Annotated in this window: 47 protein-coding genes and 5 pseudogenes (1 of these 52 running past the window's edge); 19 read left to right on the forward strand and 33 right to left on the reverse strand. The window is 70.5% G+C overall.

All coding sequences use genetic code 11. The features are described 5' to 3' along the window. Together AB0959_RS26170 and AB0959_RS26175 are read right to left on the reverse strand one after the other, a co-directional pair. Nucleotides 1–474: the beginning of a zinc-dependent alcohol dehydrogenase gene (locus AB0959_RS26170; RefSeq protein ID WP_366828992.1), read on the reverse strand. 549 nt of this gene lie to the left of the window's left edge; 474 of the gene's 1,023 nt are visible here — the first part of the coding sequence; the start codon lies at nt 472–474; its stop codon lies off the left edge, out of view. A 57-nt stretch (nt 475–531) separates the two neighbouring features. Continuing rightward, entirely contained in the window at nt 532–1,482 is a 951-nt protein-coding gene (locus AB0959_RS26175) for a universal stress protein (RefSeq protein ID WP_366828993.1), read from the reverse strand. 279 nt (nt 1,483–1,761) lie between these two features. Between AB0959_RS26175 and AB0959_RS26180 the strand changes: the two genes are divergently transcribed. Next, complete coding sequence (locus AB0959_RS26180) at nt 1,762–2,226, forward strand: cyclic nucleotide-binding domain-containing protein (RefSeq protein WP_366828994.1); 465 nt, start codon at nt 1,762–1,764, stop codon at nt 2,224–2,226. 58 nt (nt 2,227–2,284) lie between these two features. Here AB0959_RS26180 and AB0959_RS26185 read toward each other — a convergent pair whose 3' ends face one another. Continuing rightward, on the reverse strand, nt 2,285–2,869 hold the full coding sequence (locus AB0959_RS26185) for an XRE family transcriptional regulator (RefSeq protein WP_366828995.1): 585 nt from the start codon (nt 2,867–2,869) through the stop codon (nt 2,285–2,287). 127 nt (nt 2,870–2,996) lie between these two features. On the opposite strand from AB0959_RS26185, the gene AB0959_RS26190 reads away from it, so the two are divergent. The 3 genes and pseudogenes from AB0959_RS26190 to AB0959_RS26200 all read left to right on the forward strand — a co-directional run. Beyond that, complete coding sequence (locus tag AB0959_RS26190; protein ID WP_366828996.1) at nt 2,997–3,833, forward strand: EamA family transporter; 837 nt, start codon at nt 2,997–2,999, stop codon at nt 3,831–3,833. Nucleotides 3,834–3,975: 142 nt separating this feature from the next. Next, the gene (locus AB0959_RS26195) at nt 3,976–4,683 is read left to right on the forward strand and encodes a phenylalanine--tRNA ligase beta subunit-related protein (RefSeq protein WP_366828997.1); all 708 of its coding nucleotides are present in this window, start codon (nt 3,976–3,978) and stop codon (nt 4,681–4,683) included. 247 nt (nt 4,684–4,930) lie between these two features. After that, nucleotides 4,931–5,416, forward strand: a pseudogene (locus tag AB0959_RS26200) (FMN-binding negative transcriptional regulator); the annotation flags it as partial. A gap of 100 nt (nt 5,417–5,516) precedes the next feature. Here the strand turns inward: AB0959_RS26200 and AB0959_RS26205 are convergent. Beyond that, the gene (locus tag AB0959_RS26205) at nt 5,517–6,053 is read right to left on the reverse strand and encodes a MarR family transcriptional regulator (RefSeq protein WP_366828998.1); all 537 of its coding nucleotides are present in this window, start codon (nt 6,051–6,053) and stop codon (nt 5,517–5,519) included. Nucleotides 6,054–6,145: 92 nt separating this feature from the next. On the opposite strand from AB0959_RS26205, the gene ribA reads away from it, so the two are divergent. Continuing rightward, a complete protein-coding gene (ribA, locus tag AB0959_RS26210) occupies nt 6,146–6,793 on the forward strand; it encodes a GTP cyclohydrolase II (RefSeq protein WP_366828999.1) in 648 nt (215 codons plus the stop codon). Nucleotides 6,794–6,861: 68 nt separating this feature from the next. On the opposite strand, the gene AB0959_RS26215 is transcribed toward ribA, so the two are convergent. After that, nucleotides 6,862–10,590: a family 78 glycoside hydrolase catalytic domain gene (locus tag AB0959_RS26215; RefSeq protein ID WP_366829000.1), complete on the reverse strand. Its 3,729-nt coding sequence runs from the start codon at nt 10,588–10,590 to the stop codon at nt 6,862–6,864. 301 nt (nt 10,591–10,891) lie between these two features. On the opposite strand from AB0959_RS26215, the gene AB0959_RS26220 reads away from it, so the two are divergent. Both AB0959_RS26220 and AB0959_RS26225 read left to right on the forward strand, forming a co-directional pair. After that, nucleotides 10,892–11,536, forward strand: coding sequence for a TetR/AcrR family transcriptional regulator (locus tag AB0959_RS26220; protein WP_366829001.1), 645 nt, complete (start codon nt 10,892–10,894; stop codon nt 11,534–11,536). Between the two features lie 95 nt (nt 11,537–11,631). After that, the gene (locus tag AB0959_RS26225) at nt 11,632–12,195 is read left to right on the forward strand and encodes an NAD(P)H-dependent oxidoreductase (protein ID WP_366829002.1); all 564 of its coding nucleotides are present in this window, start codon (nt 11,632–11,634) and stop codon (nt 12,193–12,195) included. 18 nt (nt 12,196–12,213) lie between these two features. Here the strand turns inward: AB0959_RS26225 and AB0959_RS26230 are convergent, their stop codons facing one another. Both AB0959_RS26230 and AB0959_RS26235 read right to left on the reverse strand, forming a co-directional pair. Continuing rightward, a complete protein-coding gene (locus AB0959_RS26230) occupies nt 12,214–13,098 on the reverse strand; it encodes a pirin family protein (protein ID WP_366829003.1) in 885 nt (294 codons plus the stop codon). A gap of 35 nt (nt 13,099–13,133) precedes the next feature. Continuing rightward, nucleotides 13,134–13,562 carry a zinc-binding dehydrogenase gene (locus AB0959_RS26235; protein ID WP_366829004.1) on the reverse strand — a complete coding sequence of 143 codons (429 nt, stop codon included), beginning with the start codon at nt 13,560–13,562 and terminating at the stop codon, nt 13,134–13,136. Nucleotides 13,563–13,649: 87 nt separating this feature from the next. On the opposite strand from AB0959_RS26235, the gene AB0959_RS26240 reads away from it, so the two are divergent. Then, on the forward strand, nt 13,650–14,204 hold the full coding sequence (locus AB0959_RS26240; protein ID WP_366829005.1) for a MarR family winged helix-turn-helix transcriptional regulator: 555 nt from the start codon (nt 13,650–13,652) through the stop codon (nt 14,202–14,204). Nucleotides 14,205–14,284: 80 nt separating this feature from the next. Here AB0959_RS26240 and AB0959_RS26245 read toward each other — a convergent pair whose 3' ends face one another. Further along, nucleotides 14,285–15,184, reverse strand: a complete 900-nt coding sequence (locus AB0959_RS26245) for an arginase family protein (RefSeq protein WP_366829006.1) — start codon at nt 15,182–15,184, stop codon at nt 14,285–14,287. 213 nt (nt 15,185–15,397) lie between these two features. Here AB0959_RS26245 and AB0959_RS26250 point away from each other — a divergent pair, with 213 nt between their 5' ends. After that, the gene (locus AB0959_RS26250) at nt 15,398–15,685 is read left to right on the forward strand and encodes a DUF2218 domain-containing protein (protein ID WP_366829007.1); all 288 of its coding nucleotides are present in this window, start codon (nt 15,398–15,400) and stop codon (nt 15,683–15,685) included. Further along, nucleotides 15,682–16,632: an NADP-dependent oxidoreductase gene (locus AB0959_RS26255; RefSeq protein WP_366829008.1), complete on the forward strand. Its 951-nt coding sequence runs from the start codon at nt 15,682–15,684 to the stop codon at nt 16,630–16,632. The genes AB0959_RS26250 and AB0959_RS26255 overlap by 4 nt, the downstream gene beginning before the upstream one ends. A gap of 399 nt (nt 16,633–17,031) precedes the next feature. Here AB0959_RS26255 and AB0959_RS26260 read toward each other — a convergent pair whose 3' ends face one another. From AB0959_RS26260 to AB0959_RS26285, 6 genes are all read right to left on the reverse strand, one after another. Beyond that, nucleotides 17,032–17,370, reverse strand: a complete 339-nt coding sequence (locus tag AB0959_RS26260) for a GNAT family N-acetyltransferase (RefSeq protein ID WP_366829009.1) — start codon at nt 17,368–17,370, stop codon at nt 17,032–17,034. After that, nucleotides 17,267–18,151, reverse strand: a complete 885-nt coding sequence (locus tag AB0959_RS26265) for a pirin family protein (RefSeq protein WP_366829010.1) — start codon at nt 18,149–18,151, stop codon at nt 17,267–17,269. Before AB0959_RS26265 ends, AB0959_RS26260 begins: the two co-directional genes overlap by 104 nt. A 608-nt stretch (nt 18,152–18,759) precedes the next feature. Then, nucleotides 18,760–19,227 (reverse strand): helix-turn-helix domain-containing protein, encoded by a 468-nt coding sequence (locus AB0959_RS26270; protein ID WP_366829011.1) that lies wholly within the window; start codon nt 19,225–19,227, stop codon nt 18,760–18,762. Nucleotides 19,228–19,315: 88 nt separating this feature from the next. After that, nucleotides 19,316–20,266 carry an NmrA/HSCARG family protein gene (locus AB0959_RS26275; protein ID WP_366829012.1) on the reverse strand — a complete coding sequence of 317 codons (951 nt, stop codon included), beginning with the start codon at nt 20,264–20,266 and terminating at the stop codon, nt 19,316–19,318. 121 nt (nt 20,267–20,387) lie between these two features. Next, nucleotides 20,388–21,359, reverse strand: a complete 972-nt coding sequence (locus AB0959_RS26280) for an aldo/keto reductase (protein ID WP_366829013.1) — start codon at nt 21,357–21,359, stop codon at nt 20,388–20,390. Nucleotides 21,360–21,625: 266 nt separating this feature from the next. Beyond that, a complete protein-coding gene (locus AB0959_RS26285; RefSeq protein WP_366829014.1) occupies nt 21,626–22,540 on the reverse strand; it encodes a LysR family transcriptional regulator in 915 nt (304 codons plus the stop codon). Between the two features lie 166 nt (nt 22,541–22,706). On the opposite strand from AB0959_RS26285, the gene AB0959_RS26290 reads away from it, so the two are divergent. Both AB0959_RS26290 and AB0959_RS26295 read left to right on the forward strand, forming a co-directional pair. Beyond that, complete coding sequence (locus AB0959_RS26290) at nt 22,707–24,998, forward strand: FdhF/YdeP family oxidoreductase (protein WP_366829043.1); 2,292 nt, start codon at nt 22,707–22,709, stop codon at nt 24,996–24,998. Nucleotides 24,999–25,389: 391 nt separating this feature from the next. Beyond that, nucleotides 25,390–26,199, forward strand: coding sequence for a CAP domain-containing protein (locus tag AB0959_RS26295; protein WP_366829015.1), 810 nt, complete (start codon nt 25,390–25,392; stop codon nt 26,197–26,199). A 36-nt stretch (nt 26,200–26,235) separates the two neighbouring features. Here AB0959_RS26295 and AB0959_RS26300 read toward each other — a convergent pair whose 3' ends face one another. The 9 genes from AB0959_RS26300 to AB0959_RS26340 form a co-directional block, all read right to left on the reverse strand. Further along, nucleotides 26,236–27,180, reverse strand: coding sequence for a formylglycine-generating enzyme family protein (locus AB0959_RS26300; protein WP_366829016.1), 945 nt, complete (start codon nt 27,178–27,180; stop codon nt 26,236–26,238). Between the two features lie 8 nt (nt 27,181–27,188). Further along, nucleotides 27,189–28,718: a sulfatase gene (locus tag AB0959_RS26305; protein WP_366829017.1), complete on the reverse strand. Its 1,530-nt coding sequence runs from the start codon at nt 28,716–28,718 to the stop codon at nt 27,189–27,191. Nucleotides 28,719–28,739: 21 nt separating this feature from the next. Next, a complete protein-coding gene (locus AB0959_RS26310; RefSeq protein ID WP_366829018.1) occupies nt 28,740–28,883 on the reverse strand; it encodes a hypothetical protein in 144 nt (47 codons plus the stop codon). Beyond that, complete coding sequence (locus tag AB0959_RS26315; protein WP_366829019.1) at nt 28,880–31,348, reverse strand: glycoside hydrolase family 3 C-terminal domain-containing protein; 2,469 nt, start codon at nt 31,346–31,348, stop codon at nt 28,880–28,882. The genes AB0959_RS26310 and AB0959_RS26315 overlap by 4 nt, the downstream gene beginning before the upstream one ends. 57 nt (nt 31,349–31,405) lie before the next feature. Then, nucleotides 31,406–33,709, reverse strand: a complete 2,304-nt coding sequence (locus AB0959_RS26320) for an ABC transporter ATP-binding protein (RefSeq protein WP_366829020.1) — start codon at nt 33,707–33,709, stop codon at nt 31,406–31,408. Then, nucleotides 33,706–34,620, reverse strand: a complete 915-nt coding sequence (locus AB0959_RS26325) for an ABC transporter permease (protein ID WP_366829021.1) — start codon at nt 34,618–34,620, stop codon at nt 33,706–33,708. Before AB0959_RS26325 ends, AB0959_RS26320 begins: the two co-directional genes overlap by 4 nt. Further along, a complete protein-coding gene (locus tag AB0959_RS26330) occupies nt 34,617–35,570 on the reverse strand; it encodes an ABC transporter permease (protein ID WP_366829022.1) in 954 nt (317 codons plus the stop codon). The genes AB0959_RS26325 and AB0959_RS26330 overlap by 4 nt, the downstream gene beginning before the upstream one ends. Nucleotides 35,571–35,575: 5 nt before the next feature. Next, entirely contained in the window at nt 35,576–37,141 is a 1,566-nt protein-coding gene (locus tag AB0959_RS26335; protein WP_366829023.1) for an ABC transporter substrate-binding protein, read from the reverse strand. 199 nt (nt 37,142–37,340) lie between these two features. Next, a complete protein-coding gene (locus AB0959_RS26340; RefSeq protein WP_366829024.1) occupies nt 37,341–37,988 on the reverse strand; it encodes a TetR/AcrR family transcriptional regulator in 648 nt (215 codons plus the stop codon). A 100-nt stretch (nt 37,989–38,088) separates the two neighbouring features. On the opposite strand from AB0959_RS26340, the gene AB0959_RS26345 reads away from it, so the two are divergent. From AB0959_RS26345 to AB0959_RS26355, 3 genes are all read left to right on the forward strand, one after another. Continuing rightward, entirely contained in the window at nt 38,089–38,715 is a 627-nt protein-coding gene (locus tag AB0959_RS26345; protein ID WP_366829025.1) for a PadR family transcriptional regulator, read from the forward strand. Beyond that, entirely contained in the window at nt 38,712–40,496 is a 1,785-nt protein-coding gene (locus AB0959_RS26350; protein WP_366829026.1) for a sulfatase, read from the forward strand. Before AB0959_RS26345 ends, AB0959_RS26350 begins: the two co-directional genes overlap by 4 nt. Nucleotides 40,497–40,828: 332 nt before the next feature. Further along, the gene (locus AB0959_RS26355; RefSeq protein ID WP_366829027.1) at nt 40,829–42,940 is read left to right on the forward strand and encodes a non-reducing end alpha-L-arabinofuranosidase family hydrolase; all 2,112 of its coding nucleotides are present in this window, start codon (nt 40,829–40,831) and stop codon (nt 42,938–42,940) included. Between the two features lie 382 nt (nt 42,941–43,322). Here the strand turns inward: AB0959_RS26355 and AB0959_RS26360 are convergent. The 5 genes and pseudogenes from AB0959_RS26360 to AB0959_RS26380 all read right to left on the reverse strand — a co-directional run. Then, a pseudogene (locus AB0959_RS26360) lies at nt 43,323–45,122 on the reverse strand (RICIN domain-containing protein); the annotation flags it as partial. Between the two features lie 110 nt (nt 45,123–45,232). Then, a pseudogene (locus tag AB0959_RS26365) lies at nt 45,233–45,729 on the reverse strand (AraC family transcriptional regulator); the annotation flags it as partial. Between the two features lie 21 nt (nt 45,730–45,750). Next, on the reverse strand, nt 45,751–46,446 hold the full coding sequence (locus AB0959_RS26370; protein ID WP_366829028.1) for a GntR family transcriptional regulator: 696 nt from the start codon (nt 46,444–46,446) through the stop codon (nt 45,751–45,753). A 22-nt stretch (nt 46,447–46,468) separates the two neighbouring features. After that, nucleotides 46,469–47,206 carry an amino acid racemase gene (locus AB0959_RS26375; RefSeq protein WP_366829029.1) on the reverse strand — a complete coding sequence of 246 codons (738 nt, stop codon included), beginning with the start codon at nt 47,204–47,206 and terminating at the stop codon, nt 46,469–46,471. Continuing rightward, entirely contained in the window at nt 47,203–48,582 is a 1,380-nt protein-coding gene (locus tag AB0959_RS26380) for a dicarboxylate/amino acid:cation symporter (protein ID WP_366829030.1), read from the reverse strand. Before AB0959_RS26380 ends, AB0959_RS26375 begins: the two co-directional genes overlap by 4 nt. Before the next feature lie 134 nt (nt 48,583–48,716). On the opposite strand from AB0959_RS26380, the gene aspA reads away from it, so the two are divergent. The 3 genes and pseudogenes from aspA (at nt 48,717) to AB0959_RS26395 (ending at nt 51,425) form a co-directional block, all read left to right on the forward strand. Further along, nucleotides 48,717–50,141 (forward strand): aspartate ammonia-lyase, encoded by a 1,425-nt coding sequence (gene aspA / locus AB0959_RS26385; RefSeq protein WP_366829031.1) that lies wholly within the window; start codon nt 48,717–48,719, stop codon nt 50,139–50,141. Nucleotides 50,142–50,189: 48 nt separating this feature from the next. Then, nucleotides 50,190–50,282: pseudogene (locus AB0959_RS26390) on the forward strand (BTAD domain-containing putative transcriptional regulator); the annotation flags it as partial. Between the two features lie 207 nt (nt 50,283–50,489). After that, nucleotides 50,490–51,425 carry a hypothetical protein gene (locus tag AB0959_RS26395; RefSeq protein WP_366829032.1) on the forward strand — a complete coding sequence of 312 codons (936 nt, stop codon included), beginning with the start codon at nt 50,490–50,492 and terminating at the stop codon, nt 51,423–51,425. 116 nt (nt 51,426–51,541) lie between these two features. Here the strand turns inward: AB0959_RS26395 and AB0959_RS26400 are convergent, their stop codons facing one another. The 5 genes and pseudogenes from AB0959_RS26400 to AB0959_RS26420 all read right to left on the reverse strand — a co-directional run bounded on the left by AB0959_RS26400 (nt 51,542) and on the right by AB0959_RS26420 (nt 55,282). Then, nucleotides 51,542–52,399 carry a sugar phosphate isomerase/epimerase gene (locus tag AB0959_RS26400; protein WP_366829044.1) on the reverse strand — a complete coding sequence of 286 codons (858 nt, stop codon included), beginning with the start codon at nt 52,397–52,399 and terminating at the stop codon, nt 51,542–51,544. Between the two features lie 63 nt (nt 52,400–52,462). Next, on the reverse strand, nt 52,463–52,657 hold the full coding sequence (locus AB0959_RS26405; protein WP_366829033.1) for an SDR family oxidoreductase: 195 nt from the start codon (nt 52,655–52,657) through the stop codon (nt 52,463–52,465). Between the two features lie 97 nt (nt 52,658–52,754). Beyond that, a pseudogene (locus tag AB0959_RS26410) lies at nt 52,755–53,012 on the reverse strand (SDR family NAD(P)-dependent oxidoreductase); the annotation flags it as partial. After that, nucleotides 53,009–54,022, reverse strand: coding sequence for a sugar phosphate isomerase/epimerase (locus AB0959_RS26415; protein ID WP_366829034.1), 1,014 nt, complete (start codon nt 54,020–54,022; stop codon nt 53,009–53,011). The gene AB0959_RS26415 and the pseudogene AB0959_RS26410, both read right to left, overlap by 4 nt. Nucleotides 54,023–54,100: 78 nt before the next feature. After that, on the reverse strand, nt 54,101–55,282 hold the full coding sequence (locus AB0959_RS26420) for a Gfo/Idh/MocA family oxidoreductase (RefSeq protein ID WP_366829035.1): 1,182 nt from the start codon (nt 55,280–55,282) through the stop codon (nt 54,101–54,103). A gap of 211 nt (nt 55,283–55,493) precedes the next feature. On the opposite strand from AB0959_RS26420, the gene AB0959_RS26425 reads away from it, so the two are divergent. After that, entirely contained in the window at nt 55,494–56,501 is a 1,008-nt protein-coding gene (locus AB0959_RS26425; protein ID WP_366829045.1) for a LacI family DNA-binding transcriptional regulator, read from the forward strand. The last annotated feature ends 29 nt before the right edge of the window (nt 56,502–56,530 follow it).

The following is a 56,530-nucleotide window of genomic DNA, read 5'->3' on the forward strand; positions in this document are numbered from 1 at the left end:
CTTCAGCGCCTTGTACGTCGTGACACCCGCGCAGGTCAGCGGGGCGGCCTCCATCGGGTTGATCCCGTCGGGCACCGGCTGCGCGAAGTCGGCCCGGGCGAGCATCTTCTCCGCGTGGCCGCCGTCGCAGCCGTACCCGGTGTTGACCTGCCGCTCGCACAGCGTCTCCCAGCCCGACAGACAGTGCTCGCACCGCCCGCAGGCACTCCCCAGCCATGGCACGGCGACGCGCTGGCCCACGGTGAGATGGGTGACGCCGTCCCCGAGGGCCTCGACCAGTCCCACGCCCTCGTGACCGGGCACGAACGGCGGGTTCGGCCTGACCGGCCAGTCGCCGCGCGCGGCGTGGATGTCGGTGTGGCAGAGCCCTGACGCCTCCACGCGGATGCGGACCTGGCCCGGTCCGGGCTCGGGATCGGGGCGCTCCTCGATGACCAGGGGCTCCCCGAGGGCCCGTACGACCGCTGCTCTCATGATCTCTGCTCTCCTTGGGGGTGCTTGGGGTGCTTGGGGTGCTTGGGTGGGGGGGCGTCACTGGTGGGGTACGACGGCGACGGGGGCTGTGGCGTGGTGCAGGACGGCGTGCGTGACGGGCCCGATGTGGGCGCCGAGCGGACTGCGGCGGATCCGGCGGCCCACGACGAGCAGGGATGCCTCACGGGAGGCGTCCACCAGGTGGTTGGCCGGGCTGCCGGGGCGGGGCTCCTCCACGACCTCCACGGACGGGAACTTCTGCCGCCATGGACGCAGTACCTCGGCCAGCGCGGCGGCGTCCTGACGGCGGAGTTCGGCGTTGAGCTCCAGGTCCACGGGCATGCCGTACGCGAAGTACGGCGGCAGGCTCCAGCCGTGGACGACCCGCAGGGCGGTGGAACGGCGGGCCGCGGCGTCGAAGGCGAACTCCATCACCGCGTCGTGCGGGTGGCCGGTGTCGAGGCCGAGAACGACGGGCCGGTACGGGGGCGCGGCGGACGGAATCCCGGCCGGGTCCATCGCGTGCTCGTCCGCGGCCTGCTCGCCGGCGCGGACGAGGACCACGGGTGTCTCGGCGTGCGCCACGACCATCTGGCCGACGGACCCCACCAGGAAGCCGCCGATCCCGCTCAGCCCGCGGGAGCCGAGCACCAGCAGTTCGGCGTCGGCGTCCTCGGCGACGCGCGCCAGCACCTCGCTGGGCCGGCCGTTGGTCTGTTCGACGGTCACGTCCACCCCGGGGTGACGCAACCGGAGGCCTTCCGCCGTCTCACGGGGTACGCTCCCCCAGCCTTCGGCCGGCGGGACCCCCGTCTCGCTTCGCTCGCTCCAGTGCTGCTGTGTCCCGGCACCGAGCAGCGCCGCCTGCGCCATGGGTTCCGGGACGGGCTCCCGCACGGTGACGAGCTTCAGGGGCAGGCCGCGCAGCTTCGCCTCGCGGGCCGCCCACTCGGCGGCGGCCCGGCTCTCGGGCGAGCCGTCGAGACCTGCGACAACGGTGAGGACCATGGTTCTGCCTCCTGAGCGAGGGTCGATTTCGTCGTGCCCGACACCCCACACTCTTGTGGCCGCGCGCGATGTTCTCCCGATGCCGAAGGTCCGCGGCCGCAGGGCCGAACGGCCCCATTCGCAGGTCCCGTTGGGCGGGTCCTGTTGGGCGGGTCGTGGGCGGACCCCCACCCGGTGCCGGGTGGCCCCGCCCAGGGGGCCGAGTGGCCCATGGTCCGTGGCCCGGCCCCGCGCGGACTCTGGAAGCGGCAGGTCCGTACGCCCTCCTGGAGGCACGCCATGAACACTTCCCTCATGCCGAGTACGCTGCGGGCGCTTCCCGCCGAGCACCGGGAGCGGCTGATGCGGAGCGCCCGGGAGGTGTCGTTCCCACCGGGCACCCGGCTCTTCGAGGAGGGCGGAACCGCTGACCGGTTCTGGATCGTCCGTACCGGCACCGTCGCCCTGGACATGCGTGTCCCCGGCCGCCGTGCCGCGGTCATCGAAACTCTCGGACACAACCAACTCGTCGGCTGGTCATGGCTGTTCGCCCCGCACTCCTGGCACCTGGGAGCCGAGACGACGACTCCGGTCCGGGCCTACGCCTTCGAAGCGGCGCCCGTACGGACGCTGTGCCGGGAAGACCCCGAGTTCGGTCTGACGATCTCCCAATGGGTGGGCGGCATACTGGCCCACCGGCTGCGCGCCGCCCGTACCCGGCTGCTCGACCTGTACGCCCCGTACGGCAGCGGAACCACCCTGTGACAGCCACGCTCGCCGGCCTCGGCGACCGACTTTTCAGCCGTCGCTCGCGACGCGCGGATCAGGTGGTCGGAGCCGGGCCGGGCGGCAGGTGGACCGTCATGATCAGGTGGCAGGCTTCGGTGCCGGAGCCGCGGTAGGTGTGGGCGGTGTCGCCGTCGAACGTGGCGGTCTGGCCGGCTTCGACGAGGTGCTCGGCGCCGTCGACGATCAGGGTCATCCGGCCGGAGGTGACGCTTACGGTTTCCACGACTCCGGCCTGGTGGGGGTGGCTTGGGTACTCCTCGTCCGGTTCCAGCCGCCAGCGCCAGACCTCGACCGGGGCCGGACCCGAGGTCGTCAGCATGAGCCGGGCCTCGCCGCCGCGCTCCCCGGTCCACAGGGGCGCCACGGCGTCGGCGGCCACGACACGCACGCGGCCTTCGGACGGTCCCTGCATCAGGGCGGACACCGAAATGCCGAGGGTGTCGGCCAGCCGGACCAGGGTGGCCAGATTGGGGTTGCCCTGGGCCTTCTCCAGTCCCACCAGGGCACCCTTGCTGACCTGGGCGCGCCTGCCGAGTTCCTCCAGGGACAGACCCGCGCGGGTGCGCGCCGCCCGGACGTTGTACGCGACCGTCCGCAGGGCTGCGGCTGTCTCGACCACCTGATCACCGTCCTTGCTGAACCATTCGAATGCACCGGCCGGTCGTTTGGTTGACGACGGCCGGTCGTTTTGTTGTACGGTTCGGTCGTTCGAATGAATGGTAAAGGATGTCAGTAAGGAATGTGCTGTGATCGCTCTGCTGCTGGCCCTCGGCAGCTCACTCGCCTACGGATGCGCCGATTTCCTCGGCGGCCTCGGCGCCCGTAAGGCCCATGTGCTGCGTACCGTGATGATCGCGGCCCCGGCCAGTCTCGCGGTCGAACTGCTGCTGTGGCCTGCCCTCGGCGCCTCGTTCAGCAGGGCGGCCCTCGGCTGGGGTGCCGCGTCGGGGGTCGCGTCGGCCGCCGCGTTCGCCCTGCTCTACCGCACCCTGGCGATCGGCCCGATGAACGTGTTGTCGCCCGTGACCGCGCTGGTGTCCGCCGCGCTGCCCGTCGGTGTGGGTCTGCTGCAGGGTGAGCACCTGAGCACCGCGGGGCTGCTGGGTCTGCCGCTCGCGCTGGTGGCGGTGGTGCTGGTCAGCGCCGGACACGGCGCGGGCTCGGCACGCCCCTCACGTACGGCGCTGCTGCTGGCCTTCGGCGCGGGCGCCGCCATCGCCCTCCAGTTGGTCTTCCTGCACCAGTCGCCGTCCGACAGCGGTGTGGCCCCGCTGATCATCGGCCGGGCGGTGTCCTCGGCCGTCATCCTGATCGCGGCGGGGCTGACGCACCGCAAGCTGGGCCCCGAGCGGCCCGCGTACGCGATGTCGGCCGCCGCGGGCGCGCTGGACTCCGTGGCGAACCTGCTGTTCCTGCTGGCGGCCCGCAGCCATGACCTCGCCGTCGTCGCCGTGATCATCGCCCTCTACCCGGCGGGCACGGTCCTGCTCGCCCGCGGCGTGCTCGCCGAACGCATCCACCGCGGCCAGCTCGTCGGCCTGGGCACCGCCGCCGTCGCCGTCAGCCTCCTCGCCCTGACCTGAGCGAGCCCTCGTTCGGACGAGCGAACCCACCACCCCCACCAGTTTCATCAGCCCACGAGTCCCGTCAGCCCACTCGACCTCACCCCACGAGCCCCAAACAGCCCCTCCAGTCCCACTCGACACAGGAAACGGAAACCCGCCCATGCCCTCCTTCCACCTCGCCCCCGCCGTCGCGGACGCCTTCCCCGACACCCTCATCGCCCTGGTCACCGCCACCGGCCTGCGCGGCCGTGAACCCTGGCCGCACACCGTCACCGCCGTCGAGGAGCTGGAGCAACAGCTCGCCGACGGCACCTGGCAGCCCGCCGACGAGACCGATCCCCGCATCGAGGCCTGGCACACCGCCTACCGTTCCTTCGGCACCAACCCCCGCCGCGTCCGCCCCAGCGTCGACGCGCTCGGCCGCCGCCTCACCAAGAAGGGGGCCCTGCCGCGCATCAACCCGGCGGTCGACTCCTACAACGCCGTCTCCGTCCGTCACGGCCTGCCCGCGGGCGCCTTCGATCTGGACCAGGTCGCCGGGGACGTCGTCATCCGCCACGCGGACGGCACCGAGTCCTTCACCCCGCTCGGCGAACCCGACACCGTCGAGCAGCCCAAGCCCGGCGAGATCATCTACGCGGACGCCACCGGGGTCCTGACACGTCACTGGAACCACCGCGACGCCCACCGCACCCGCGTCGGCGAGGACTCCGCCCACGTCGTCTTCGTACTCGAAACCCTCCACGCCACGCGCGACGGCGATCTCCTCAAGGTCGCGGCGGAGGAACTGCAGGGCCTGCTCGCCCCACACGCCGAACAGACCGCCGTGCACCACCTCAGCCCGGCACACCCCCGTGCCACGACCTGAGACAACGGCCCGGCCGGGCCGTCCCGGGCCGGGGCTTGACCTTGCCCCTGAGGGCAGGGTCTAGCGTCGTCGTGCGAGGTGAACGGCATGAGGATCAGTGGACTTGCGCGTCGGGCCGACGTGACCACCAAGGCAGTGCGGTACTACGAATCGCTGGGAACGAACACGCCCAGCAGGTCCTGACCTGGCTGCGCGAGAACCCCCGGCGGGACGCCCGGTTCACCCTGTGCCTGCACGAAAGGCTGCCATGTACGTCCCCGAACACTTCGTGCCCGACGCGACCGCGGTCCGTGACCTGCTGACCGACCACGGCGCGTCCGACCTGATCACCATGACCGCGCAGGGCCTCGTGGCCACCCTGCTGCCCTTCTAGTACGACCCGGACGCCCGAGAACACGGCGCCCTCATCGGTCACATGGCGCGCGGCAACCACCAGTGGCGCGAGCCGGCGCAGGGCGAGGCCATGGTGATCGTCCGCGGGCCCGAGGCGTACGTGACGCCGTCGTGGTATCCGTCCAAGGAGGAGCACCACCGCGTGGTACCGACCTGGAACTACGTGATCGCGCACGTGTACGGGCAGCTGGTCGTGCACGACGACCCGGCCTGGATCGAGGGTCGGATACGCCGCCTCACCGACCGGCACGAAGCCGGCTTCGCCGAACTCTGGTCCGTCGACCAGGCACCGGCGAAGTTCGTCGAGCGGCAGTTGCGCGCCGTCGTCGGCGTGGAGGTGGTCATCAGCCGTATCGAGGCCAAGTTCAAACTCAGCCAGAACCAGCCGCGGGCGAACGTCGAGGGTGTCGTCGAGGGACTCGAAGCCCGCGGACCGTCCGTCAGGCGTCGAGGTCAACGGCAGCTTCGGCACCGGCTCCCGAACACGCGGTCCCGTCGGCCGTGCCACGAGCCGCACCGGGTCCTTCGGTCATACGGCGGCTCGCTTCGCCCAGGCCGTCGGCGAGCGCCTGGACCTGGTCGGGCGTGAGCGCGTCGAAGAGGGACTCCCGCACCGTGTCCACGTGGCCGGGTGCCGCCTGCTCCAGCAGCGTCATGCCCTCGTCGGTCAGCACGGCGTAGACCGCCCGCTCGTCACTCGGACAGGAACGCCGGCGCACCAGTCCGGACTTCTCCATCTGCCCGACCTGATAGGTCAGTCCGCTCTTGGAGTTGACCAGAGCACAGGCCAGTTCGGCCATCCGCAGCTCCCGGTTCGGCGCTCCGCCGAGCCGGGCGAGGATCTCGTACTGCAGGCCGGACAGGCCGAACTCGCGCTTGAGCTGATGCTCCAGCCGTCGGTACAGCAGCGCGTGCGCGGTGGTGAAGGCAGTCCAGGCGCGCTTCTCCTCCTCGTTCAGCCATTGGGTATGGCCCACGTCACATTCCTCCCTGTTGTTCAAATTGGAACTACAAGTCTATCGTCCATCTTACGTTCAAATTTGAATCAATCTACGCCACGGGAGATGCCATGACCACCAGCCCCCTCACGCCCGCCGCCACCGTGCGCACCCGGGTCCGTATTCCGCTGCGCTTCTCCGACGGCTACCGCGTGACCGCCGACGTGGTCACCTTCCACGGCCTGGCCGACGGCGCCGAGCACGTCGCCCTGATCCTGGGTGATCCGTCCGCCACCGCCACCCCGCTGGTGCGTCTGCACTCCGAATGCCTCACCGGTGACGTCTTCGGCTCCGCGCGCTGCGACTGCGGACCCCAGCTGCGCGAAGCCACCGAGCGCATCGCCACCACCGGAGGCGTCCTGCTCTATCTCCGCCAGGAGGGCCGCGGCATCGGCCTGTACAACAAGCTCGACGCCTACGCCCTGCAGGACCAGGGCCTGGACACCTACGAGGCCAACCTGGCGCTCGGCCTCCCCGAGGACGCCCGCGACTACACGGCCGCCGCCCAGATGCTCACCGCCCTCGGCATCACCGAGCTGGACCTGCTCACCAACAACCCGGACAAGGCACGGCAGTTGGACGACCTCGGCATCGCGGTCGCCCGGACCGTCCCCACCGGCGTGCACACCACGCCCAGCAACCTGCGCTACCTGCACGCCAAGGTCCAGCACACCCACCACACCATCGCCCTCGCTCCGGTGCCGAGCCTGGCCGGCTGACGCCTGGAACGATCCCCCGTCCTGAGAAAGGCATCGCCATGGGCACACCCATGGTCCGCGCGGTCAGGTCATCCGGCGTTGAAGCGGTACGAGCCCGCCCGGGCCCGGTAGACCTCGTAGGCCGCACCGCCCGAGGTGTCGTCACGGACGTGAGTGACCCCCTCGGGCGCGGTGACGGGCCTGTTCTGCGTGGGGACCCAGATCTCGGCGTCCGTGTTGTGGGGAACGGTGACCGCGAGGTCGATCCTGCCGTCCGGTAGGCGCCGCCACTTCGAGGACACCTTGCCGCGCACGGTGTCGATGGAGGCGCTGACGTGGTCGAGGGTCGCGGGTGACAGGTCGGTGTCCTCGGTGCTCTTCGGGACCAGGCTGTTCACCGCCACCGAGGGAATGTACGGGCGGATGCACAGCGACTCGTAGGCGATGGAGGTCGGCCTGATGCCGGCCAGGCTCTGGTAGAACCAGGTGGCCACGTTGGAGCGGTAGTGGTGGTTGACCGAAAGCCGGTCGGTCCACTGTTCCCACAGAGAGGTGGCGCCCTTGGCGATCTGGTGGACGTAGCCGGGCTGGCCGGTCTGCGTGACGGCCTTCAACGCCACGTCCGTGTAGCCGTACTCGCTGAGGATGTTGAACTCGTAGCGCGAGCCGTACATGTCGTTCTGGATGTGCTGGTCCGCGGCCACGATCCGGTCGGCGAGCAGCTTCGCGAGGGCACTCTTGTTCTCCGCCAGCGTCTTCGTGCCGGACAGGTGGCGGGGGTCGTCGGGGCTCAGGTCCGAACCGGGGACCAGGTCGAAGGCGATGGCCATGGCGTTCTCGCTGGAGATGCTGCCCTGGGTGAAGCAGCCCTTGGAGGTGTCCCAGTAGCTCGCGATGAACGCCTTGCGCAGGGTGCGCGCCAGCTTCGCGTAGTGGTCGGCGCGTGCGGTGCGGCCGAGCCCGCGTCCCACCTCGTCCATGTAGTCGCAGAAGTGGATGTAGAAGGCGAGGCTGATGACGGCGTTGTTGCCGGGGCTCTCCGCGCCGGAGTAGGCACCCAGGGACGCTTCGAACCTGTAGTCGTTCTCGGCGGTGAACAGCGTCTCGTAGTACTGCAGGAGCGTGTCCTGGTGGTCGTACAGCTCGGCGAACAGGCTGCTGTTGCCGTAGTACGTGTGCAGCTCCCTCGGAATGACGAAGTACGCCGAGTCCCAGGCAGGCACCGCCTTCCACGCGGCGTTCCAGCCGGGGGTGTGGTCGTAGCCGTAGCCGCCCTTGGCGATGGGGACGATCATGGGCAGCTGGCCGGTGGAGATCTGTGTGTCGGGGAAGTGGCGCAGGTAGGTGGTGAGGACGGCGTTGACGTCCCAGGTGAGGGACTCCGACTCGGAGCTGGCCATGGCGTCGCCGGTCCAGCCGTTCTTCTCGCGGGAGGGGGTGTCGGTGGGCTTTTGGACGAGGTTGTTCCGCTCGGCCCACTCCAGGTTGCGCTGGAGGCGGTTGATGAGGGCGTTGTCCGTGGTGAAGGTGCCGGTGCGGGCGAAGCCGGTCCGGGCGACGCCGACGGTCAGGGCCTCTGCGTCCTGCCCCGGGTCGGGCTTCCGGCCGAGCACGGCTTCGAGGTTCATGACCTCCAGATAGCGGAAGCCGAAGTGGCTGAACTGCTGTTCCCAGCTCTGCGTGGGCCGCTTGCCGACGGTGTAGTAGTGCGTCTGGAGGTTGGCGTCGTGCTGGAAGTTCTCCTCCTCGACGGAGAGCGGGGAGGCGGCCGTCCCGTCGCCGGCGACCATCCGGTTGCCGCCGCGGATCCGCAGGGTGAGGCCTTCCTTGTCGGGGCGCACGCCGGTGAGCCGCAGGCGGACGAGGCCCGTCAGGATCTGACCGTAGTCCAGGACCCAGATGCCTGAGCCGGGGGCCGTCTCCGTGATCGAGACCGGGCGCAGCGTCCGGTCGACCAGCACCGGCTCCGCCTCGTGGGCCCGTGGGACGGCGGGCTTGAAGCCGTCGGGAAGCGTCGTGGCGGGCAGGGCGCCGTGGTACTCGGGCGACGGTCCGGCGCAGCTGCCCGGCGGGATGAGCACGGTGGCCGGACGCCACGCGCGGCCGGTGGGGTAACCGACCGAGCGCCACTCCCCCAGCTCCTCCGCGCGCCGGGCGTCGTACTTCTCGCCCGAGTACACGGAGTCGAACGTCGTGGGCCCGTCCGCCGCGAGCCAGTCCTCGTCCGTGACGAGCGTCGTGCGGGAACCGTCGGTGTACGTCACGACGAGCTTCGCGCGCAGGCGGGGCTGGCCCGTGTAGGGGGCGAGCTGCCAGTACCACTCCTGCGGGGTCGTCACGCCGTACCAGCCGCGTCCCAGCTCGGCGGCGACGACGTTCTCCCGGCCCGCGCGCAGTGACGCGGTGATGTCGAAGGTGTCGTAGAGGACCGTGCGGTCGTAGGTGCTCTGGTCGGTGAGGAGCCGGGGCACGTTGGTCCGGCCGCGGTTCGCCCGCCTGCCGTCGACGGTGATCGGGTCGCCGTTGACGGTGAAGGTGACTTTGCCCGCGGCGCTCAGGTGGAGGCGGGCCGTGGCGACGCGGCGCCCTCGGGGCAGGGTGAACGCGCGGCGCAGCACCGGTGCCGGGCTGGCGATCGGCAGCACGCTGTTCTTGGACGGGATGAAGGGGTTCTTCGGCGGGAAGGTCAGCCCGTCGAGGGTGCCGATGCCGTTCTCGAACGGGTTGGCGCCGGTCGTGAGGTCGACGGAGAGGTCGCGGGCGCCGGTGCCGGTCACCTTGACGCCGCGCACGGTGGCGGAGGTGCCGCCGCCGAAGCCGAAGCTGCCGTGGCGGCGGATCTGGTCTCCGGTGAGCGTGCGGCTGTCGACCTCGACACCGTTGACCTTGGTGGTGACTGTGAGCCCGACGGCCGCGACCTCCACCGTGTGGTCGCGGGTGGCCCAGGTGTCCTTGGTCAGCCCGGTCCCCGCGGGGAGGGTGACCGTGCCGACCGGGACGCCGCGGGTGCCCGCGGTGGTGGGGTTGGTCTCGCTCTGCTGGTCGTAGAGGTCGACACCCCAGTCGGGCTCGGAGGTGCCGTCGTCCACCCAGGTGTTTCCGGCGTAGTGGCTGGTCCTCATCAGGAGCTGCATGTCGTCGCCGCTCTGCCGGACCGTCCAGTTGAGCGCCTCGCCCCAGGTCTTGCCGACGGGTTCGGCGCGCAGCAGCAGGGACAGGCCGCTCGCGGGGTCCGTGCCGCCGCGGAAGACGACGGTCGCGGTCAGGTCCTTCCAGTCGTGGTCCTGCGCCTCGCGGCCGCCGATCCAGCGCGCGCCCGACCAGTCCTTCTCGCCCTTCAATAGACCCGTCTCCCAGCTCGCGGGCTCACTCCAGGGGCCGGGCGCGCCCTTCCCGTCCCAGGTCCGCACCCGCCAGAAGTACGCGTGCTCGGACCGCAGCGTGCCGCCCTCGTAGGCCACTTCGGTGCTGTTGGACCTGGCCACCCTGCCGCTGCGCCAGACGTCCGCCTTGCCCGGCCCGGTGCCGACCTGGATCTCGTACGCGGTCTGTCTGGCCACCGGAGGCACCCAGCTGAACGCCGGTGCGGTCTCGGTGCCCAGGGGCTCCACCCGGGAGCTGACCCGCAGACGCGCAGGAGCGGAGCCGTGCCCGCCGGATGCCGCCCCGGCCGACTCCCCGCGTGCCCCGGCCGGCGCCCCGCCCGCCGCGACCGCGGCCGGTGCGCCGGCGAGCGGGAGAGAGGCCCCCGCTGCCGCGGCCGTCATGATGCCGAGCATGTGCCGGCGGCTCAACGCACTTCTGTTCTCCTCGGCCACGGCTCAGATTCCTTTCGCCGGCGCAGCAGGGGCGCCCCTCCCCCGAGGGTTCCTGAAACGTTTCAATACCTTCCAAGTGGAAAGCTTACGAGCAACCGCGACGGAAAGACAATGGCCGGCGGCGGCTACCCTCGCAGGGTGTTCAACTCCGCGGACCTGGAAGCGACCTTGAGACACAGGGAACGGGCGAGGATGCGAATACCAACCACGTGGTAAGTTTTCTCTCTCGGTCGGCGACCGTCGACGCCGTCGACGCACCCGGCCGATCCGGAGCGGCTTCGTCGGGGAGAGTGAGCTCACCGTGGGTCAGGCAAAAGCGCGTGGACCGTACGCCAAGACACCAGCCCGCCGAGCGGAGATCGTCCGGGCGGCACGCGACAGTTTCGCCGAGAAGGGCTACGCCAAGGCCTCGCTGCGCGACATCGCGGAGCGCGTCGGCATCACCCACGCTGGACTCCTGCACCACTTCCGCAACAAGGACGAACTCCTCGCCGAGGTGCTCGCCCAACGGGACGCCGAGGAATGGCAGCGGGGGCTGGAACAGGTCGACAGCCCGGACCAGCTCGCGCCCTACCTCGGCGAGCTCATACGGCATCATCAGAAGGCGCCCGAACTGATGCGCCTGTGGATCGAGCTCGCGGCCGCGGCCTCACGCTCGGATCACCCCGCCCACACCTACTTCGTCGAACGCTACGAACGCGGGCGCGCGCAGTTCGCCGAGGGGTTCCACGACGACGCGGCCCGCGGCAGGCTGCGCGAGGGCGTCAGCCCCGAGAGCGCCGCCGTCCTCTTCCACGCCGTACTCAACGGGCTCCAACTCCAGTGGGTTCTAGACCAGGAGCTGGACATCACCGGCCCGGTCACCGACTTCGTACGCCTCCTCTTCGACCAGGAGCCCGACCGGGACCGCCACCAGAACCGAGACCGCGAACAGGCCGGCCACTGAGCAGATCGCCGGACGCCGGGGCCCGAGCGGGTCGGACGGGCTCGTCGGTGACCAGGAAAACAAGCACTCCGCACCGAAGGAGCAGAGAACTTCCCATGGCAAAACTGGAGATCATCATCGCGAGCACGCGGCCCGGCCGGATCGGCCTCACCATCGGTGAGTGGTTCGAGAGCCACGCCAAGGAACACGGCGGCTTCGACGAGATCGAGCTGGTGGACCTGGCCGAGGTGAACCTGCCGTTCATGGACGAGCCGCACCACCCGCGCCTGGGCAAGTACACGCACCAGCACACCCGCGACTGGAGCGCCAAGGTCACCGAGGCGGACGCCTTCGTGTTCGTGATGCCGGAGTACAACTCCGGCTTCAACGCCGAACTGAAGAACGCCATCGACTACCTGCACCGCGAGTGGCAGTACAAGCCGGTCGGCCTGGTCAGCTACGGCGGTGTCTCCGCCGGCACCCGCGCCGTGCAGATGATCAAACAGGTGGTGACCACCCTGAAGATGACGCCGCTCTTCGAGTCGGTGGCGATTCCCTTCGTGCACCAGTTCCTCGACGAGGAGGGGGGCTTGGTGCCGAACGAGGTCATGACCGTTTCCGCGACGGCGGTGCTCGACGAACTCGTCCGGGTCGCCGAGGCCCTGCGCCCGCTGCGCTGAGCCTCGGCGGCTCCGGGTCTACCGGTCGTAGGCGAGGCGCGCCATGCGGGGCACCTGGCCGAAGGAGCCGGCGTGGAAGTCGGTGAACGCCTTGGTGATCTCCACCTTGGTGTTCATCACGAACGGGCCGCCGACGGCGACGGGTTCACGCAGGGGCGTGCCGCTGTAGACCATGACGCGCCCGGGCTGCTCGGGGTCGACGGCCGCGAGTTGCAGGGTCGTCGTCGCCCGACCGGTGCCCGGGTCGGACCAGCCGGTCTGCCCGGCACGCAGCTCCCGGCCGCCGACCAGCAGCGGTCCGTTCATCACGTGCGCGAACAGGCGGTGCTCGCCCGGGACGCGCAGGTCGTACGAGGCGCCTGGGTCGAGCGTGGCGACCAGTCCCTGGACCGGATGGTGGGTCCGGGCCGCTCCGGTGACGCCGTCGACGGTGCCGGCGTGGACGTCGATGGTGACGCCCGGCGCGTGCACACGGGGCATGGCGCCCTTGGTGAGGTCCTGGTAGCGCGACGGCGTCATCTTCTTGGCGGCGGGCAGGTTGAGCCACATCTGCAGCACGTGCGCGTGTTCGTCGCGGTAGGCGAGCTCGCGGTGGACGATGCCGCGCCCGGCGGTCATCCACTGCACCTCACCGGCCTGAAGCGCCCCCGTGTGGCCGAGGTTGTCGCCGTGTTCGAGGACGCCGTCGATGACGGTGGTGACGGTCTCCAGGCCTCGGTGCGGGTGCCACTCGAAACCAGGGGTCGAGAACCAGTCCTCGACCAGTGCGAGGAAGGGGTCGGTCAGGGCCGGGTCGGTGGGCACGAAGACGAGGGCCTTGTCGTCGACCTGCGCGTCGGGGCCCAACTGCTGCTTGGTGGTGATGCGGGTGAGGGTCCGCTGCCCCGTCAACTGTGCGTTCATGATGCTGCTCCGGGTGGGAAAGGGTGGGGCGGGGCTCAGGCGACACGCAGGGCGATCTTGCCGCGCGTGTGGTGGGTGGCGAGCGCCCGCAGGGCTTCGGCCGCCTCGGTGAGGTCGTAGGACCGCTGGATGTCGATGGTGATCGTGCCGTCGGCGAGGTGCCGCGCCACGCGCCCGAGGATCTCCGGGCAGGGGCCGTGCGCGACGTTCGTGCGGCCGGGACCGTGGTCGCAGACGCCGTCGCCAAGGGCCTCGACGGTCCCGGCGAAGTCCCGCCCCAGGTTGATCGGCAGCTCGGGCGGGACCACGCCCTCGAACATGCCGTGGGCGATGTCCGAGTCCAGCCAGTTAACCGACGACGCCTGGACGCGCACCAGTACCTCTCCAGGTCCAGCGGTCGGTTCCGGGACGTCGTCGCACAGGAGCGGCCGCGCACCGAACGCGGCGACGGTGAAGGCCTTCATGATCACTCCTTGTGTGCCGGCCACGGCTATTGCATGACACATCATGGAACTTACATGACGCGTCATGCATTCCCCTAGACTGATGCCATGACCAAGTGGCTGACGACCGGGGAACAGCAGGCGTGGCGCGGACTGATCCACCTGACCGCCCAACTGCAAGCCGTACTGGGCCGGCAACTCCAGGACGAACACGGCATCTCCCTCGCCGACTACGAGGTACTCGGCCACCTGCACGACGCGCCGGACCAGCGACTGCGCGCCCGCGACCTCGGAGCCTCCCTCGTCTGGGAGCAGAGCCGCCTGTCCCACCAGCTCGCCCGGATGCAGCGGCGCGGACTGGTCGAGCGGGAGGAGTGCGAGACCGATCGGCGCGGTGCCACCTTCCGCCTCACGCCCACCGGCCGGGCCGCCATCGAGCAGGCGGCCCCGGGGCACGTCGAAGCGGTCCGCGCCCTGGTCTTCGACGCCCTGTCACCGCACCAGGTGACACAGCTGGCCGGTCTGACCGGCCACCTCATCCACCACCTCGAAGACAGTCGCCCGACGGGCAGGGCCCGGCAGGTCGGCGCGACCACCGGCAACCACCGAAGTGCGGCAAGTCCACGGAACCGCGGTCAGGGCGGCAGCAACTCCCAGGGGTGAATGACGCCGACCGCCATCGCGCCAACCGCTCTTTGCGACCATTGCGCCGGCGGAGCGTTTCCGTCCACCCGGCGCGCCATTCAGTCCGCCGCCGCTCCGGAGACCAGCGGGAAGCCCCTCAGGATCTGCCGCAGGTGCATCACCTGACGGGGGATGAACTCCGCGATCGTGAACCCGACGACATCCCCGGCCCCCTTCAGGTCGTCGACGACGCGCCGCACCTCGCCACTGGTGAGCCCGTCCGGTTCGGGACCGAGCCCGAGGACGATCTCATCGCTGTCGACCGTGTCGACGTCGAAGTGGATGGCCGGACGTGAACACCCGGTGGCCGCGAGCCAGTCGAGCAGTGGCCGCGACGACTCCCGGAGCTCGTCGGGCGCGAAGGCCTTCAGCCCCCACTCTGCGATCTTCGGGAAGACGTCGTCCTGCCACGAGTGCAGCCCCACCAGGGCGACCCGGTCCGGGGATACGGCCGCCGGAAGCAGCTTCAGCACGTCCGGGTCGCCCTGGCCGATGAGCGCCGACACCGCCATCGCGTGGTACCCCTCGTACTCGGTATCAGGAGTGTCGAGATCGGGGTGCGAGTCGATCCAGATCACCGCCAGGTCGTCGCCGTAGCGGCGGGCCGGCTCGGCGAACGGCGCGACACTCACCGCGCATTCGCCGCCGAGCGTCGCGATACGGGCCGGGTCGTGTTGGCGGATGATCTCCAGAGCCCGCGCCAGTTGCTCGACGACGACCTCCTTGGCCTCCACGCCGTCGCGCAGCTCGATGCCCTCGTCGGACATCGTCACCGGCACCGTCGCCGTGGGGCCGTCGTGCGGCGGCAGCACCGCCTCCAGAACCGCCGAGCCCACGGCGTAGCCCCGGCGGGCCACGTCGAACGGGAACTCGGAGGCGAACTGTTTGACACTGGAGGACCCGGCGCCCTGCCACTGGGGCCAGACAAGGCGCAGGTCGACACCCTCGTGGTCCGTCACAGGATTTCCTTTCACCCTCGCTGCGTGGTTCATTGCCGCCGCCGACCGGGGTCCGTGCGATGTGATCGACACGACACCGGCCCATCGATTCAAATTTGAAGCAGACTGGGCTATGGTCGACTCAGTGAGATTCAAATTTGAATCACACGGCTCGTCCACCCTCGCACTCGACAACCCCAGCCCGTCGCCCCTCCAAGCCCCTGGAGTTCCGTCATGTCCACTTCCCTCGGCCGCGCCACCACCGACGCCGCCCCGCGCTACGCCAAGCAGCTCGCCTCGCACTTCGGCCGGAAGATCCCCATGAAGGAGACCCCCGAAGGCGGGTACCGCCTCACCTTCCAGCAAACCGACGTCCTGCTCCAGCCGGCGGAGGACCACCTGCTGATCCGCGTCACCTCACCGGACGGGGCCGCGCTCACCGCCATCCAGGACGTCGTGGGCAGCCACCTCGAACGCTTCGGCCGCCGCAACGAGTTGACGGTCACCTGGGAGCTGTCGTGAAGGCCGTGGTCATCACCGGCTTCGGTGCCGGTCCGCTGCTCACCGACCTGCCCGTACCGGAGCCGGGCCCTGGCGAGCTGCTGGTCCGCCTGCACGCCGCCGCGCTCAACCCCTTCGACTGGAAGGTCGCCGACGGAGCTCTGAAGAACGTCGTCGAGCACCGCTTCCCCCTCGTCATGGGCTCGGACGGCGCCGGCGTCGTCGAGCGCGTCGGCCCCGGCGTGAACCTCTTCCGGCCGGGCGACAGGATCTACGGGCAGTTCATGAACGTCCGGCACGGGCGGGGCTCGTACGCCGAGTACGCCGTCGCCTCCGAGGACGGCAGGATCGCCCGCATACCCGACGACCTGCCGTTCTCCGTGGCCGCCGCACTGCCCACCGCCAGTGTCACCGCCTATCAGGCCATCGAGACGGCCCGGCTCGACACCGGGCACGTCATCCTCGTCAACGGCGCCTCCGGAGGTGTGGGCCAGTCCGCGGTCCAGTTCGCCGCGAACGAGGGAGCCCGAGTGCTGGCCACCGCCACCCCTGACATCGCCGCCCACCTCCGGGACCTCGGTGCCCGGGAGACCATCGACTTCACCACCGCGCCCACCGGCGACCAGGTCCTGGCCGCCCACCCGGACGGCATCGACGCCGTCCTCGACCTGATCACCCACCCCGGCGGCGACGGCATCGACGCCCTGGCCGGCCTGCTCAAGCCCGGCGGCATCCTCATCAGCACCAATTACGCCGCCGATCCCGACGCGCTGGCCGCCCGCGAGATCCGTGGCGTCAACCTCTCCAGCAGCCCGACCCGGGCCGAGCTGGAAGCCATCGCCGACCTCGCCGCCGCCGGAAGGCTCCGCATCACCATCGACACCGAGGTCCCCCTGCCCGACGCCCCCGCCGCCGTGACCGACGCCCGCTCCGGCCATGTCCGCGGCAAGAGGATCATCCGTCTCTGAGCCCCGCTCATGAGCACGACGGCGGCGAGCACGACGCCCGGTCCTTGTCACCCTGCCCTCGTCACGCTGTCCTTCTCACCCTGCCCTCGTCACGCTGTCCTTCTCACCCTGCCCTTGTCACCGCCCAGGGCGCAGGCCCAGCCGGCCCCTTTCGATCGGCCTCGCCCGCGGCCGTCCTGGGCGGGTCGCCTTCACCCTGACACGCTCATATACCGCACCGGCCTCGACCACCAGGTCACCGGGCACGATGGCCAAGCGCGCGTTTCCTACGAGGACTACGCGGTCGCCCTGGTGGACGAGATCGACCACCCGCAGCACCTCGATCGGCGCTTCACGGTGGGCTACTGACGCGGCGCCGAGGCGGGCAGCGCCACGCCCGTTTCCGTCGTTCCCGTGCTCTCAGCGCAGCTGCTCCTTGAGCCACCGCAGAACGTCCGGCGTCACGGGATCGGTGATGTCGGCGAACTCGTCGTGCCGTTCGAGGAACTTGGCCACGTACGTGCAGACCGGCACGATCCGTTTCCCGGACTCCCGTACGTCGGCGAGCGCCCCTTGGACCAGCTCCGTGGCCAGTCCCTGACCGGCGAAGGCGTCGTCGATCTCCGTATGGAAGAAGACGCGCCGTCCACCGCGGTCACGGTAGGCCGTCAGCCCGGCGCGCCGGCCGTCGACCACGATCTCGTACCGGTCTTCGGCGTCCACGCGCTGGACGATCCGGTGGGCGGGAGGCTGACTCATCAGATGCCTTTCGTACGAGGGTCAGTGGCGCGGAGGATTCCCGCGCGGTGTGATGACGGGCGTTGGGCAGGGCCGGAGCGGGCAGGCGGTGTCCCGGATAGCCTTCCACGGTGCCGAAGCGGTCGGTGCCCGTCTGCCAGTCCTCCCGCGCCCGCACGATGTCCTCGTGGCTGCGGCCGATGAAGTTCCACCACATGACGATCTCCTCCTCGGAAGGAGGACCGCCGAGCAGGATCGTGCGCGCGGGAGCGTCCGACGCGTTCTCCAGCGTCACGGCGTCGGCGCCGCAGGGGACACAACCGAGTTCGTCCGGACGCAGCGCGGTGCCGATCAGGCGGACGTCCCCGGTGTCCACGAGGAGGCCGTGCTCGAAGGTGGTGTCCAGGGCGAGGGTGACCGTCGCACGCGGTTCGAGGAGGATCTCTGCACCGAGCAGCGGGGGGAAGGTCCGCACCGGGAAGGTGCTTCCGCCGAGCGAGCCCAGGAAGACCCTGATCTCGGCCCCGTGGACCCCCACGGGTTCGGGCACGTGGTGCTGGATGTCGCGAGCGGCGTTCCGGTGCTCCTCGGGCAGCGCCACCCACAGTTGGACACCGTGGACGACGGTGGTGCGCGGGGTGGAGACCTCCGAGTGGGCGATGCCGTGTCCGCCGGTCATGAGGTTCACCTCGCCGGGCCGGATCAGGGCACGGCTGCCGAGAGTGTCGCGGTGCTCGATCTCGCCGCTGAACAGCCAGCTCACTGTCTGAAGGCCCGTGTGCGGATGCGCGGGTACGTCCATGCCCTTCGCGGTGGCGTCGGCCGGGCCGATGGGGTCCCCCGCGCGAGCGAAGCCGAGCGTGGGGGAGGTCGGCGAAACACCAGGCTCCGATCAGCGTCCGGGCCCGCTGCGGCAGCGTCCGGCGCACGTGCAGGGCACGCGGTCCGCCCAGCGGCACCTCCCGCGCCGACAGCACACCGATCCGAGGACCCTCGGCCGGCCGGCCGGCCGTCCACGGCCGCCCCGCATCTCAGTGCCGTCGGCCGGGTTTCCACGTTGCTCACCGGGACCACCTCTCAGCCGATCTAGTTGTTGCATCAACTACCATGCCACGAGAGCACACCGACGGCCACAGCACACACCTGGCGCGTGGCCGCGTGACAGCCCCGCAGGAAGCGCGAAGTGAGCGACCTAAGCCCCGGATCCGCGGGCCGGAGGATCTATACCGACAAGCAGAGTCCCAAGCCTTCCACGCCCTGGCGCAGACCTCGGAGGCGAAGCGGCGAAGGACGCGCCGAACACCGACACGCAGGAGTCCGGGCAGGCATCCGGTGCGGGCGCCTCGGTCGGCACAGGTCACGCCGACAGTTGCCTGACGCGTCACCTGATCCTCTGGCCGGCTTTCCGGGTCAGCAGGCGTCCTCGTCCAGCTTGCCGATGACGCGCTCGGAGATCTCGGCCAGCACCCGCAGCTCCGCCGGTGTGACGTGATCCATGAACAGTTCGCGCACCGCCTCGACATGACGCGGGGCGGCGGCCTCGATCGCCGCACGCCCGGCGTCCGTGATCACCACGAACGCACCGCGCGCGTCCTCGGCGCACTCCTCCCGCACCACCAGGCCCCGCCCGGCCATCCTCGCGATGTGGTGGGACATCCGGCTCTTCTCCCACTCCAGCGCCCTGGCCAGATCCTGGTACCGCTGCCGTCCGTCAGGCGTGTCCGTCAGGTTGACCAGCACCGCGAAGTCCGCAGGCGACACCTTCGACTCCGACTGCAGCAAGCGGCCCAGACGCCCGCCGAGTCGCTCGTGCAACCTGACAAAGCCTCGCCAGGCGCGCTGCTCCTCCGGTGTCAGCCATCGCACTGTTTCTCCCATGGAGAAAGTGTAAACGTAGTTGACGTTTCACCGAATTGCCCCAGGGCCGGTCATGACTCCGCAGGCGCGGCGCGACCTGCTCTGCGGGTCAGTTCACCTGGATCTTCGAGGCGTTCTCGGCCAGCCAGTCGTCGAAGCTCCTGAGCGCCGGGTTGATCTCCCGCAGCCGCTCCAGGTCGCGGGCGCCGGTGAACTCCTGGTCGAAGTCGCCGTAGTACTGGAACATGTTGGCGATCTCGTCGCCCGCCGGTACGCCGAGGCCACGGAAGACGTCATAGGGCACCGACTGGAAACGCACCGGCTCGCCGAGCACGGCCCCCAGCTTCTCCGCGTACTGAGCGCCGGTCAGGTGGTCGCCCGCCAGATTGACGGTGCCGCCGATGAACGGTTCGCCGCCTTTGAGGACGGCGTGAGCGGTGCGGCCGATGTCGGCCACGTCCACCCCGGCCAGCAGCTTGCCGTCCTCGAACGGCATGGCGAAGGCCAGCAGACCGTCCTCGCCGCGCTTGGGGGCGAAGGTCTGCACGAAGCCCTGGAAGTAGAAGGTGGTGTTCAGGTAGGTGGTCGGCACCCCGGCCTGCCGGAACAGCTCGTTGGCCTCACCCTTGGCGTCGAAGTGCGGCACGTTGTACTTCTCCTGCAGGACGGGCATGCGCTCGTCGTCCAGCGGGAGCAGTTCGCGGGTGTCCTCCAGCGTCGACCACACCACGTGCCGCAGACCGGCGGCCTTGGCCGCCCGGACCAGGACCTCGATCTCCTCGGTCTCCTTTGCCGCCGAGCCGTGCGCCCAGAAGTTGGTGACGAGGAAGGCTCCGTAGGCACCCTCGAAGGCCTTGTGCACGCTCGGCTCGTCGAAGAAGTCCGCCCGCACGACCTCGGCACCGAGCTCGGCCAGTTCCTTCGCGGCGGACGAGTCCGGGTTCCGGGTCAGCGCACGCACCGTGAAGCCCGAGTCCGGATCGGCCAGGATCGCCCGAGCGGCGCCACCACCCTGCGCGCCCGTGGCTCCGGCGACCGCGATGACCTTCTTGTCGTTCATGACAGCTGCTCCTGCCTCAAGGAGGAATTCATAGTTGATACATCAACTACTAGACCACATGACGGTTGACGTGACAACTTCTTCGAAGCGAGTTGGACACGGCAGCGGCAGACGCCGCGTATCAGCTGTAGAAGTTCTTACCCCAGCGATGCCCTGCCAGCAGCGAGAGTTGGTGTGCGGTGAGCGGCGGCGCGTCGGCGATCGCCGCGTTGCGTTCCACGTTCGTCAGCGACCGCATCCCGACGACGACCGTGGAGACCGCCTGGCCGGCGAGGGCGAAGCGCAGGGCGATGGACGGGAGTTCCCCGACAGAGGTCCCCAGGTCGGTGAGGATCGCTTCCACGCGCTTTTCGACCTGGGCGGGCCGGTCCTCCCTGAAGTACCAGTTGCGCCAGTCGCCCTCCGGGAAGGTGACGCCCGCACGGATCGAGCCCGTGAGGGCGCCTTCGTCGAGTGCGACCCGGCCGATCACACCGACGCCGTACTCCTCGCAGGCCGGCAGCAGGGCGTCGGACGGGGCCTGTTCGAAGATGTTGTAGATGACCTGGACCGCGTCCACCACGCCGGTACGCAGCACCGTGAGCACGTTCTCGGGCCGGTGGTCCTTGACGGAGATCCCGAAGAACCTGATCCTGCCCTCCCGCTTGAGGGCGTCGACCGTCTCAAGCCAGTCGCCGCGTCCGGTCCACTCGTCCTCCCAGGTGTGCAGCTGAAGGAGGTCGACGTGGTCGCGGCCCAGTTCGCGCAGGCTGGTCTCCAGGCTCTCGCGGAGGTGCGAGCCGGGGAACGCCTCCATGGGGTCGACTCCGCTGGGCGCCAGGGAGACCGGGACCTTCGGTCCGACCTTCGTCGCCACGTGTACGCCGTCCCCGCCACCCCGGAGTTCCTTGAGCGCACGGCCGACGACGCGCTCACTGCGGTCGTAGGCCCTGGCGGTGTCGATGAAGGTGACGCCCAGGTCGATGGCGCGGTGCAGGGCGCGCACGCCGGAGTCGTCGTCGGCGCCGACCCAGGCACCCTGGCCCAGTCCCCAGGCGCCGTAGCCGATCTCGGACACGGTCAGTCCGGTGCGGCCGAGTTCCCGATAACGCATGCGCTGTCCGTACCCCCTGGGTGACACCCCTGGCGGGGCCGCTTTCCCGTGCCGCCTGCCGGCATCAGACGTGCCCGCACGACGCTACAGACCGGGGCACTCGGACGACAGCGCCGAAGGGCAGCGAAACTTTCGAACCGGCGACACGCTTCGGGAACCGGGACGGGGTGCGGCGGTGCGGCCTTGCGGCGGCCTGCGGATATGGGACGGGAGAGGGCTCGCCCTCCTCGACAGCTGCGTAACCCAGGCGCCCAGCGGGACAGCCCTCAGTCGGGGAGCCGTTCCAGCGTCGCGGAGACGCCGGCCCGGTCGGCGACGTCGATCAGCGCCTGCCCCATCACGGAGACGGGCTCGCGCGCCGGGAGCACCAGGCCGATCCGCTCCGTGCGGACCGGGCGGACGAGCGGGACGGCGTGCATGCCGGCGGGGACACCGAAGACGTGCAGCCAGGCGTGCGGCACGATGCTCGCCCAGTGACCGGCCCTGACCTGTGCGAACAGGGAGGCGATCGAGTCGGTCTCGACCCGTGGGGTCACGGAGACGCCGACCGCCTCGAAGGCCGCCTCCAGGACCTGGCGCCCCTGCATCCCGGGGTGCAGCAGGCACAGGGGGTACTGGGCGGCCTCCTCCCAGGAGATCTCGGCCGGGCCGGAGTCGGGGGCGGAACGCCGGATCAGCAGGACGTAGCGCTCCTGGTACAGGGGGACGAACTTGAAGCCGTGTTCGACGACGGTGCTGTGATAGGTCACGGCGGCGTCGAGCTCGTACGCCTTAAGACGGTTGACGATGTCCACGGACTGCAGGTCGGCGAAGACCTGGACGGTCGCCAGCGGGTTGGCGGCGCAGAACGGCTGGGTCAGCAGGGCGACCGCCGTGGCGGCGGTCGGGACGGTGCCGATGCGCAGGCGGCCGCTCAGCCCGGCACGCAGTGCCTGGATCTCACCCTGCATCGCGTCCCGGTCGGCGAGGATGCGCCGCGCCCACAGGACGACCCGCTCCCCCTCCGGTGTGAACCCTTCGAACCTGCGACCGCGCCGGACCAGGGGGATGCCGAGCTCCTCCTCCAGTTTCCGGATGCCCTCGGACAGGGCCGGCTGGGAGACGTAGCAGGCCTGCGCCGCCTTCGCGAAGTGACGGGCGCGGGCAAGGGCGACGAGGTACTCGAGTTGGCGCAGCAGCACCTTCCCATGATCCCTCGCATCCGGCCGTCCCGCGCCGGTGGTCCCGCATCACGCTGCACTGATCGGTGCCGCCTGTCACGCGATAGGAACTTCCGCTTTGACCTGGTGCGACGCGCTGACGAAGAGTGTCGTGCGAACCGTCGGCGGGAAGAGGGCGTGGTGCTCGGTGCGGGACTTCGACGAACCGGATGAGGGCGAGCTGTCGGTGACGGCTCCCAAGACGTGGGCCACCGGCGCTCCCGCGGTCGTCCACGCCCTGAGGTACGCGCTGGGCCAGACGTCCCCGAAGCGCACCGCGCTGACCCTGCTCAACATCAACCAGGCGAAGGGCTTCGACTGCCCCGGCTGTGCCTGGCCCGAGCCCGCCCCGGGGCAGCGGCACCGCAACGAGTACTGCGAGAACGGCGCCAAGCACATCGCCGACGAGGCCACCTCGCGCAGGGTCACCGCGGACTTCTTCCGCCAGTACTCGGTGGACGAGCTGAGCCGGAAGTCCGACTACTGGCTCAACCAGCAGGGACGGCTCACCGAGCCGATGGTGCTGCGCGAGAGCGCGACCCACTACGAGCCGATCGGCTGGGACGAGGCGCTGGATCTGCTCGCCGGCGAACTGCGCGCCCTGGACGACCCGGACGAGGCCCTCTTCTACACCTCCGGGCGGCTGGCCAACGAGCCGGCGTTCCTGCTCCAGTTGTTCGCCCGGGCCTTCGGCACCAACAACCTGCCGGACTGCTCCAACATGTGCCACGAGTCCAGCGGCTCGGCGCTGAACGAGACCCTGGGCATCGGCAAGGGCAGTGTCAGCCTCGACGACCTCTACAACGCCGACCTCGTCTTCGTCGTCGGCCAGAACCCCGGCACCAACCACCCGCGCATGCTGTCCGCGCTGGAGGAGACCAAGCGCCGCGGCGGCCAGGTCGTCGCCGTCAACCCACTGCCCGAGGCGGGACTGCTGCGCTTCAAGCACCCGCAGAAGGCGCGCGGTGTCATCGGCCGCGGCACGGACATCGCCGACCAGTTCCTGCAGATACGGCCCGGCGGCGACCTCGCCCTGTTCCAGGCGCTGAACCTGCTGCTGCTCGAGGCGGAGGACAAGGAGCCGGGCACCGTCCTGGACCGCGAGTTCATCGAGGCGCACACCACCGGCTACGACGCCTTCGCCGAGCACATCCGCGACACGTCGTGGGACGCCGTGCTCGAGGCCACCGGGCTGAGCAGGGACGAGATCGAGCAGGTGCACGAGCGGGTCCTGGCGAGCCGTGGCGTCATCGTCTGCTGGGCCATGGGTCTGACCCAGCACAAGCACGGCGTGCCCACCATCCGCGAGGTCGTCAACTTCCTTCTCCTGCGGGGCAACATCGGCCGCCCGGGTGCGGGGGTGTGCCCGGTGCGCGGGCACAGCAACGTCCAGGGCGACCGCACGATGGGCATCTGGGAGCGGATGCCCCGTCCTTTCCTGGACCGTCTGGGACAGGAGTTCGCGTTCACCCCGCCGACGGCGCACGGTCTGGACTCGGTCGACTCCATCCGGGCCATGCGCGACGGATGGGCCAAGGTCTTCGTCGGCGTCGCGGGCAACTTCGTCCGCGCGACCCCCGACAGCGACGTCACCGAGCGCGCCCTGCGCAACTGCCGGCTGACCGCGCACATCTCGACCAAGCTCAACCGGTCGCACGCGGTGTGCGGACGTACGGCGCTGATCCTGCCGACGCTCGGCCGCAGCGACCGTGACGTCCAGGCGGGCGGCGAGCAGTTCATGACGGTCGAGGACTCCATGAGCGAGGTCCACGCCACGCGTGGCCGACTCGCCCCTGCGTCCCCGGGCCTGCTCAGCGAGGTGTCGATCATCACCCGCCTCGCCCGCAGGGTTCTGGGCTCCGAACCGGACGTCCCCTGGGCGGACTTCGAGACCGACTACGACCTCGTCCGTGACCGCATCTCGCGGGTCGTCGACGGCTTCGAGGACTTCAACGAGCGGGTGCGGCGGCCGGGCGGATTCCGCCTGCCGAACCCGGTCAACGAGCGGGTGTTCCGCACGCCCGGCGGCAAGGCCGTCTTCAGCGTCAACGACTTCACGATGCTCCAGGCGCCCAAGGGCCATCTGGTCCTGCAGACCCTGCGGTCGCACGACCAGTGGAACACCATCCCCTACGCGATGGACGACCGTTACCGGGGTATCAAGGGCGGCCGGCGTGTGGTCCTCGTGAACCCGGCCGACCTCGCCGACCTGGGCCTCGCCGACGGCGACCTCGTCGACCTGATCGGCGTCTGGTCCGACGGCTCCGAGCGCCGCGCGGACGCCTTCCGCGTCGTCGGCTACCCCACTCCCCCGGGTTCGGCCGCCGCCTACTACCCGGAGACCAACGTCCTGGTGCCGCTCGACAGCGTCGCGGACATCAGCAACACCCCGACGTCGAAGAGTGTGATCGTCCGCCTGGAGCGAGCAGCGACTGAGTGACATGTGTCACACCGGCTGTACTACTAAGCATGCCGGGTAGTTGATGACGCTCAGGTGACATATGGGACTTGTCCGGCTTGCCTCGATCCCTCGTCTCACCTGCCCCGGCGACGGTCTGCCCACGCCGCTCCGTCGCTCGTCCTCGTACGACCGCCGATTTCTGACGGGCTGACAGAATTCCGCGACCACCCCGGAAGCCCCACCAGCACCCTCCCGCACCCCTGACAAGGGCCCTCAAAAACTACGAAGCGACGTCGTAGCCGGGCCCTTTGTGCTCCGTGTGAAGGCCTCCTAAGAATGGCGGCCCTCGGGACCTTTCCGCAGTTCAGGAGGGGTTCTGCGCAGAGTCGGCCGGGCAAGGGCGCTCGGCGGTTACCGAATGAGGTCACGCATGGGGAAGCATCGCCACAAGAAGCACTACCGGCGCATGGTCATCGCCGCCGTCACCATCGGCGCCGTGGGTGTGCCGTCCGTCGCCATGGCCTGTGGCCAGTGGCAGGACGGCGAGGGACACCGGTCCCCCGGCTCCGAGAGGAGCAGCAAGGACTGGCGGAAGGATGCCGACCGGCATCACGGCCGACATCACGGCCGGCACCACGGCCGACATCACGGCCGACATCACGGCTGGAAGGACGACGAGGACAGCAAGCCCACCGCGGCGCCGTCGAAGACTCCGGCCGCTTCCGCGGGCACTCGGAAGACCACCGCGCCCAAGCCCAGGGCCACCACACCTTCCAGCGCTCCGAAGACCACGGCTCCCAAGCCCAAGGCCAAGACCAGCACGCCCTCCACCACGCCCTCCAGCACTCCGAAGGCCACCGCCACGGCGTCCGGCACCGTCGCTCGCATCGTTGAGCTCGTCAACGCCCAGCGCGTCAAGGCGGGTTGCTCGCGCGTCACCCTGGACGCGACCCTGACCAAGGCCGCACAGGCACACAGCAAGGACATGGCGACCCACCGGAACATGTCCCACACCGGATCCGACGGATCCTCCCCGGGCGACCGGCTCACGCGTGCCGGCTACACCTGGAGCACCTACGGCGAGAACGTCGCCTACGGCTACACCACTCCCGAGCAGGTCATGGCGGGCTGGATGGCCAGCCCCGGCCACAAGGCCAACATCCTCAACTGTGCGTTCAAGGAGATCGGTGTCGGTCTCGCAAGCACCTACTGGACCCAGGACTTCGCCACCGCCCGGTGAGCGGCATTCACGACGCGGCGGTCACCGGCACGGCGTTCACGTGTCCCAGGCGACGCGGAAGCCGGTGTTGCCGCCGGAGCTGTCCGGGCTGTTGCTGGTGCGCGCCGCCACGCGGTAGCGGTTGCAGTACGAGGCGTGGCACAGGTACGAGCCCCCGCGCATGACGCGGTTGTCGCCCTGGCGGGGGCCCACCGGATCGACACACGGCACGCCCTGCGCGTGGGTGGTGGCCCACCGGTCCGCGCACCACTCCCAGACGTTTCCGGCGACGTTGTGGAGGCCGTGGCCGTTGGGCTCGTACGCGCTGACGGGGGCCGTGCCGGTGTAGCCGTCCTCGGCGGTGTTGTGGAAGGGGAAGCGGCCCTGCCAGATGTTGCAGCGGTGCTCACCGTCGGGGGTCAGCTCGTCGCCCCAGGGGTAACGGGCCTGCTCCAGGCCACCCCTGGCGGCGTACTCCCACTCCGCCTCGGTGGGCAGCCGTGCCCCCTCCCACGCGCAGAAGGCGAGCGCGTCCGTCCAGGACACGTGCACCACCGGGTGGTCCCCGCGGCCGGACAGGTCGCTGCCCGGGCCCTCCGGTCGCGCCCAGTACGCCCCTCGCACCCCGCACCACCACGGAGTGCTGTCGGGCCGGGGAGACACCCTGCGCAGCTCGCCCGGCAGGAACTTGGCGAAGACGTACGACCAGCCGAACCGCTCGGCGTCGGTGCGGTGGCCGGTCGCCTCCACGAAGGCCGCGAACCGGTCGTTGGTCACGCAGTGCGCGTCGATGGCGAACGGGCTCACCCTGACCTCGCGGACCGGGCCCTCGCCGTCGCCGGGATTGACGTCCTCGTCCTCGCTGCCCATCAGGAACGTACCGCCGGCCAGGCGCACCGCGCTCTCACGCGGAACCGCGCCGCCCGTGCCGACAGGCGCTGTTGACGTGGCGATCGGAGTGGATCCCGAGTTCCGGCCGGGTGAGCAGCAGTGCGAGGACATGCGCGGCGTTACGTCCTTTCCGCGAGGCGTACGTCGGGGATGTGCGGGGCGTGCCAGGACACACGGGTCGCCCCGCCGGTGGGCGCGAGGCGTGTCTCCAGGTCCTCGGCCAGCGCGGAGCGGCCGGTGGCCCGCAGGTGTCGAGCGTACGCCGCTGGGTCGTTGTAGTAGGTGGGGCCGGTCTGGAGAGTGGTCTGCATCGGGTCCGGCAGAGCGCCGGGGCCACCCGCGTACCGCATCCACCACTCCGCCAGGTGCGAGCGCATCCGGTCGGCGAGCGCCGGCTCGTCCGCGAGCAGGTCGCGGGTCAGGTGCGGGTCGGCGGTGACGTCGAACAGCGACTCCCACTCGGCACGGAAGCAACCGGGGTGGTAGGTGCGGATGTAGAGGTGGTCTCGGGTTCGTACGGCTCGTTGGTAGGTGTGGGCGCCGTGGCCCAGGACGAGGTACTCCCGGGACTCGATCGGCTCTCCGCGCAGCGCCGCGGCGAACGACGTGCCCTGCCAGCCGGGCGGCACGGGGACGCCGAGCAGGTCGCACAGGGTGGGTGCGTAGTCGATGTTGTAGAGCAGGGCGTCACAGTGGCGGGCGTGGTCCGGGAGGTCGTCCGTCAGCCCCGGCCAGTACACGACCAGGGGCACGCGGTGGGTGGGCTCGTTCGCCAGGCCGTGTTCGGCGTACGAGCCCTGCTCGCCGAGGGACTCTCCGTGGTCGGCGCTGACGATGATCGCGGTGTCGTCGGCGATGCCCAGCTCCTCCAGCGTGCGCAGCAGATGGCCGAAGTGGTGGTCCCAGTACATGACGGCCCCGTCGTACCCGTTCGCGAGCAGTTCGAAGTCCTCGCGGGTGCGGATGGAGTCCGGCATGGCGTCCGGCACGACGGATGAGCGCGGGCCCCGGAAGTAGTGCAGGTCGAGGGCGCTGCGCGGGCCGTAGACCTCGGCGTGTTGGTCGATGGCGGCCTGGTCGGGCCAGGCCGGGGCGGGGCCCGACTCGGCGGCCCGGTTCACCCACTCCGGGCCGATGAGGTAGTCGGTGTGCGGTTCCCAGTAGGTCAGGTGCAGGTACCAGTCGTCCTGGTCGGCGTGGCGGCGGATCCAGTCCAGCGCGACGGCGTTGATCTCGTGTGCCTGCTCGTCGTTGATCTCTCCCGTGGCGCGGATGGCCTCGCGGAAGTTGCCGTGGAAGAAATACGCCCGGTGGCGCTCGGCGAACATCGAGACCATCGCCGTGTACCAGCCGTGGTCCTGGAGCCGCTGGCCGAGCAGCGGGCGGTCGCGGTCCGGCCGGTGCCCGGAGTCGAGCCGGAAGCGGGCGGCCTCGCCGAAGTGTCCGACGACGCCGTTGGTGATGCCGAACTGCCCGCTGGTCAGCGCGGTCCGCGAGGGCAGGCACGGGGAGTCGGAGCAGTAGTAGCGGTCGAAGACGACTCCGCGGTCGGCGAGCCGCTGGAGGTTCGGGGTGGTGGGGCGCTGGTATCCGTACGGCTGGGTGTGGTCGGCGCGCAGGGTGTCGACGTCGACGTAGATGACGCGCATGGGGGCCTCCGGAGGCTGCGGTCAGAGCGTGGTCAGGATGACGTGAGCGGCCACCGCCGCCCCGGCGGAGGGCACCGGCCGGCCCCGGGCGGCGCCGAAGCCGCGCGGAGTGCCGGCCCGCGACGGGTCGGGCTCGACGACGACGGGGTGGGGTCGGGTGGTCATGCGACGTGTACCTCCTCGGTCAGAGGGGTGTCGTCGGCGGCGGTGCCGGCGTGCACCAGGAAGACGCCGGCCTCGTGGCGCCAGGCTCCGCCGTCCCAGTGGGCGAAGGCCCGGGCCGGCAGGTCGACGGCGACCTCGGCGCTCTCGCCGGGGGCCAGGTGGACGGGCGCGAAGCCCGCCAGCCAGCGCACCGGGCGGTCCAGGGCGCTGTCCGGCCGGGACAGGTACACCTGCACGACCTGTCGGCCGGGGCGGGAGCCGGTGTTGGCGACCCGTACCGTGACCATCGGAGCGTCGCCCGGGCGGATACGGGAGGGCAGGGCCAGGCTGTCGAGACGCCAGGTGGTGTAGCCGAGGCCGTGGCCGAATGCGTACGCCGGTGCGCGGCCGGCGCGCAGCCAGGCCCGGTAGCCGATGTGCAGGCCCTCGGAGTAGTCGAGCCGGCCGTCCACGGGGCTGGTGGACAGCACCGGGACGTCTTCCTCGGCGGCGGGCCAGGTGGTCGGCAGCCGGCCGCCCGGCTCGCGCACGCCGAGCAGCACGTCGGCGAGCGCGGGGCCGAAGTCCTGCCCCGGGAACCAGGTCAGCAGCACCGCGGCGACCTCGTCGCGCCACGGCATGAGCACCGGGCTGCCGGCGTTCACCACGACGACCGTACGCGGGTTCGCGGCGGCCACGGCGCGGACCAGGTCGTCCTGGCGTCCCGGCAGGGCGAGCGTGGCGCGGTCCCGGCCCTCGCTCTCCGCCCGGCTCGTGGTGCCCACGACGACCACCGCCACCTCGGCGTCGCGGGCACGCTCGGCGGCGCGGGCGATCTCCGCCTCCGGATCGGACACGACCGGCAGCAGGCCGAAGGCCAGGACCACGGAACCGGTGAGGCTGGCCCCGTCCCGTGAGGTCAGGTCGTGCACGACCCTCAGCTCGATCTCCCGCCCGGCCTCCAGCTGGACCGGCGTTGAGGCGGTGGGCGGTACGAACAGCTCCGCCACCAGGACCTTCGTGCTGTCGGCGCGGAAGTCGGCCTCCAGGACCGGCTCGCCGTCGACGTACAGGACGGTGTGCCCGGCGGAGGCCACGGCCAGTTCCGCCGGGCCTTCCTCCCCGGGGCGGAACCGGGTGATGAGCTCCAGGGTGCGGGAGCCGGGCGGGGTGGTGCCGAACCACACCAGATCGGTGGCGAACCTGTTCTCGCCGAACACTTCGCCTCCGTCCTCGTCCAGGAACCGCGCCCGCAGCCCGGTGCCGCCGGTGACCGGGTTGGTGAGGGTGTGCGGGGGCAACGGCACCGGCGCGTCGGAGACGACCGTGCCGATGTCGTAGGAGACGGCCGCGCCCGGGAGGGCGGCCCGCAGGGCGTCGAGCGGCGACGTTGTGCCGGTCGGGACCACGGACGCGCTGCCACCGCCCTGGACGCGGGGCGTGCGGGCGACCTGGCCGCTGACCGCGACGGACCGCAGGTCGCCGGAGGACCAGGGCAGGCCGCCGGGGGCGTTGCGCACGAGGACCATGCCCGCCGCGGCCGCCCGGCGGGCGAAGTCAGCCGGGATCCGCGGGGCGCGATCCGGGAGCGCGTGACCGTCCAGCGCCCCCACCCGGGCGGCCAGCCGCAGCAGGCGCAGCACCTTCTCGTCGACGGCCGCCTCCGGCACCCGGCCCTCGCGTACGGCCGCGACCAGCAGGTCGCCCCACGGGCTCTTGGGGCCCGGCATCGCGAGGTCCTGCCGGGCGGCGGCGCTGGCCTCGGTGGAACGCACGGCCGTCCAGTCCGAGACGACCACTCCGTCGAAGCCCCACTCGGTGCACAGAGGATGCCGGAGCAGGTCGTTCTCGCTCATGGTCACTCCGTTGACCGCGTTGTACGCGGACATCACCGCCCATGCCCCGCCCTCGGTGACCGCCGTCTCGAAGGGAGCGAGGTAGACCTCGCGCAGGGTGCGCTCGTCCGCGCGGACGTCCACGGTGAGCCGGTCGGTCTCGGAGTCGTTGGCCACGTAGTGCTTGGGTACGGCCGCCACGCCGTGCTCCTGGAGACCGCGGACGAAGCCCGCGGCGAGCGCGCCCGACAGGAACGGGTCCTCGGAGAAGCACTCGAAGTGCCGGCCGCCGAGCGGGCTGCGGTGCAGGTTGATCGTGGGCCCGAGAACGGCGTGCACTCCCTTGGCCCGCGCCTCGCCCGCCAGTACCTCACCGTACTGGCGGGCGAGTTCGGTGTCCCAGGCGGCGGCCAGGCAGGTGGCGGACGGCAGGCTGAGGGAGGGGGCCCGCTCGTCCCAGTGCTCGCCGCGCACACCGGAGGGCCCGTCGGACAGGAGCATCGGCTCAAGACCGACGGCGGGTTCGGCATGGGTGCGCCAGAACGTCCCTCCGGTGAGCAGGCGGACCTTGCGCTCCAGGGAGAGCGAGGCGACCAGCTTCGCCGCCGTGTCGTCGTCGGTGGGCAGGGCGTCCGCGTTCGGGCGCGTCATCGTGCTCCTTGTCGCTCTGGAGGAGGGTGAGGAGAGGGGTGGGGCAGGGGTGCCGGTCTACGGGGCGGCTGGCGGCGTCAGCTCACCGGGGAAGTGGCAGGCCGCGCCGTGCGAGACGAGGTCGCCGACACCGAGTTCCGGTGTCTTCTCCGCGCAGATGGTGCGTTCGGGGCGGGTGAGCGGGCCGATGGGGCAGCGGGTGCGGAACCGGCAGCCGGACGGGGGGTCCTTGGGGCTGGGCAGGTCGCCGCGCAGGACGATGCGCTCCCGCTCGGCGCCGACCTGCGGGACGGGCGAGGAGGACAGCAGGGACACGGTGTAGGGGTGAAGAGGGTCGGCGTACAGCTGTTCCGCCGGACCCGTCTCGATGATCCGGCCGAGGTACATCACGGCCACCCGGTCGCTGATGTGCCGGACGACGGCGAGGTCGTGGGCGATGAACAGGTACCCGAGGCCGAGCCGGTCCCGCAGGTCGGCGAGCAGGTTCATGATCTGCGCCTGGATGGACACGTCCAGCGCGGACACCGGCTCGTCCAGCACCAGGCACCCGGGCTCGACGGCCAGCGCGCGGGCGATACCGACGCGTTGCCGCTGGCCGCCGGAGAAGGCGTACGGCAGCCGGTCCAGGTGCCGATCCGAGAGGCCGACGGTGTGCAGCAGTTCCAGCGCGCGGGCGGGCCGCTCGGCGGCGGGCACACCGCGTACCTCCAGTGCCTCGTCCAGGGCCTGGCGCACCGTGCGGCGCGGGTTGAGCGAGGCGTAGGGGTCCTGGAAGACGTACTGGAGGTTCCGCCGTGCCTCGCCGGCCGCCCGGCGGGACATCGCGGCGACGTCCCGGCCGCCCAGTCGCACGCTGCCGGCCGTCGGCTGGTTGATGCCGACCAGGGTCCGCGCGAGGGTGGACTTCCCGCAGCCGGACTCGCCCACCAGGCCCAGTGTCTCGCCCTCGCGCACGGTGAGGCTCACGCCGTCCACCGCGTACACCGCTCCGCTGCCGCGCCGGCCGAACCCGCGCCGCGTGCCGAGGTTCACGCGCAGGTCCGTGACTTCCAGGATGGGGGCGCCGATGGGGGTGCGGGAGTAGTCGGCGGCCGGGGCGCCGGTGTGCGCCAGGGCGCGTTCGGCGGGCGGTTCCGGTGCGCGTGGGGCAGCCGGGGGTGCGCCCTGCGGCTGGGGCGCGGACGGGGCGTCCGTGTCCGGCACGCGGGTGCCGGTGTCGGCTTGCTCGGGCACGCCCTCTCTCGTCGCGCCGGGCGAGCCGGGGCCGGAGGCTCCGGCCGTCGCCGCCGTCGCCGCCGTCACCCAGCACGCGGCCTCGTGCGCGGTGTCCTCGGGCGCGGTGTCCTCGGGGGCCGTGGCCTCGCGCGCCGTGTCATCGGGCAGCCGTTCCAGGACCGGTACGGAGTCCAGGCACTGTTCCCCGGCCAGTTCGCAACGCGGGTGGAAGGCGCAGCCGGTGGGGAGCCGGGCGGGGTCCGGGGGCTGGCCGGGTATGGCGAACAGGCGGTCGCCGGGCGCGGTGGCCGGGGCGTCGAGGCGGGGCATGGCGCGCAGCAGGGCGCGGGTGTAGGGGTGCGCGGGTGCGGCGAAGACGGTGGCGGTGGTGCCGGTCTCCACGATGCGGCCGCCGTACATGACCGCCACCTCGTCGCAGAGTTCGGCGACCACGCCCATGTCATGGGTGATCATGAGCACCGCCACACCGGTGCGGTCCCGCAGTTCGGCCAGCAGGCGCAGGATCTGGGCCTGGATGGTGACGTCCAGGGCGGTGGTGGGCTCGTCGGCGATCAGCAGGTCGGGGTCGCGGGCGAGCGCCATGGCGATGACCACGCGCTGGCGCATGCCGCCGGAGAACTGGTGCGGGTACTCGTCCGCACGCCGTCGCGGGTCCGGGATGCCGACGGTGCCGAGCAGTTCCACGGCCCGCTCGCGGGCCCGTCCGCGCGGTGTGCCGTGCACGACCAGGGCCTCGGCCACCTGACTGCCGACGGTGATGACGGGGTTCAGGGAGGCCTGCGGGTCCTGGAAGACCATGGCGATCCGGTCGCCGCGCACCGCCCGCATGTCCCGTTCCGGCAGCGTCAGCAGTTCCGTGCCGTCGAACCGCACCGAGCCGGTGACCCGGCCGGGGGCGGGCACCATGCGCATCAGACTGCGGGCCGTGACGGACTTGCCGGAGCCGGACTCGCCGACCAGGCCGGTGATGCGGCCGCGGCGGATGCGCAGGGACACGTCGTGGACGGCGGTGACGGGGCCGGTCGCCGTGTCGAACGACACCCGCACGTCGGCCGCGTCCAGCAGCATGCCGTCGGCCCTGACCGTGTCGTCCCCCGATGCTCTTTCGGTCGCGTTCGCGGTCATGATGTCCGGGTCACCGCCTCGTTGAGTGCGTCGGAGAGCAGGCTGAAGGCCAGGGCCAGCAGCAGGAGGATCACGGTCGGGCCCAGGACGTACAGGGGCGCGAGGGACAGGAAGCGGACTCCGGTGTTGAGCAGGGTGCCCAGGGACGGCTGCGGCGGCTGGATGCCGAGGCCGACCAGCGACAGGCCGGTTTCCAGGAAGACGGCCACGACCATGGCGATGGCCGTGTGCACGATGATCGGGTCGAGGGCGTTGGGCAGGATGTGCCGCAGGAGCACCCGCCACCGCGGCACCCCCAGTACCCGGGCGGCCAGCACGTATTCGCGCTGTTCCTGGGTGAGCAGGGCGGCCCGCGCCAGTCGCCCGTAGCCGGGCAGCAGCACGATGACGATGGTCAGCAGCAGGGCGGACACGCCGGGCTGGAGGATCAGCGCGATCACGATGCCGAGCACCAGGCCCGGGAAGCCGAGGATGACGTCGAAGACACGCTGGAGGAACATTCCGAGCCACCGGGACAGCCCGCCGGCGATACCCAGCAGGGTGCCGACGACCGCCGCTACGGGCACGCCGACGAACAGCAGCACCAGGTCGGAGCGCAGCCCGTACAGCGTCCGTACGAAGATGTCGCGGCCCAGTTCGTCGGTGCCGAACGGGTGGCTCCACGACGGGGAGACGAAGGTGGTGGCCGACTGCTGGTCGTAGCCGTCGCTGAGGACCGGCACCAGCAGCGCCGCCAGCACCAGCAGGCCGAGCAGGGACAGTCCGACGGCGCCGCGCGGCCGGCGTGCCGCGTGGAGGTAGCGCCGCCATCCCTCGGCGGGGCGGGGTGCCGCCGCAGCGGGTGAGGGTGGTGCGGTGTCCGGGACGGTGGTCGCCGTGCCGTCGGACGCGGTGTCCGCGGTGGTGCTCATCGGATGCCCTCCAGCCGGATCCGGGGATCGAGCAGGGACAGCCCGATCTCGGTGAGCAGTTGCAGAGTTACGGCGATACTCACCGCCAGGAGGACCAGCGCCTGGACGACGAGGTAGTCGCGCGATCCGGCGCTGGACACGGCCAGCGCCCCGAGGCCGTTGCGGGCGAAGACCGCCTCGACGACGATGGCGCCGCCGAGCAGTTCGCCCAGCCGCATGCCGAGCGAGACCAGGGCGCTGGCCAGGGAGTTGCGCAGCACGTGCCGGACGGTGATCCTCCGGGGCGAGGCTCCCTTGGCGACGGCCGTCTGGACGTACTCCTCGGTGTAGGCCTGTCGCATGGCGGACTGGATCAGCCGTGCCATGGACGCCGCTTGCGGCAGGGCCAGGGCGAGTGCGGGCAGCAGCAGGTACTGGATGCCGATCTCGGGGTCGGTGAGCATCGAGACCTCGCCACTGACGGGCAGGATCTGCCAGACCTCCCCGAGCAGCAGGGCGAGGAGCAGACCGGTCAGGAAGGCCGGGGTGGCAAGCAGCACCGTGCAGGTCATGTCCAGGAGGGAGCGGGCCCACGGGCGTCGGCTGGAGCCCGCGGCCACGCCCAGCGCGACGCCGATGACGATCATCAGGACGGCGGCGGCCAGGGCGAGTTGCACCGTGCTGCCGAACCGGTCCTCGAGCAGCGCGGAGACGGGCCGTCCAGTGATGTACGAGGTGCCGAAGTCGCCGCGCACCACCCCGGCCAGCCAGTGGGCGTACTGACTGACCAGTGGGCGGTCCATGCCGAGGTCGGAGCGGACGGCGGCGATCTGGGCGGCGGTGGCGTCGGGGCCGGCCACGGCGGCCGCCGGGTCGCCGCCGGCGAGGCGCGGCAGGACGAAGGCGAGCACGGAGGTGGCGATCAGCACCAGGACGGCGGACGGCAGGCGTCGCATCAGGAATCGGGTCATCGTGATCACACCCGGTACGCGTTGTCGAGGCGGAAGCAGCCGAGGTAGGTCAGGTCCACCCCGCGGGCCCGCTTGGAGCGGATGATGGCCGACCGTGTGGTCACGACGGACTGGCTGAACGCCTCCCGCTGCATGTACGCGGCCAGTGCCCGTACGGCGGCGTCGCGTTCGCCGCTGTCCGCGGTCGAGGCGCGGTCGATGGCCTCGGTGTAGGCGTCGGTGTGGAAGTGCGAGGAGTTGGTGGCGGCGAACGCCGGGTGCGAGCCGACGAGCGTGGCGGCCGACAGGTCGGCGATGCCGTAGCCGTTGATGAACATGTGGCCGAGCTTCCCGGCGGCCTGCCGGGTGGAGAACTCGACGGGGTCGATCACGCGCGTGCGCACGTTCAGCCCGGCGGCGGCCAGGTCGTAGCGGACGATCTGGGCGGTCGCCTGCGCGGCCGGGATCGCGATGACGTCGATCGTCACCTCCGCTCCCCCGGCCCCCGCCTGTTTGATCATGCTGCGGGCGCGGGCGGGGTCGTAGGTGTAGGCGTCGGACTGCGCCCTGCTCCAGCCCGGTTCCCTGTCCGTCCACCACAGGCTGCTGGCGCGGCCGTATCCGGCGAAGACCTGGTTGAGGACGCGTTCGCGGTCGACGGCGTAGCCGACGGCCCGGCGCACCTCGGGCTTGTCGAAGGGGTGCGCGCGCACGTCCATGCTGACGGCGTAGTCCACCGCGGTGCCGAGGTCGATGACGTAGCGGTCGTCCTTGGACAGGCCCTTGGCGTCCAGCGGGGCGACACCGTAGGCGATGTCCGCGCGCCCGCTGCGCACGGCGGTGACCAGCGCGGTCGAGTCGGTGATGCAGGGCAGGTCGATACGGTCCAGGTACGGGCGGCCGGAGGTGCGGAAGTGACGGTTGCGGGTGAGCGTGAGCTGCGAGCCCGGGATCCAGGACCGCCAGGCGAAGGGTCCGGTGCCGATCACCTCCTTGCCGCTGACCAGTCCGGCCGCGCTCTCCCGGTCGACGATGGAGGCCATCTCGAACATGTCGAAGAGGTTGCTCACGGGCTGGCCGAACCGGATGCGCAGGGCGTGGTCGCCGTCGGCGATCATGTCGGTGATGTGCGCGCTGACCGAGCGGGCCTGCGTGATCGCCGCCGGGTCCGCGGTCCGCTTCAGCGAGTAGACGACGTCCTCGGCGGTCATGGGCCGCCCGGAGTGGAATCGCACGTCGTCGCGCAGTCGCAGGGCGACGGTGCGTCCGCCGTCGGAGACCTTCCAGCCGGTCGCCAGCAGGGGCCGGGGGGTGCCGGTCGCGTCGTACTCGGTGAGGGTCTCGAAGACCAGGCGCCGCCAGACGATCGACTGGGCCTGGTGCGACTGGGCGGCCACCGGCCTGGCGTCGAGGTTCATCGCGATTGTGAGGGTGCCGCCCCGGCGGGCTCCGCCGTCGCCGGCCGCGCCACGGGCCTCGTTCACGGCGAGGCGACATCCGCTGGTCGTGGCCAGCCCGGTGAGCCCGAGCCCCGCGAGACCTAGAAGGGTGCTGCGCCGGGTCGGTGGCCCGGCTCTGAGAACGGCTGTCATGAGCGTCCCGTCTCTCCGTACGCCGTCACGGGCGTCGCCGCCCGGAGCATCGGGCGGCGTGCAGAGCACTGTAGGCCGAAAAACCATTCATGTGAATGGTTTGTTGCCGCTGTTTGTCCGAACACGCTCAGTGATGTATGCGAGGGGAGTGAACTACGCGAGAGGAGACGGCTTGTGCGAGTGGAGCGGCGCGTGCCGGTTACGCCAGGCCGCGCAGGTAGTCGTCCAGGAACCGGGAGAAGGCCTCCGCCATGTCCACCGACTTGGGTGACAGCAACCACTGGACCTGCAGGCCGTCCACCACGGCGATGATCACGGTGGCGGCCTGCACCAGGTCCACGTCCGCGCGGATCTGCCCCTCGTCCCGGGCGACGCGCAGATAACCCGACACCCGCTCCCGCAACTCGGCGTAACGGGCCGTGAAGTACGGCTGCGCGGGGTGGTCCGCGCTCACGGACTCTCCCGACAGCACCGTGTACAGCTGCACCAGGCCCGCCTGCCGGGCGTTGAGCTCCACCATGTCCACCAGTCGGCGCAGCGCGGCGAGCCCCACCTCCTGCCCGAAGCGCTGGTTGAAGGCGTAGTTCTCCTCGTCCCGCAGCCGCAGCACCTCGGCGAGCAGGTCGTCCTTGGAACGGAAGTGGTGCAGCAGCCCCGCCTGGCTGAGCCCGACGGCCTCCGCTATCTCCCGCATCGAGGTCGCCCGGAAGCCCTGATCGGCGAAGGCCTGAAGGGCGGTGCGCAGGATCTCCTCGCGTCGCGCCTGCCCCTTGGCATATCGGCCGGAGCCCTTCCCCTTGCCGGCGGCACGGTCGCCGCCCGTCTGTACTGGCTGATCAGGACGCATGGCGGCAACGATAGCCAGACCGACGTCCCGGGCCTTGACGTCACGGCGAGCGCCGCCTACTTTCGGCCATCCATATGTGACATCGCACATAGGGAGACGGGTGAAACTCGAACACGTCCTGCTGCGGCTGCTGGCGGCACGCCCGTACAGCGGTTACGACCTGCGTAAATGGCTGTCCGCCGAGGGCCAGTTCGTCAGCTCCCGGATTCACCACAGCCAGGTCTACCGGGCCCTGGCCCGCATGCAGGACAGCGGCTGGGTCGCCTTCCGGGTGGACCCCCGCGAACACCGCCCGGACGCGAAGGTCTACCGGCTGACCGACACCGGACGCGCGGCGCTGCTGGAGTGGATCCGCTCGCCCTACGAACCCACCAGCCGCTTCGCCGACCCCGACTTCACCAACCGCTTCCTGGCCACCGTGTCCCTCGACCGGCGGGCGGCGATCCGTCTGGTGAACACCGAACTGGACTACCGCGGACAGCAGATCAGGCGGAACCGCCACCGGAACCGCACCATCGTCTTCGACGACCCGGTTCCCGGGCTGGACCCCGTACGCCATCAGGCGGGCGCCGATCTGGTCCACCGGTGGGGCGCCGACTCCGTGGACCGGTGGGTCGCCTGGCTGGAGGACGTGCGGCGGTGGCTGGAGGACGACGATCCCGCTCCGGAGGCCTTCGAGAACCCGGGCGACCCTGAGGACCCGAACACCCCCGAGGAGCAGGCATGAAAGCCATCATGGTGATGTTCGACAGTCTCAACCGGCGCATGCTGCCGCCCTACGGGGCCGACTGGACGCACGCCCCGAACTTCGCCCGGCTCGCCGAGCGCACGGCCGTCTTCGACAACGCCTACGCGGGGTCGATGCCCTGCATGCCCGCCCGGCGGGAGCTGCACACCGGCCGCTACAACTTCCTGCACCGCTCCTGGGGGCCGCTGGAGCCGTTCGACGACTCCGTGCCGGAGATCCTGGGCCGCCACGGCGTGTACACCCACCTCGCCAGCGACCATCCGCACTACTGGGAGGACGGCGGCGCCACCTACCACACGCGTTACGCCACCTGGGAGTTCCTGCGCGGTCAGGAGGGCGACCCGTGGAAGGGCCAGGTCGCCGACCCCAAGATCCCGGACGACCTCAAAGAGGTGCGCCGCCCCACCTATCGCCAGGACTGGGTCAACCGGCAGTACATGACCACCGAGGAGGAGCACCCGCAGACCCTCACCTTCGACGCCGGGATCGAGTTCATCCGCACCAACGCCGCCGCCGACCGATGGTTCGTACAGGTGGAGACGTTCGACCCGCACGAGCCCTTCTTCTCCCACCAGCGATTCAAGGACCTCTATCCGCACGACCACGACGGCCCGCACTTCGACTGGCCCGACTACAAGCGAGTGGCCGAGACCGCGGACGAGGCCGCGCACGCGCGCTACGAGTACGCGGCCCTGCTGTCGATGTGCGACCACTCGCTGGGCCGGGTGCTGGACCTGATGGACGAGCTGGACCTGTGGTCGGACACCATGCTCGTCGTCAACACCGACCACGGCCTGCTGCTGGGCGAGAAGAGCTGGTGGGGCAAGGGCGTGCTGCCCTGGTACAACGAGCTGGTCCACCTGCCGCTGTTCGTCTGGGACCCGCGCGTGGGCACCGCCGGGGAACACCGCGCCTCCCTCGTCCAGACCATCGACCTCGGCCCCACCCTGCTGGAGTACTTCGGTGTGCCCCTGTCCGAGGACATGCAGGGCAGGCCACTGCGCGGTGTCCTCGCCGACGACACGCCCGTCCGCGAGGCGGGCCTGTTCGGCATGTTCGGGGGCCACGTCAATGTCACCGACGGCCGCCACGTCTACATGCGCGCCTGCACGGACGACAGCAACGCCCCGTTGTACGACCACACCCTGATGCCGACCAGAATGCGCGGCATGTTCACCCCCACCGAGCTGGCCGGCGCCACGCTCGCCGAGCCCTTCGCCTTCACCAAGGGCGTGCGCACCCTCCGCGTCCCGGGCCGGGCGATGATCAACCCGGGCGCCTACGGCACGCTCCTGTTCGATCTCGCCGCCGACCCCGAACAGACCGCGCCTCTCGTCGACGACGAGGTGGAACGACGCATGGCCGGGCTGCTGGTCGAGCTTCTGCGCGCCAACGACGCCCCGGACGACCAGTACGAGCGCCTCGGTCTGCCCCGGCACGGTCCGGTGACCGATGAGCACCTGCTCGTGCGCGCCCAGCGCGAGCGGGCCCAAGCCGCGCTGCGCCCGTTGCCCCCGGTCGAGGACTTTCCCGACAGCCGACTGTCCGTGCGCACCCCGGTGCATGTCCTGACCGCCGACCCCGCCGCCACCGACATCCTGAACCGCCACATCCCTGGAGTCACCGACTCGGAGAACCTGCAGTTCATGGCCACGATCTCCCTGATGGGCCTGGCCGCACTCCCGGTCGCACGCATCACGGTCGACCAACTGCGTTCCATCGCCGTCGAGTTGGCCGCGCTGGACGCCTCAGGGACGTGACGCGCGACCCATCGAAACATTTCGGGCTGCACACCGAATGCTGCGAGAGGTATTGACGCGCCCTCAGGGGCTCCTATCATCCAAAACGTTCGGCAGGACAGTGGGCGTTCGACATACGGAACGCCGACCCCACCAGTGCGCACAAGGCTCCGACCAAGCCCCGCAACTTTCGCACCGTCGCACCGTCCGCACCCGGCAAGGCCCAAAGCCCGCAAGCCCCCACGCGCGCCAACGCGCCGATCCGTGAATGACATGGACAGGACAGGTCATCCCCTGGCCCGTGAGCCGCGCCACCGCTCGTCCCACCCGCCCTCAACCGTTCGAGGAGAAGCATGAACCCTCGCGAACTCAAGAGAACCGGCCGGCGCCGGGCCCGCCTCTTAGGCCTGCTGGTCGCCTCCGCCCTGCTGGCCACCGGCACGGCCGCCACCACACAGGCGGCCTCCGCCGCGCCCGCCGCCCCGAAGGCGAGCACCCTCGGCGCCCAAGCGGCCCAGTCCGGGCGGTACTTCGGGACGGCCGTGGCAGCCGGAAAGCTCGGCGACGGGACGTACACCGGGATCCTCGACCGCGAGTTCAACATGGTCACGCCGGAGAACGAGCTGAAGTGGGACGCCACGGAACGCTCCCGCGGCTCGTTCACCTTCGGACCCGCCGACCAGATCGTCAACCGCGCCCTCGGACGCGGCCAGCGCGTGCGCGGCCACACGCTCGTGTGGCACTCCCAACTGCCCAGCTGGGTCAGCTCCATCACCGACGCGGGCACGCTGCGCAGCGTGATGAACAACCACATCACGACGCTCATGTCCCGCTACCGGGGCAAGATCTACGCCTGGGACGTGGTCAACGAGGCGTTCGCCGACGGCGGCAGCGGCCAGCACCGCGGCTCGGTCTTCCAGAACGTGCTGGGCAACGGCTTCATCGAGGAGGCCTTCCGGGCGGCACGCTCCGCCGATCCCGCGGCCAAGCTCTGTTACAACGACTACAACATCGAGAACTGGAGCGACGCCAAGACCCAGGGCGTCTACCGCATGGTGCGCGACTTCAAGGCGCGCGGTGTGCCCATCGACTGCGTCGGCTTCCAGGCCCACTTCGGCAGCGGCGGCCCACCGGCGAGCTTCCAGACCACGCTCTCCAACTTCGCAGCCCTCGGCGTCGACGTCCAGATCACCGAACTGGACATCGCGCAGGCTCCGGCAGCGGCCTACACCAACAGTGTGCGGGCGTGCATGAACGTCGCGCGCTGCAACGGCATCACCGTGTGGGGCATCCGGGACAGCGACTCCTGGCGCGTCGGGCAGAACCCGCTGCTGTTCGACAACAGCGGCAACAAGAAGCCCGCCTACCAGGCCGCACTGACGGCCATGGGCGGCACGGCGGTGACCCGCGCGGCATCGGCACCGGCACCGGCACCGGCACCGGCATCGGCATCGGCATCGGCATCGGCATCGGCATCGGCATCGGCATCGGCTCCGGGGGCGACCGCCGCCCTCCCCTCCTCCTTCCGCTGGAGTTCCAGCGGCTCACTGATCGCCCCGAAGCCGGACGCGACCCACAACATCGCGGGGATCAAGGACCCGACGGTCGTCTACCACAACGGCAAGTGGCACGTCTTCGCCAGCACGGCGAGCGCCTCCGGATACAACCTGGTGTACCTGAGCTTCTCCGACTGGTCCCAGGCGGGTTCTGCCACGCACCACTACCTGGACCGCACCGCCATCGGCTCCGGCTACCGGGCCGCGCCGCAGGTGTTCTACTACGCGCCGCAGCGCCTGTGGTACCTCGTCTACCAGACGGGCAACGCCTCGTACTCCACCAACCCCGACATCAGCAACCCCAACGGGTGGAGCGCACCACGCAACTTCTACTCGTCGATGCCGGACATCATCAGGCAGAACATCGGCAACGGCTACTGGGTCGACATGTGGGTGATCTGCGACAGCGCCAACTGCTACCTGTTCTCGTCCGACGACAACGGGCACCTCTACCGCTCCCAGACGACCGTCGGCCAGTTCCCGAACGGCTTCACCAACACGGTCATCGCGATGCAGGACTCCAACAAGTACGCCCTGTTCGAAGCGAGCAACGTGTACAAGGTGCAGGGCAGCAACCAGTACTTGTTACTCGTGGAGGCCATAGGGTCGGACGGGCGGCGCTACTTCCGGTCCTGGACCGCCGGCAGTCTCGCCGGCTCGTGGACGCCTCTGGCCGCGTCCGAGAGCAATCCCTTCGCGCGGGCGAGCAACGTCACCTTCCCCGCGGGCGCCTGGACCCGGGACATCAGCCACGGTGAGATGGTCCGCGCGGGCAACGACCAGACGCTGACGGTCGACCCGTGCCGGATTCAGTACGTGTACCAGGGCCTGAACCCGAACGCGAGCGGCGACTACAACAGTCTGCCGTGGCGGCTCGGCCTGCTCACCCAGACCAACTCCGCCTGCTGACACGGGCGCACGGCGGGGTGAGCCGACTCGTGGGTCACCCCGCCCCGGTTCATCGTGCGGTCGCCGCATCCCACATCAAGGGCGTGTCGTCGAAGACCACGGCGATCCTGAACATGGTTCCGGACGTGATGGACGTGATCGCCTTCGGCAGTCTCACGCTGCCCTTCTGGGCCTGGTCGAAGGTGGCCGGGCCCAGATCCACGACCTTCCCGGCGGAGGTGAGCACGTACACCTGGGCGGTCGTGTTCGCGTGCGGGGTCGCCCCCGCCGGGTCGGGCAGCGCGGCGTCCAGCCGCAGAGTCGTGTCCCGGCCGACGCGTTGCGCCGCGATCAGCCCCGGCGCGTGCCTGTCCCGCGTCAGGTCCTCCGGCGCGGGAGGCTGCTGGACGAGCCGCCACTCCTGCGAGCCGTCGTCGACCGTGTTCTGCAGGGTCAGCGCAGCTCCCCGCGAGGCACCGGTCAGGTACAGGCCGGTGTTCCTGACCGCCTGGAACCTGTAGTAGCCGTCGGCGGTCCTGACCATGTTCCAGCTGCCCGTGGGGCTGTCGTCGACCCACTGCCCGATCCTCTGGCCGGCCGTGGCGTTGCCCGTCCAGATGGCCGCCGCCCGGCCCCCCGACTTGTTCAGCAGGGTCACACCGCCGCCCGGCTCGTTCACCACGTGCCAGTACTGGGTGTCCTTGTCCCCCGCCGCGCCGGCGTTCTCCAGGACGACGTCCGGCGCGTCCGCGTTGCCGATGTTCGCGTCGTTGCTCTTGCCGCCGGTGCCGATGACCTGGCCGGTCCTGCGGTTGACGAGCTGGTGGTAGGCGCCGTCCGAACGGCCGAGATCGACCTCGGCGAAGCGAATCGTCGACGTGCCCTGGTTGTTGAGGATCGAGATACGCCCGGTGCCCTGAACGTACTGCAGGTTGCGGCTGTAGCCGGCGCGTGAGGTGGTCTGGTACTCCTTCCACACGCCGTCGCTGCGCCCGCTGTCGTTGACCCAGACGTTGCCGCTTCCGGCGGCGTTGTAGACCAGGCGCCCGTCGGGCAGCCTGATGACGACCGGGCTGCCGCCGGTGGCGAGGGGACGGGAGCCGGCGTCGACCTTGAGCGCGGTGATGGCGTTGCCGGTCGAGCCCTGGAAGAACTTCAGCGGGTCGTCGGCGATCACGTACTTGACGTTGGCGCCGCCGCCCCAGTCCTCGTAGGTGAGCAGCCACTTGCCGTCCGTCGTCGGCACGACGTTCGTCATGCCGGGCCGTCCGCCGCCGATCTCCGTCTTGCCGCCGCCCATGTCCTGGGTCCGGCCGGCGACGTCCACGACGGCGTCGCTCCACTGGGCGCTGCGGCCGTCCCAGGTCCGGTGGGCGAGGATCTGGCCGTGGGAGTCCGTGGCCGTGTCGTTGGCCGGGTCACGCGCGGGCACGCCGGTGACCGGATCGAAGCCTGTGAAGTCGTTCTCGTCCGAGTAGTAGCAGACGAGCTTGCCCTGGTGGGCCATCAGGTACGGCTCCCAGACGGGATCGACCTGCTTGTCCTTGTTCGCGCCGGAGACGTTCTGGCCGATCGCGCCCGCGCTGCCGCCCTGCCAGCCACCGGTCGTCACGACGTTGACGACCTTCCACGTGCGGCCGTCGTCCGTGCTGGAGTACAGGGCGATCGCCAGGTCGCTGCGGTCCCCGTCGTTGGACGGCGTCCAGTTCGGGTCGGCCGCCTTGTGCTCCTTGTAGTAGTGGTCGTCGCCGGACACCACACTCGCGAGCAGCAGCGTGCCCTTCCTCAGCCTTCCGACGTCCTGCGGGAGCACGTAGAGGTACGGGTTCGTCCAGTTGCTCGTGTACTTGGCGTACTTGGGGTCGCTGGAGAGGTACGCCGGTGCCTTGACGTCGGACAGCGGCTGCCACGAGGTACCGAAGTCGTCGCTCTTGTAGACGGGCAGGGTCTCGCCGTCGGCGCTGCCCGACTTCGGTACGACGGTGGCCTTCTCGAACGACGCGACCAGGCGCCCGCTCGGCAACTGGGCCGACTTCGGGTAGACCGCGCAGTTGCCCCGCCCCTTCAGGCACGGCTCGTTGCCGAGCTGGTACAGGATCCCGCCCGTCGGGTTGTACGCCTGCGCGCCCGCGGCGGGTACCACGAGCAGGGCGGAGGCCGCCGCAAAGGTACCCAGCGCCCTGCGTGTCCTACTTCTTCTCACGGGCCCTCCCTGAGGTGATCGCAGTCGGTCGGCTGCGCCGCTCCTGATGTGACTGCGCTGTCATGACAGCGCAGACATATCTACGCAGTCGAACAGGACCCGTCAAGACCTCACACCGGATCGCTTCGGTCGCGGCTCTGGCGGGTCTGCCGGAAGGTGCCGGGGGTGACGCCGGTGTGGCGGGTGAGGAACTTGCCGAAGTCGGTGGGTTCGGGGAAGCCGAGGCGGCGGGCGATGGTGGCCACCGGTTCGTCGGTGTGGGCGAGCAGCCGCCTGGCCTCCAGGCGACGCGGCCGTCGATGACGTGCTTGACGGGCTGTCCGGTGGCGGCCGCGCAGGCACGGGTGAGTGTCTTGACGGTGTGTCCGAGGCGGTGGGCGTAGTCGGCGGCGCGACGGGGGGTGGCGTAGGAGCGTTCCAACTCGGCGCGGAAGCGGGCGTAGACGTCCCCGCCGGCGTGCGGGTCGCCGCCGCCCTCCGGGTGGGGCAGCCGGTCGATCTGCAACAGCACGGTGGCCAGGAGGAGTTGGAGGGTCTCCGCCGACACGGTCCGCTCCGGCCGGTCGTACTCGGCCCGCAACTGGCCCAGCAGGGTGGACAGCACGGCGCACCCGGCGCTCGCGCCCAGTTACACCTCCTGGCCGACGGCGGCCTCGGCGAACTGGTTCGTGTCGAAGAGCTGGTTGATGTGACCGCCGAGTTCGGACCAGTGACGGCCCGAGAGTTCGGCGGCGGCGCGGGCCTCGCCGTCGGCACACACGGCGATGAGCTGGTCGTGGTGCTCGATGGTGTTGCGGCCACCGAGGAGAGTGGAGAACTTGCGGTAGAGGATGCGGTGGATCTGCGGGTGGAGCTGCTCGACGATCCGGCTGAGCACGGGGTTGTCGGCGGCCTCGATGGGGACGCCGTGGAAGCGGTCGTCCGCGGCGAGTGCGGCCGTGGTGTCGTTGGCGGCGACGGCCCGTTCGAAGTCACGGTTGGCCTCGCGCATGCGTTCAAGATCCTGCTCCGTCATGACCGGCACAGCGGTCTCTATGGCGAGCTGGTCGAGGGAGCGCAGGACGGCGAGGGTCTTTTCGACGTCGCGGCGGTTGAGGGTGGTGATGCGGGTGTAGACGCCGGGCTTGGCCTCCACCAGGCCGATGTCGGCGAGCCGGGCGAGCGCCTCGCGCACCGGGGTGCGGCTGAGGCCGAGGCGCTCGGCGAGCTCACCGTCCTTGACCTTCTCGCCGGGGACGAGTTCCCCACGCACGATGGAGTCGCGCAGACGGTGGAACACCTCGTCACTGAGGAGGCGGCGAGACACAGGGCGGTCAAGTGACATATTGCGTACAGTACATCGCTCCTCACCCGCCCCGCCCGGTTGTGCCTTCCGTCGCGGCCCTGCGGACCAGGGCCTGGGCCAGCACGAGCGCCGGGTCGATGAGGGGGACGGCCACGGCGTCCACGGGAAGCCCGAGCGGGATCTCGGTACAGCCGGCGATCACCGCCTGCGCACCCTGCTCGGTCAGGCGCTGTGCGGCGCGGGCCAGCAGCATGGTCGTCGCGTCGTCGTGGGCGCCGGCTTTCACCGCTCGGATGGCGGTCATGACCTCGCGGTCCTGGCCGGCGCCGTCGGGCAGGACGAGGCGGATCCCGAAGCGGTCCAGCCACTCCTGGTAGAGGCCCGCGCGAACAGTGCCGGTGGTGGCGAGCAACCCGACGGTGTGGATGCGCGGGCTCAGCGTGGTCAGGTGTCGGGCGACTTCACCGATCATGTGGACGATGGGCAGGCCGACGTGGTCGGCGATGCGAGGGACGAAGGCGTGTGCGGTGTTGCACGGGATGGCGATGACAGTGGCGCCGGCCTCGCGCAGGAGGCGGCTGCCGTCCAGGAGCCAGGGGGTGGGATCGGGCCCGTCTCCCAGCAGGGCCTCGGTGCGGTCGGGGATGGTGGGGTCGGACCAGATGACTGTCCTGAGGTGGTCCTGGTCGCTGGAGCCGGGGGTGGTCGAGACGAGCTTGGCGTAGAAGTCGGCGGTGGCCGCCGGGCCCATGCCACCCAGGACGCCGATGACCTCGCCGGTGCGGGCGGGGCTGCTCACCGCACGGTCTCCTTCTGGGTTTCCTGCTGTGGGGCCGCGGCCTTTCCCTTCTGCGGGGCCGTGGCCTCGGGCGCGGTCGGCGCGTGGGAGGCGTCGCGGCCGGCGCGCTTGGCTTCACGCCGGTTCTCGGAACTGTCGACGACGGCGGCCGCGAGGGAGTTGCCGATGACGTTCACACCGGTGCGGGCCATGTCGACGATGAAGTCGACGCCGAGGAGCAGGGCGATGCCCTCGGCGGGCAGTCCGATGGAGTTCCCGGCCGCGATGAGGACGACGATGGAGGCGGAGGCGACGCCCGCCATGCCCTTGGAGAGGATCACCAGCACGCCGACCATGAGGAGCAGGGCGGGCAGGGAGGTGTCGGCGCCGTAGGCGTTGGCGAGGAAGACCAGGGCCGCCGCCTGGTAGAGGACGGAGCCGTCGGTGTTGAAGGAGTAGCCGAGGGGGACGACGAACGAGGTCGTCGACCGGCTGACGCCGAACACCTCCAGCTTGCCCATCAGCGGAGCCAGCACCGACTCGGAGCTGCGGGTGACGAAGGCGATCCCGGCCAGCCCGGCGATCGACTTCAGCAACTCGACGTAGCGGATGCGGTAGATCGCGGCGATGGCCGGGAAGAGCACGCCGACGACGATGGCCAGGCCCGCGTAGACCACCGCGATGAAGCCCAGCAGGCTGCGCAGATTCCCGAAACCGTAGTGGGCGACGTCGTAGGAGATGAAGCCGAGCACGCCGAGTGGCGCGACCCGGATGACGTATCCGACGACCTTGAACATCACCGCGGCGACGGACTCCAGCACGGAGGCGAAGGGCTCGGACTTCTCCCCGATCGCGGCCATGGCGACGCCCACGAGGAGGGCGAAGACGATCGCGCCGAGCAGGTTGCCCTCGCCGAAGGCCGCGAAGATGTTCCTCGGCACGGCGTGCAGGATCAGCTCGTGGAAGTCGATGCCCTGGCTCAGCCCGTCCAGGTCCTTGGCATCGGCCCCGTGGACGGGGGCGCCCTTGCCGATGCCCGTGAACTTGGCCAGGCCGACCGCGATCAGCAGGATGACGGTGGTGACGAGCTCGAAGTAGAGGATCGCCTTGCCGGCGATCCTGCCGACCTTCTTGACCGACTCCATGCGGGCGATGCCCAGCACGATGAGCGGGAAGACCAGGGGCAGGACGACGACCTGCACGAGGTTCAGGAACACCTCCCCGAGGATCTTCATCTGCTCGCCCGCGGACGGGGCGAGGGATCCGATGAGGGCTCCGAGGCCGACGGCGATGATCGACTGGATTCCGATCGGCGTCTTCAGACATCGCCGCCAGAACCCGGAAGGCCGGCTCGGTGGGGTGTCTGTGCTGGTGGGGCGGGTGTGAGCGGCGCTCATGAAGCTCCTCCCATATGCAATATATTGCGTTCTGCGTGTTGGGCGGTAACACTGAGCCCTGGGGCGGCTGCCTGTCAAGGGGTCCCCCGCACGCATCGCCGCTTACGTCCGCCGACCACGACAAGGAGCATCAGATGGCGCAGGCCACCCGCATGGAGCACGACCTGGTAGGAGACAAGGAGGTCCCCGCCCACGCGTACTACGGCGTGCACACCGTGCGGGCCGTGGAGAATTTCGCGATCACCGGGTCGGCCATCGCCCAGTTCCCCGACCTGATCACGTCGCTGGCCGCGGTCAAGCAGGCGGCCGCGCAGGCCAACCGCGACCTGGGCCTGCTGGCGCCGGACATCGCCGAAGCGATCATCGGCGCGTGCGAGGAGATCCGCGCCGGACGGCTTACCGACCAGTTCGTCGTCGACCCCGTCCAGGGCGGCGCGGGCACCTCCACCAACATGAACGCCAACGAGGTCGTCGCCAACCGGGCCCTGGAGATCCTCGGCCACCCGCGCGGCCTCTACGACGTGATCCACCCACTCGACCACGTCAACCTCGGCCAGAGCACCAACGACGTCTACCCCACCGCCGTCCGCCTGGCCCTGGTCACCTCACTGCGCAGGCTCGACGATTCCATGAAGGTGCTGGCCGATGCCTTCGGCGCGAAGGCGCGGGAATTCAGCGACGTCCTCAAGATGGGCCGCACCCAGCTCCAGGACGCCGTCCCCATGACGCTGGGCCAGGAGTTCACCACCTACGCCGTCATGATCGAGGAAGACCGCCGGCGCCTGAACGAGGCCGCCGCCCTGCTGCTGGAGTCCAACCTCGGCGGCACCGCGATCGGCACCGGCATCAACGGCCACCCGCGCTACGCCGCACTCGCCTGCGCCCACCTCGCCGAGATCAGCGGCGAACCCGTCCGTCCCGCGGCCGACTTCATCGAGGCCACCCAGGACTGCGGCGCCTTCGTCCAGCTCTCCGGCGTCCTCAAGCGCGTCGCCGTCAAACTCTCCAAGACCTGCAACGACCTGCGTCTGACCTCGTCCGGCCCCACCGCCGGACTCGCCGAGATCAATCTGCCGCCGGTACAGGCGGGTTCATCGATCATGCCCGGCAAGGTCAACCCGGTGATCCCCGAAGTCGTCAACCAGGTCGCCTTCGAGGTCATCGGAAACGACCTGACCGTCACCCTGGCCGCCGAAGCCGGACAGCTCCAGCTCAACGCCTTCGAACCCGTCATCGCCTACAGCCTGCTGCGCTCCCTGACCCATCTGCGCGCGGCCTGCGACACCCTGGCCACCCGCTGCGTCCCCGGCATCACCGCCAACCGCGCACACCTCCACGACACCGTCCACCGCTCCGTCGGCCTGGTGACCGCGCTCACCCCGCACATCGGCTACGCCGCCGGCACCGCCCTCGCCCGCCAAGCCCTCGCCACGGGCCGCACCATCAAGGACCTCGCCACCGAAGCCGGCCTGCTCACCGCCGACCAACTGGACACGATCCTGCGGCCCGAGAACCTCACTCGACCCTCGCCACAGCCCTCGGTGGCGGCGGCTCCCTGAACGGAGCCGGCGCCCGGGTGGGCCTGGCCATCGCCTCGCGCGGGGTCCCAGGCCGAAGCCCTGTCGGTCTACCAGGAGACGAGCCAGGTCCTCTCCGACGACCTCGGTGTGGCTCCGGGCCCTGACCTCGTGGCCGTCCACGCGTCCATCCTGGCCGGTGATCACGGACTTCGCCTGTCCCGAGCCCCGGCACGCCGGTCCCTTCACCTCGCGCCGGCGGCGACCGTCACGACCGGGCACCGGGCACCGGGCACCGGGCACCGGTCATGCCCCGTATGCTCCCCCGCGACATCCCGGAGTTCACCCGACGCGAGAGCGAGCGGGCCGACCTGCACAACTGGATCGGCAATGCCGTCGGTTACACGGCCGACAGCCTCCCTCGCCCCCTTGGTGTGCGTCATCGCCGGCATGCCGGGCGTCGGGAAGACCCGCCTGGCGGTGCGTACCGCGCACGAGATCACCCAGCGGCAGCTCCACGACGAGGTCCAGCTCTTCGCCGACCTGCACGGCGTCTCCTCCGGGGGCGAGCCGCGCGACTCGGCCCTCGTCCTGGACGGATTCCTGCGCATGCTGGGTGTCGTGGCGGAGGAGATCCCCGACAGCGTGGAAGACCGGGCGTCGATGTACCGGGACCGGTGGCACGGGCGGCCGTCACTTGTGGTCCCGGACGACGCCGCGGGGGCGGGACATGTCCTGCCCCCGCTCCCGGCGAGCCCTGCCTCGCTCGTTCTGATCACCAGCCGTAGGAGCACGTTCGACCTGGATGGTGCCAAGGTGTTGCCACTCGCCCCTTTCACCACTCAGGAGTCGGTGACACTCCTCAAACGCGTGACAGGCGAACGCGTGGCGGCCGAGCGGGCGAACGCCGAACTGATCGCGGACCTGTGCGGCGGATTGCCCCTCGCGGTGGGGCCGGCGGCCATGCGCCTTCGAAACCGCCCGCTGTGGCGACCCACCGATCTCGTGGACCGGCTGACGCCCACCGCCGCCCGACTCGGACAACTGGCCCTGGGAGGACGGGCGGTTCGAGCGGAGTTCGACGCGTCGTACAACAGACTGCCGCCCTCTCAGCAGCGCATGCTGCGGCTTCTGGCCGAAGCTCCCACCCCGGGGTTCGAGCCCGATGCCGTCGCCGTCGCCGTCGCCTCAGGCGTCGCCCCTCATCAAGCGGAAGAGCTCCTCGAGCGACTGCTCGACGAGTGCCTCGTACAACCGACCTCGTCCCACCGGTACCGGCTGCACGAGCTGATGAGGGTGTACGCCGAGAACGCCGGAGCAACTTGAAGCGACGACCGGCTCTACCGCGAGGGACGGATCGAACTGGAGGTCGTTCCGCAGGGCACGCCGGACGTCGGCCCACACCGCTTCTGGCAGGTGTGACGGCGTGTGCTGTCGTGGGGTCACTTCCAGGTGGCCAGGTATTCGTTGATCTTCTCGCGCATGAACACGGAGGACTCCTTCGCCTTCTCCTCCCAGGCGAACACGCAGGCGGTGAGGGTGCCGTCGAAGCCGTTCGCGCGCAGTTCGCGGAAGAGTTCGTCGAAGTCGACCTCGCCCTCGCCCATGTTCAGGTGCTGGTGGATCCGGGCGGCCGTGCCGGGCGGGTTGAGGATGTAGCGATTGCCGGAGGACGCGGTGTGGTCGAGGGCGTCGGCGAGATGGATGTGGGTGAGCAGGTCGCCCGCGTGCTTGATGATGCCGGGGGCGTCGTCGCCGATGTGGAAGGTGTGCGGGGCGCAGTAGAGGAAGCTGACGTTGGGGTGGTTGATGCCCCGGATGAAGTTGACCGCTCCGTAACCGTCCTCGATGAAGTCGTCGGGGTGTGGCTCCAGGGCGAGCTTGATGCCCTCGCGCTCGAACAGCGGCAGCAGTTCGTCCATCGACTTCCAGAACTGGGCCTCGCTGCGGTCGGCTTCCTCCGGCCGCCCGTTGAACTCGGAGATCATGCTGGTGACTCCGAGGTCCGCGGCGATCTGGATGGCACGCTTCCAGTACCGTACGGCGGCCTGCCGGGCGTCCTCGTCCGGCCCGGACCAGCGGAACAGCGGCAGGACGGAGGAGATACCGACACCGGCGGCCTCCAGGGACTTGCGGAACTTCGCGACAGTGGCGTCGTCGACGCGCGGGTGGCGGAAGAAGGGGATGAAGTCCTCGCGCGGCGACAGCTCGATCCACTCGTAGCCCAACTCGGCAACCACGGTCGGCAGTTCGAGCAGCGGGACATGGCGGATCATGTACGGATCGAGGGCGATCTTCATGGTGGTCATTGCTCCTTGGCGTTCATGGACTCCGGCGGCCCGGTTGAGGGCCCTCTGAGGCCTCTATGTGGAGGCGGACGTCGCTTCCCTGGGACGAGGTGTTCCGCTGGAGGCGCTCGTGCCGCCGTCGACGGGGATCACGGCTCCCGTGATGTATCCGGCGTCGGGCCCGGCGAGGAACAGCACGCCGCGCGCGATGTCCTCGGGCTGGGCCACCCGGTCGAGCGCGACTCTGTCGAGGAGCCGCCGGGCGAACACGTTCGTGCAGAACCTCTCCCTCGACCTCGACCTCGGCGTCGAAGGGGTCGATGCGGCTGGGCTCGCTCGTGCCGGCGTTGGCGACGACGACGTCGAGGCGACCGAAGCGCTCGGCGATCGCGGCCACCGCGCGCTCGAGGGCGTCGGAGTCCGTCACATCGGTGGCCAGTATCAGGATGCGCTCGGCGTCGAAGCCGGCCACGGTTTCCTGTAGCGGATCCCGGCTGCGGCCGAGGACCACCACGCTCGCTCCCTGTTCCAGGAACGCGCGCGCGGTCGCCCGGCCGATGCCGGTGCCTGCCCCCGTGACAAGCACGACCTGGCCCTCGTAGGGGTGGCTTGCCCAGGCGATCACGACTGCAGCGACTCCCGCAGTGCCGCGTCGGCCGCCTTGAGCACCTCCGCGGCCACGGCGACGCCCTCGACGGGGCCGAGCTCGGTGTCCTCGTGCTCGATGTTGACGAGCATGTCCGGATCGACCTCGTGCAGGGCGCGCAGGAACTCGGTCCAGTAGGCGACGTCGTGGCCCTTGCCGAGCGCGACGAAGTCCCACGCGGACTCCTTGGGCCACTCGTTGGCCCACTCGTCGCCGCCGAGGTTGGTGCGCGGCTCGTCGGGCGACAGGCGTCGGAAGCTGTTGTCGAGGACGCCGTAGAGGGCGGCGTGCTCGCGGTTGACGCGTACGTCCTTGGCGGCGGCGTGGAAGACGAGCTCGCCGAGGTGGCGGACGACCGCGACCGGGTCCATCTGCTGCCAGAAGAGGTGGGAGGCGTCCAGCTCCACGCCCACGTGGGTCGCGCCGGTGAGGTCGATGAGCTTGTGCACGTCGGCGGAGTTGAACACGAGGTTCTGCGGGTGGAGTTCGAGGGCGACCTTGACGTCGTGGTCACGGGCGAGCCGGTCGGTCTCGCGCCAGAAGTCCGCGGCGATCGTCCACTGGTGGTCGAGCACGTCCAGGGCGGCCGAGTTCCAGGCGTTGACGATCCAGTTGGGGCGGGTCGCGCCCGGCTCGCCGCCGGGCAGGCCGGACATGGTCACGAGGCGGTGCTGTCCGAGTCGTTCGGCCAGGCGGATGGAGCGGCGGACGTCCTCGGCGTGCTTCTCCCCGATCGCCGGATTCGGGTGCAGCGGGTTGCCGTTGGCGTTGAGGCCGGCGATGGAGACGCCGGTGCCCTCGAAGAGGCCGAGGAAGTCGTCGCGGGCGGTGTCGCTGACGAGGATGTCGTCGAAGGTCGGTAGGTGCACCGCCGGCAGGAAGCCGCCGGTGTTGATCTCCAGGCCGGTCAGCCCCAGATCGGCGACGACCTTGATCGCCTCGGGGAGCGGCCGGTCGTGCAGGATCGCGTTGTAGAGACCCAGCTTCATCGTGTCTTCCTCAGTCCTTCTCGGGGGTGACGGTCGGGGCGGCCGTGCGGGATCGCGCCCCGGGGCGTGGGCCTCGGCTCACTGCACGGTGACGGCCTTGCCGCCGGCGTCGGCCGAGGCGACGATCGCGTCGATGACACGCAGGTTGTGCAGCCCGTCGGCGAGGGTCGGGCAGGGCGGCAGCCGGTCCAGGCCCGCGATCTGCTCCAGGAAGGCGCGGGCCTGCCAGACGAAGAACTCGTGCTGGCCGTGGCCGACACTCGGGAAGTCCATCGGCAGACCACCGGCGATGTAGGGGTGGCCGGGGCCGACCACGACCCGCCGATAGCCGTCCACGGGATCGGCGGCCGCGTCGTCCGTGATGGTGAACTCCGCCGGACGCGACAGCTCGAAGGTCGCCGCGCCCCCCTCGGTGAACACCTCGAAGCCGAGCGAGTTGGCAAGGCCCCGGGCGATACGCGAGACGGAGAAGGTGCCGACCGCGCCGGAGACGAACGTCGCGGTGAACGTGGCGATGTCGTCGTTCTCGACGGGCTCGCGCTCCTCGCTCACCCGCACACCCGCCGAGTGGCCCACGGCGGTGCCCAGTGGCACCGGCCGCGTCGAGACCTGGGTGGACAGCACGGCGCCCTGCACGCTCCGCACCGGACCGCAGAAGTATTCGCCCAGGTCGATGAGGTGGCTGCCGATGTCGGACAGTGCGCCCGAGCCGGGGCCGCCCCGGTAGCGCCAGCTGATGGGGGCGTCCGGGTCGTGCCCGTAGTCGCACCAGTAGTGCCCGTTGAAGTGCTGGACCGGCCCCAGCGAGCCGTCGAGCACCTGCTGTCGTACGGCGTTGATGGAGGGGGAACGGCGGAAGGTGAAGCCGGTCGCGGCCACCAGGCCGGTCCCCTCGGCCGCCGCCACCATGGCCTGCGCGTCGGCCACCGAAGGCGCCAGCGGCTTCTCGCACAGCACGTGCTTGCCCGCCGCCAGCAGGGCCTCGACGATCTCACGGTGCAGATGGTTGGCGACCACGACGCTGACCGCGTCGATGTCGTCCGCCTCGACGATCGCCCACCAGTCGGTCTCGGCCCGCTCGAAGCCGTACCGGCGAGCCGCATCCCGGGCAAACGGCTCATGGGCGTCGGCCACGGCGACCAGACGTACGTCGGGCAGCCCCTCCCCGTACAGGGTCGCGGCCTGCCGGTAGCCGTTGAGATGGGCTCGGCCCGCCATTCCGGCCCCGATGACCGCCACCCCGATCGGCCTTGTGCTCATGACGATTCCTCTCCGGCGCGCCACTGCGCCGTGGCTAGGGGACGTTGGGCCGAGAGTCATGGCGTCCCGGTTCTGCCGCGAGACAGCCGGCCAAGACCTCGCTTAAAGCGCTTTAAGTGCTGGTACTATCAGCGGCGCCACAGGAAGATGTCAAGGGTGTTGCCGCAAATCCACGGGAGGCCGTGTGGACGAGTTCGGTTCCGCTGCCCCCATGGGGGCCAACGGGGCGACCTCGCGCCCCCGCCTCGAGGATGTCGCCGCGCGCGTCGGCCTGTCCACGGCATCGGTGTCACTGGTGCTGCGCGGCGTGCCGGGCCCCAGCGAGCGCACCCGGCAGCGCGTCCTGAAGGCCGCCGCCGACCTCGGCTACCGCCCCGACCGCACCGCCAGCGCCCTGGCCAGCAAGCGGAGCCGGCTACTCGGTGTGATGATCGACGTCCACAGCGCCTTCCAGGCCGAGCTGGTCGAGCATCTGCACACGGCGGCGGAGGAGGTCGGCTACGACCTCGTCCTGAGCACCCAGACGCGCACCCGCGACGAGAGCACCGCCGTCGAGACGCTCCTGGCTTTTCGCTGCGAGGCACTGATCCTGCTCGGTCCGGTGGCCCCCACCTCCGTCCTCGCCGACCTCGACCGCCAGGCACCCGTCGTCTCGCTGGGCCGCCGGATCACCGGCGCCGGCCTCGACGTCGTACGCAGCGCCGACGACGACGGTGTCGGACAGATCGTCGACCATCTGGTGGGCCTTGGGCACCGCGCGATCGTCTACGTCGACGGCGGCAAGGGCGTCATCGCCACCGACCGTCGCCGCGGCTACCGGGCCGCCATGCGCCGTCACGGTCTCGACGGGCAGATCAGGATCCTCCACGGGGACCTCACCGAGGAGGCCGGCGACAAGGTCGGTCGGCAACTGCTCGACGGTGATCTGCCGACCGCCGTCGTGACGTTCAACGACCGCAGCGCCATCGGCATGCTCACCGCCCTGCGGGGAGCCGGGGTCGAGGTGCCCGGCGATGTCTCCGTCGTCGGCTATGACGACGACACCCTGTCCCGGCTGGCCTGCTTCGATCTGACCACGGTCAGCCAGGAGGCCGAGGAACAGGCCCGTCAAGCCGTCCTGGCCGTCGTCGAGCGCCTCGACCAGGGCCGCACCACGCCCCGCGAGATCGTCCTCGCCCCCTCCCTCGTCGTTCGCGGAACCACCGCGCCACCCCGCTGATCCTGCCGAACCGCTCCGCGCCGGGGGTT

Source organism: Streptomyces sp. NPDC046862, from assembly GCF_040704615.1.
Lineage (GTDB): Bacteria > Actinomycetota > Actinomycetes > Streptomycetales > Streptomycetaceae > Streptomyces.

What these genes read in the sequence shown, in the direction of transcription:
- AB0959_RS26175 (WP_366828993.1), bottom strand. Translation starts at nt 1,482, where the DNA reads ATGGTCCTCACCGTTGTCGCAGGTCTCGACGGCTCGCCCGAGAGCCGG.
- AB0959_RS26425 (WP_366829045.1), top strand. Translation starts at nt 55,494, where the DNA reads ATGGGGGCCAACGGGGCGACCTCGCGCCCCCGCCTCGAGGATGTCGCC.
- AB0959_RS26240 (WP_366829005.1), top strand. Translation starts at nt 13,650, where the DNA reads ATGACCAAGTGGCTGACGACCGGGGAACAGCAGGCGTGGCGCGGACTG.
- AB0959_RS26250 (WP_366829007.1), top strand. Translation starts at nt 15,398, where the DNA reads ATGTCCACTTCCCTCGGCCGCGCCACCACCGACGCCGCCCCGCGCTAC.
- AB0959_RS26320 (WP_366829020.1), bottom strand. Translation starts at nt 33,709, where the DNA reads ATGACCGCGAACGCGACCGAAAGAGCATCGGGGGACGACACGGTCAGG.
- AB0959_RS26325 (WP_366829021.1), bottom strand. Translation starts at nt 34,620, where the DNA reads ATGAGCACCACCGCGGACACCGCGTCCGACGGCACGGCGACCACCGTC.
- aspA (WP_366829031.1), top strand. Translation starts at nt 48,717, where the DNA reads ATGGCGCAGGCCACCCGCATGGAGCACGACCTGGTAGGAGACAAGGAG.
- AB0959_RS26400 (WP_366829044.1), bottom strand. Translation starts at nt 52,399, where the DNA reads ATGAAGATCGCCCTCGATCCGTACATGATCCGCCATGTCCCGCTGCTC.
- AB0959_RS26415 (WP_366829034.1), bottom strand. Translation starts at nt 54,022, where the DNA reads ATGAAGCTGGGTCTCTACAACGCGATCCTGCACGACCGGCCGCTCCCC.
- AB0959_RS26355 (WP_366829027.1), top strand. Translation starts at nt 40,829, where the DNA reads ATGAACCCTCGCGAACTCAAGAGAACCGGCCGGCGCCGGGCCCGCCTC.
- AB0959_RS26370 (WP_366829028.1), bottom strand. Translation starts at nt 46,446, where the DNA reads ATGTCACTTGACCGCCCTGTGTCTCGCCGCCTCCTCAGTGACGAGGTG.
- AB0959_RS26350 (WP_366829026.1), top strand. Translation starts at nt 38,712, where the DNA reads ATGAAAGCCATCATGGTGATGTTCGACAGTCTCAACCGGCGCATGCTG.
- AB0959_RS26280 (WP_366829013.1), bottom strand. Translation starts at nt 21,359, where the DNA reads ATGCGTTATCGGGAACTCGGCCGCACCGGACTGACCGTGTCCGAGATC.
- AB0959_RS26420 (WP_366829035.1), bottom strand. Translation starts at nt 55,282, where the DNA reads ATGAGCACAAGGCCGATCGGGGTGGCGGTCATCGGGGCCGGAATGGCG.
- AB0959_RS26180 (WP_366828994.1), top strand. Translation starts at nt 1,762, where the DNA reads ATGAACACTTCCCTCATGCCGAGTACGCTGCGGGCGCTTCCCGCCGAG.
- AB0959_RS26225 (WP_366829002.1), top strand. Translation starts at nt 11,632, where the DNA reads ATGGCAAAACTGGAGATCATCATCGCGAGCACGCGGCCCGGCCGGATC.
- AB0959_RS26235 (WP_366829004.1), bottom strand. Translation starts at nt 13,562, where the DNA reads ATGAAGGCCTTCACCGTCGCCGCGTTCGGTGCGCGGCCGCTCCTGTGC.
- AB0959_RS26335 (WP_366829023.1), bottom strand. Translation starts at nt 37,141, where the DNA reads ATGACAGCCGTTCTCAGAGCCGGGCCACCGACCCGGCGCAGCACCCTT.
- AB0959_RS26315 (WP_366829019.1), bottom strand. Translation starts at nt 31,348, where the DNA reads ATGACGCGCCCGAACGCGGACGCCCTGCCCACCGACGACGACACGGCG.
- AB0959_RS26310 (WP_366829018.1), bottom strand. Translation starts at nt 28,883, where the DNA reads ATGACCACCCGACCCCACCCCGTCGTCGTCGAGCCCGACCCGTCGCGG.
- AB0959_RS26300 (WP_366829016.1), bottom strand. Translation starts at nt 27,180, where the DNA reads ATGTCCTCGCACTGCTGCTCACCCGGCCGGAACTCGGGATCCACTCCG.
- AB0959_RS26305 (WP_366829017.1), bottom strand. Translation starts at nt 28,718, where the DNA reads ATGCGCGTCATCTACGTCGACGTCGACACCCTGCGCGCCGACCACACC.
- AB0959_RS26275 (WP_366829012.1), bottom strand. Translation starts at nt 20,266, where the DNA reads ATGAACGACAAGAAGGTCATCGCGGTCGCCGGAGCCACGGGCGCGCAG.
- AB0959_RS26260 (WP_366829009.1), bottom strand. Translation starts at nt 17,370, where the DNA reads ATGAGTCAGCCTCCCGCCCACCGGATCGTCCAGCGCGTGGACGCCGAA.
- AB0959_RS26195 (WP_366828997.1), top strand. Translation starts at nt 3,976, where the DNA reads ATGCCCTCCTTCCACCTCGCCCCCGCCGTCGCGGACGCCTTCCCCGAC.
- AB0959_RS26380 (WP_366829030.1), bottom strand. Translation starts at nt 48,582, where the DNA reads ATGAGCGCCGCTCACACCCGCCCCACCAGCACAGACACCCCACCGAGC.
- AB0959_RS26270 (WP_366829011.1), bottom strand. Translation starts at nt 19,227, where the DNA reads ATGGGAGAAACAGTGCGATGGCTGACACCGGAGGAGCAGCGCGCCTGG.
- AB0959_RS26340 (WP_366829024.1), bottom strand. Translation starts at nt 37,988, where the DNA reads ATGCGTCCTGATCAGCCAGTACAGACGGGCGGCGACCGTGCCGCCGGC.
- AB0959_RS26230 (WP_366829003.1), bottom strand. Translation starts at nt 13,098, where the DNA reads ATGAACGCACAGTTGACGGGGCAGCGGACCCTCACCCGCATCACCACC.
- AB0959_RS26295 (WP_366829015.1), top strand. Translation starts at nt 25,390, where the DNA reads ATGGGGAAGCATCGCCACAAGAAGCACTACCGGCGCATGGTCATCGCC.
- AB0959_RS26395 (WP_366829032.1), top strand. Translation starts at nt 50,490, where the DNA reads ATGCCGTCGGTTACACGGCCGACAGCCTCCCTCGCCCCCTTGGTGTGC.
- ribA (WP_366828999.1), top strand. Translation starts at nt 6,146, where the DNA reads ATGACCACCAGCCCCCTCACGCCCGCCGCCACCGTGCGCACCCGGGTC.
- AB0959_RS26265 (WP_366829010.1), bottom strand. Translation starts at nt 18,151, where the DNA reads ATGGACGTACCCGCGCATCCGCACACGGGCCTTCAGACAGTGAGCTGG.
- AB0959_RS26330 (WP_366829022.1), bottom strand. Translation starts at nt 35,570, where the DNA reads ATGACCCGATTCCTGATGCGACGCCTGCCGTCCGCCGTCCTGGTGCTG.